Source organism: Pseudoalteromonas sp. ABE4_541, assembly GCF_056312285.1.
Genome location: NZ_JBSVEM010000028.1, coordinates 1 through 54,814 on the forward strand (window position 1 = coordinate 1; position 54,814 = coordinate 54,814).

The 54,814-nt window shown below is 42.5% G+C and carries 58 protein-coding genes and 1 pseudogene; 21 read left to right on the plus strand and 38 right to left on the minus strand.

All coding sequences use genetic code 11. The annotated features are described in order from the left end of the window. Positions 1–123: 123 nt before the first annotated feature. Positions 124–492, minus strand: a complete 369-nt coding sequence (locus tag ACW689_RS19720) for a hypothetical protein (RefSeq protein ID WP_476293943.1) — start codon at positions 490–492, stop codon at positions 124–126. Positions 493–1,202: 710 nt separating this feature from the next. Between ACW689_RS19720 and ACW689_RS19725 the strand changes: the two genes are divergently transcribed. Together ACW689_RS19725 and ACW689_RS19730 are read left to right on the plus strand one after the other, a co-directional pair. Beyond that, positions 1,203–1,823, plus strand: a complete 621-nt coding sequence (locus ACW689_RS19725; protein WP_476293945.1) for a helix-turn-helix domain-containing protein — start codon at positions 1,203–1,205, stop codon at positions 1,821–1,823. Then, a complete protein-coding gene (locus ACW689_RS19730; RefSeq protein ID WP_476293947.1) occupies positions 1,820–2,230 on the plus strand; it encodes a hypothetical protein in 411 nt (136 codons plus the stop codon). The genes ACW689_RS19725 and ACW689_RS19730 overlap by 4 nt, the downstream gene beginning before the upstream one ends. 104 nt (positions 2,231–2,334) lie before the next feature. On the opposite strand, the gene ACW689_RS19735 is transcribed toward ACW689_RS19730, so the two are convergent. Beyond that, the gene (locus ACW689_RS19735; protein WP_476293949.1) at positions 2,335–4,452 is read right to left on the minus strand and encodes a TonB-dependent receptor; all 2,118 of its coding nucleotides are present in this window, start codon (positions 4,450–4,452) and stop codon (positions 2,335–2,337) included. Positions 4,453–4,475: 23 nt separating this feature from the next. Next, positions 4,476–5,906, minus strand: coding sequence for a PepSY domain-containing protein (locus tag ACW689_RS19740; RefSeq protein WP_476293951.1), 1,431 nt, complete (start codon positions 5,904–5,906; stop codon positions 4,476–4,478). Positions 5,907–6,089: 183 nt separating this feature from the next. Here ACW689_RS19740 and ACW689_RS19745 point away from each other — a divergent pair, with 183 nt between their 5' ends. Then, a complete protein-coding gene (locus ACW689_RS19745; protein ID WP_476293953.1) occupies positions 6,090–6,464 on the plus strand; it encodes a VOC family protein in 375 nt (124 codons plus the stop codon). A 93-nt stretch (positions 6,465–6,557) separates the two neighbouring features. Then, entirely contained in the window at positions 6,558–6,971 is a 414-nt protein-coding gene (locus ACW689_RS19750) for a DUF3574 domain-containing protein (RefSeq protein WP_476293955.1), read from the plus strand. Positions 6,972–7,360: 389 nt separating this feature from the next. Here the strand turns inward: ACW689_RS19750 and ACW689_RS19755 are convergent, their stop codons facing one another. Beyond that, positions 7,361–8,215: a LysR family transcriptional regulator gene (locus ACW689_RS19755; protein WP_476293957.1), complete on the minus strand. Its 855-nt coding sequence runs from the start codon at positions 8,213–8,215 to the stop codon at positions 7,361–7,363. A gap of 132 nt (positions 8,216–8,347) precedes the next feature. Between ACW689_RS19755 and ACW689_RS19760 the strand changes: the two genes are divergently transcribed. Beyond that, complete coding sequence (locus ACW689_RS19760; RefSeq protein WP_476293959.1) at positions 8,348–9,028, plus strand: FMN-dependent NADH-azoreductase; 681 nt, start codon at positions 8,348–8,350, stop codon at positions 9,026–9,028. 52 nt (positions 9,029–9,080) lie between these two features. Here ACW689_RS19760 and ACW689_RS19765 read toward each other — a convergent pair whose 3' ends face one another. The 12 genes from ACW689_RS19765 to rpoE are packed head-to-tail and all read right to left on the minus strand — an operon-like array spanning position 9,081 to position 18,987. Continuing rightward, positions 9,081–9,617: a P-loop NTPase family protein gene (locus ACW689_RS19765; RefSeq protein ID WP_476293960.1), complete on the minus strand. Its 537-nt coding sequence runs from the start codon at positions 9,615–9,617 to the stop codon at positions 9,081–9,083. Between the two features lie 58 nt (positions 9,618–9,675). Then, positions 9,676–10,530 carry a kinase gene (locus ACW689_RS19770; RefSeq protein ID WP_476293962.1) on the minus strand — a complete coding sequence of 285 codons (855 nt, stop codon included), beginning with the start codon at positions 10,528–10,530 and terminating at the stop codon, positions 9,676–9,678. Positions 10,531–10,589: 59 nt separating this feature from the next. After that, on the minus strand, positions 10,590–11,324 hold the full coding sequence (pdxJ, locus tag ACW689_RS19775; RefSeq protein ID WP_476293963.1) for a pyridoxine 5'-phosphate synthase: 735 nt from the start codon (positions 11,322–11,324) through the stop codon (positions 10,590–10,592). A 4-nt stretch (positions 11,325–11,328) separates the two neighbouring features. Further along, complete coding sequence (gene recO, locus ACW689_RS19780) at positions 11,329–12,018, minus strand: DNA repair protein RecO (RefSeq protein WP_476293965.1); 690 nt, start codon at positions 12,016–12,018, stop codon at positions 11,329–11,331. Further along, positions 12,019–12,918, minus strand: a complete 900-nt coding sequence (era, locus tag ACW689_RS19785; protein WP_476293966.1) for a GTPase Era — start codon at positions 12,916–12,918, stop codon at positions 12,019–12,021. Continuing rightward, the gene (rnc, locus tag ACW689_RS19790) at positions 12,908–13,585 is read right to left on the minus strand and encodes a ribonuclease III (RefSeq protein ID WP_476293967.1); all 678 of its coding nucleotides are present in this window, start codon (positions 13,583–13,585) and stop codon (positions 12,908–12,910) included. The genes era and rnc overlap by 11 nt, the downstream gene beginning before the upstream one ends. Positions 13,586–13,587: 2 nt before the next feature. Continuing rightward, complete coding sequence (gene lepB, locus ACW689_RS19795) at positions 13,588–14,523, minus strand: signal peptidase I (RefSeq protein WP_476293969.1); 936 nt, start codon at positions 14,521–14,523, stop codon at positions 13,588–13,590. Between the two features lie 13 nt (positions 14,524–14,536). Next, positions 14,537–16,324, minus strand: coding sequence for a translation elongation factor 4 (gene lepA / locus ACW689_RS19800; protein WP_476293970.1), 1,788 nt, complete (start codon positions 16,322–16,324; stop codon positions 14,537–14,539). A gap of 58 nt (positions 16,325–16,382) precedes the next feature. After that, the gene (locus ACW689_RS19805; protein WP_476293971.1) at positions 16,383–16,841 is read right to left on the minus strand and encodes a SoxR reducing system RseC family protein; all 459 of its coding nucleotides are present in this window, start codon (positions 16,839–16,841) and stop codon (positions 16,383–16,385) included. Next, positions 16,838–17,788, minus strand: coding sequence for a MucB/RseB C-terminal domain-containing protein (locus ACW689_RS19810; protein WP_476293973.1), 951 nt, complete (start codon positions 17,786–17,788; stop codon positions 16,838–16,840). The genes ACW689_RS19805 and ACW689_RS19810 overlap by 4 nt, the downstream gene beginning before the upstream one ends. A gap of 4 nt (positions 17,789–17,792) precedes the next feature. Further along, a complete protein-coding gene (locus tag ACW689_RS19815) occupies positions 17,793–18,404 on the minus strand; it encodes a sigma-E factor negative regulatory protein (protein ID WP_476293975.1) in 612 nt (203 codons plus the stop codon). A gap of 1 nt (position 18,405) precedes the next feature. Continuing rightward, entirely contained in the window at positions 18,406–18,987 is a 582-nt protein-coding gene (rpoE, locus tag ACW689_RS19820; RefSeq protein ID WP_476293977.1) for an RNA polymerase sigma factor RpoE, read from the minus strand. Positions 18,988–19,253: 266 nt separating this feature from the next. On the opposite strand from rpoE, the gene nadB reads away from it, so the two are divergent. Then, positions 19,254–20,849, plus strand: coding sequence for an L-aspartate oxidase (gene nadB / locus ACW689_RS19825; protein ID WP_476293979.1), 1,596 nt, complete (start codon positions 19,254–19,256; stop codon positions 20,847–20,849). Here the strand turns inward: nadB and ACW689_RS19830 are convergent. Together ACW689_RS19830 and ACW689_RS19835 are read right to left on the minus strand one after the other, a co-directional pair. Next, on the minus strand, positions 20,846–21,055 hold the full coding sequence (locus ACW689_RS19830; protein ID WP_476293980.1) for a hypothetical protein: 210 nt from the start codon (positions 21,053–21,055) through the stop codon (positions 20,846–20,848). The two genes, nadB and ACW689_RS19830, sit on opposite strands and share 4 nt — an antisense overlap. Positions 21,056–21,242: 187 nt before the next feature. Then, positions 21,243–21,494: an FAD assembly factor SdhE gene (locus tag ACW689_RS19835; RefSeq protein WP_476293981.1), complete on the minus strand. Its 252-nt coding sequence runs from the start codon at positions 21,492–21,494 to the stop codon at positions 21,243–21,245. 193 nt (positions 21,495–21,687) lie between these two features. Here ACW689_RS19835 and ygfZ point away from each other — a divergent pair, with 193 nt between their 5' ends. Together ygfZ and ACW689_RS19845 are read left to right on the plus strand one after the other, a co-directional pair. Next, a complete protein-coding gene (gene ygfZ, locus ACW689_RS19840) occupies positions 21,688–22,599 on the plus strand; it encodes a CAF17-like 4Fe-4S cluster assembly/insertion protein YgfZ (RefSeq protein WP_476293983.1) in 912 nt (303 codons plus the stop codon). 12 nt (positions 22,600–22,611) lie between these two features. Then, positions 22,612–23,097, plus strand: a complete 486-nt coding sequence (locus ACW689_RS19845) for an FKBP-type peptidyl-prolyl cis-trans isomerase (protein WP_476293984.1) — start codon at positions 22,612–22,614, stop codon at positions 23,095–23,097. A 19-nt stretch (positions 23,098–23,116) separates the two neighbouring features. On the opposite strand, the gene ACW689_RS19850 is transcribed toward ACW689_RS19845, so the two are convergent. From ACW689_RS19850 to ACW689_RS19860, 3 genes are read right to left on the minus strand one after another with little or no spacing between them, the layout of a single operon-like run. Then, positions 23,117–23,557, minus strand: coding sequence for a hypothetical protein (locus ACW689_RS19850; protein ID WP_476293985.1), 441 nt, complete (start codon positions 23,555–23,557; stop codon positions 23,117–23,119). An 11-nt stretch (positions 23,558–23,568) separates the two neighbouring features. Continuing rightward, positions 23,569–24,387, minus strand: coding sequence for a DUF481 domain-containing protein (locus ACW689_RS19855; protein WP_476293986.1), 819 nt, complete (start codon positions 24,385–24,387; stop codon positions 23,569–23,571). Positions 24,388–24,412: 25 nt separating this feature from the next. Then, the gene (locus ACW689_RS19860) at positions 24,413–24,733 is read right to left on the minus strand and encodes a DUF440 family protein (protein ID WP_476293987.1); all 321 of its coding nucleotides are present in this window, start codon (positions 24,731–24,733) and stop codon (positions 24,413–24,415) included. Positions 24,734–24,894: 161 nt separating this feature from the next. Here ACW689_RS19860 and ACW689_RS19865 point away from each other — a divergent pair, with 161 nt between their 5' ends. The 4 genes from ACW689_RS19865 (at position 24,895) to ACW689_RS19880 (ending at position 27,638) form a co-directional block, all read left to right on the plus strand. Beyond that, complete coding sequence (locus tag ACW689_RS19865; RefSeq protein ID WP_476293988.1) at positions 24,895–25,686, plus strand: crotonase/enoyl-CoA hydratase family protein; 792 nt, start codon at positions 24,895–24,897, stop codon at positions 25,684–25,686. A 101-nt stretch (positions 25,687–25,787) separates the two neighbouring features. Then, positions 25,788–26,120: a CidA/LrgA family protein gene (locus ACW689_RS19870; protein ID WP_476294028.1), complete on the plus strand. Its 333-nt coding sequence runs from the start codon at positions 25,788–25,790 to the stop codon at positions 26,118–26,120. Next, positions 26,113–26,802, plus strand: coding sequence for an LrgB family protein (locus ACW689_RS19875; protein WP_476293989.1), 690 nt, complete (start codon positions 26,113–26,115; stop codon positions 26,800–26,802). The genes ACW689_RS19870 and ACW689_RS19875 overlap by 8 nt, the downstream gene beginning before the upstream one ends. Positions 26,803–26,813: 11 nt before the next feature. Then, the gene (locus tag ACW689_RS19880) at positions 26,814–27,638 is read left to right on the plus strand and encodes a mechanosensitive ion channel family protein (RefSeq protein ID WP_476293990.1); all 825 of its coding nucleotides are present in this window, start codon (positions 26,814–26,816) and stop codon (positions 27,636–27,638) included. Positions 27,639–28,000: 362 nt separating this feature from the next. Here ACW689_RS19880 and ACW689_RS19885 read toward each other — a convergent pair whose 3' ends face one another. Continuing rightward, positions 28,001–28,867 (minus strand): mechanosensitive ion channel family protein, encoded by an 867-nt coding sequence (locus ACW689_RS19885; protein ID WP_476293991.1) that lies wholly within the window; start codon positions 28,865–28,867, stop codon positions 28,001–28,003. Between the two features lie 71 nt (positions 28,868–28,938). Further along, the gene (gene cysS / locus ACW689_RS19890) at positions 28,939–30,318 is read right to left on the minus strand and encodes a cysteine--tRNA ligase (protein WP_476293993.1); all 1,380 of its coding nucleotides are present in this window, start codon (positions 30,316–30,318) and stop codon (positions 28,939–28,941) included. A gap of 171 nt (positions 30,319–30,489) precedes the next feature. Here cysS and ppiB point away from each other — a divergent pair, with 171 nt between their 5' ends. Then, positions 30,490–30,981 carry a peptidylprolyl isomerase B gene (ppiB, locus tag ACW689_RS19895; RefSeq protein WP_476293994.1) on the plus strand — a complete coding sequence of 164 codons (492 nt, stop codon included), beginning with the start codon at positions 30,490–30,492 and terminating at the stop codon, positions 30,979–30,981. A 49-nt stretch (positions 30,982–31,030) separates the two neighbouring features. After that, positions 31,031–31,765 carry a UDP-2,3-diacylglucosamine diphosphatase gene (locus tag ACW689_RS19900; protein ID WP_476293995.1) on the plus strand — a complete coding sequence of 245 codons (735 nt, stop codon included), beginning with the start codon at positions 31,031–31,033 and terminating at the stop codon, positions 31,763–31,765. A 37-nt stretch (positions 31,766–31,802) separates the two neighbouring features. Here the strand turns inward: ACW689_RS19900 and miaE are convergent, their stop codons facing one another. Further along, on the minus strand, positions 31,803–32,561 hold the full coding sequence (gene miaE, locus ACW689_RS19905) for a tRNA isopentenyl-2-thiomethyl-A-37 hydroxylase MiaE (protein WP_476293996.1): 759 nt from the start codon (positions 32,559–32,561) through the stop codon (positions 31,803–31,805). Between the two features lie 224 nt (positions 32,562–32,785). Here miaE and ACW689_RS19910 point away from each other — a divergent pair, with 224 nt between their 5' ends. Continuing rightward, positions 32,786–33,583, plus strand: a complete 798-nt coding sequence (locus ACW689_RS19910) for a PhzF family phenazine biosynthesis protein (RefSeq protein WP_476293998.1) — start codon at positions 32,786–32,788, stop codon at positions 33,581–33,583. 291 nt (positions 33,584–33,874) lie between these two features. Next, positions 33,875–34,474, plus strand: a complete 600-nt coding sequence (locus tag ACW689_RS19915) for a Yip1 family protein (protein WP_476294000.1) — start codon at positions 33,875–33,877, stop codon at positions 34,472–34,474. Positions 34,475–34,540: 66 nt separating this feature from the next. On the opposite strand, the gene purF is transcribed toward ACW689_RS19915, so the two are convergent. The 7 genes from purF to ACW689_RS19950 all read right to left on the minus strand — a co-directional run bounded on the left by purF (position 34,541) and on the right by ACW689_RS19950 (position 43,536). Continuing rightward, entirely contained in the window at positions 34,541–36,067 is a 1,527-nt protein-coding gene (purF, locus tag ACW689_RS19920) for an amidophosphoribosyltransferase (protein ID WP_476294001.1), read from the minus strand. A gap of 17 nt (positions 36,068–36,084) precedes the next feature. Then, positions 36,085–36,579, minus strand: a complete 495-nt coding sequence (locus ACW689_RS19925) for a CvpA family protein (protein WP_476294003.1) — start codon at positions 36,577–36,579, stop codon at positions 36,085–36,087. Positions 36,580–36,640: 61 nt separating this feature from the next. Then, entirely contained in the window at positions 36,641–37,273 is a 633-nt protein-coding gene (locus ACW689_RS19930; protein ID WP_476294005.1) for an SPOR domain-containing protein, read from the minus strand. Between the two features lie 11 nt (positions 37,274–37,284). After that, entirely contained in the window at positions 37,285–38,547 is a 1,263-nt protein-coding gene (folC, locus tag ACW689_RS19935) for a bifunctional tetrahydrofolate synthase/dihydrofolate synthase (protein ID WP_476294007.1), read from the minus strand. Between the two features lie 26 nt (positions 38,548–38,573). Beyond that, complete coding sequence (gene accD / locus ACW689_RS19940; RefSeq protein ID WP_476294009.1) at positions 38,574–39,449, minus strand: acetyl-CoA carboxylase, carboxyltransferase subunit beta; 876 nt, start codon at positions 39,447–39,449, stop codon at positions 38,574–38,576. A 151-nt stretch (positions 39,450–39,600) separates the two neighbouring features. Further along, positions 39,601–40,386 carry a tRNA pseudouridine(38-40) synthase TruA gene (truA, locus tag ACW689_RS19945; RefSeq protein ID WP_476294010.1) on the minus strand — a complete coding sequence of 262 codons (786 nt, stop codon included), beginning with the start codon at positions 40,384–40,386 and terminating at the stop codon, positions 39,601–39,603. A gap of 165 nt (positions 40,387–40,551) precedes the next feature. Beyond that, positions 40,552–43,536, minus strand: a complete 2,985-nt coding sequence (locus tag ACW689_RS19950; protein WP_476294012.1) for an EAL domain-containing protein — start codon at positions 43,534–43,536, stop codon at positions 40,552–40,554. A gap of 339 nt (positions 43,537–43,875) precedes the next feature. On the opposite strand from ACW689_RS19950, the gene ACW689_RS19955 reads away from it, so the two are divergent. Beyond that, complete coding sequence (locus ACW689_RS19955; RefSeq protein WP_476294013.1) at positions 43,876–45,030, plus strand: chorismate mutase; 1,155 nt, start codon at positions 43,876–43,878, stop codon at positions 45,028–45,030. Between the two features lie 86 nt (positions 45,031–45,116). On the opposite strand, the gene tyrA is transcribed toward ACW689_RS19955, so the two are convergent. The 6 genes from tyrA to ACW689_RS19985 all read right to left on the minus strand — a co-directional run bounded on the left by tyrA (position 45,117) and on the right by ACW689_RS19985 (position 51,006). Beyond that, the gene (gene tyrA / locus ACW689_RS19960; protein ID WP_476294015.1) at positions 45,117–46,250 is read right to left on the minus strand and encodes a bifunctional chorismate mutase/prephenate dehydrogenase; all 1,134 of its coding nucleotides are present in this window, start codon (positions 46,248–46,250) and stop codon (positions 45,117–45,119) included. Positions 46,251–46,725: 475 nt separating this feature from the next. Then, positions 46,726–47,085: a 50S ribosomal protein L19 gene (rplS, locus tag ACW689_RS19965; RefSeq protein ID WP_058030692.1), complete on the minus strand. Its 360-nt coding sequence runs from the start codon at positions 47,083–47,085 to the stop codon at positions 46,726–46,728. A 33-nt stretch (positions 47,086–47,118) separates the two neighbouring features. After that, positions 47,119–47,886: a tRNA (guanosine(37)-N1)-methyltransferase TrmD gene (gene trmD / locus ACW689_RS19970; RefSeq protein WP_476294016.1), complete on the minus strand. Its 768-nt coding sequence runs from the start codon at positions 47,884–47,886 to the stop codon at positions 47,119–47,121. Then, complete coding sequence (gene rimM, locus ACW689_RS19975) at positions 47,886–48,419, minus strand: ribosome maturation factor RimM (RefSeq protein ID WP_476294018.1); 534 nt, start codon at positions 48,417–48,419, stop codon at positions 47,886–47,888. The genes trmD and rimM overlap by 1 nt, the downstream gene beginning before the upstream one ends. 17 nt (positions 48,420–48,436) lie before the next feature. Then, complete coding sequence (gene rpsP, locus ACW689_RS19980; protein WP_010382415.1) at positions 48,437–48,685, minus strand: 30S ribosomal protein S16; 249 nt, start codon at positions 48,683–48,685, stop codon at positions 48,437–48,439. A 233-nt stretch (positions 48,686–48,918) separates the two neighbouring features. After that, the gene (locus ACW689_RS19985) at positions 48,919–51,006 is read right to left on the minus strand and encodes a TonB-dependent hemoglobin/transferrin/lactoferrin family receptor (RefSeq protein WP_476294019.1); all 2,088 of its coding nucleotides are present in this window, start codon (positions 51,004–51,006) and stop codon (positions 48,919–48,921) included. Between the two features lie 211 nt (positions 51,007–51,217). On the opposite strand from ACW689_RS19985, the gene ACW689_RS19990 reads away from it, so the two are divergent. The 4 genes from ACW689_RS19990 to ACW689_RS20005 are packed head-to-tail and all read left to right on the plus strand — an operon-like array spanning position 51,218 to position 54,614. After that, complete coding sequence (locus tag ACW689_RS19990) at positions 51,218–52,033, plus strand: heme/hemin ABC transporter substrate-binding protein (RefSeq protein ID WP_476294020.1); 816 nt, start codon at positions 51,218–51,220, stop codon at positions 52,031–52,033. Beyond that, positions 52,030–53,079 (plus strand): FecCD family ABC transporter permease, encoded by a 1,050-nt coding sequence (locus ACW689_RS19995; RefSeq protein ID WP_476294022.1) that lies wholly within the window; start codon positions 52,030–52,032, stop codon positions 53,077–53,079. Before ACW689_RS19990 ends, ACW689_RS19995 begins: the two co-directional genes overlap by 4 nt. Beyond that, the gene (locus ACW689_RS20000) at positions 53,072–53,869 is read left to right on the plus strand and encodes a heme ABC transporter ATP-binding protein (RefSeq protein WP_476294024.1); all 798 of its coding nucleotides are present in this window, start codon (positions 53,072–53,074) and stop codon (positions 53,867–53,869) included. Before ACW689_RS19995 ends, ACW689_RS20000 begins: the two co-directional genes overlap by 8 nt. Then, entirely contained in the window at positions 53,862–54,614 is a 753-nt protein-coding gene (locus ACW689_RS20005; protein ID WP_476294026.1) for a HugZ family pyridoxamine 5'-phosphate oxidase, read from the plus strand. Before ACW689_RS20000 ends, ACW689_RS20005 begins: the two co-directional genes overlap by 8 nt. 33 nt (positions 54,615–54,647) lie before the next feature. On the opposite strand, the pseudogene ACW689_RS20010 reads toward ACW689_RS20005, so the two are convergent. Continuing rightward, a pseudogene (locus ACW689_RS20010) lies at positions 54,648–54,814 on the minus strand (IS256 family transposase); the annotation flags it as partial.

Here is a 54,814-nt window from a genome sequence, read left to right on the forward strand (position 1 = left end):
TCGGCCTTAAATCGATTTATGATCGAATTCGAAGACCGATTAAAAGATGTTATTTAAAACTGGCAGTTACACAAAATGTGTTACAGGGTCGCTTTTATTTACAGACTGTTGACTACAACCCATTTAACTTACACAACGCATTTCTTTACACCTACCTATTGCATTAACAATAGATAAAATAAAAATAATCCCCATAAAAGCAGTAGTGATGACCTTGCCTATCCAAGGATCAAAGTAGACAAACCCCAATGCATAGCTAAATGCTAGCATGTTGGCGAAAATCGACCCAAAATGAATTCTGCTGTTTGTGATACCCTCTTTAATTTTGAAAACATTAAAAGTGCAAGCAATTACAAATGTGATCACCATCCCCGGAATACTCATTTGTTCGTGTGTGAAACGATAATTCAGCTGAGCAAACGCCAAAACACCGTAAATACATGCAATGGAGAACACAAGGTAACTCAGCACCAATTCAATTTTCAACTTCATATCTCAGTTCCTATTTTGTTAATACAAATAGGTATGCTAAGTTCGGCTCTAATGAAATTCGCTCTAACTGGCCCATTTGTTCCAATTTTTATAAAAAATAAATAACATATTGGCTGTAAAGGTTTTAAATTCTTCTTAAAACGTCTAAACGGGCCAGTTTAGACCTTTAGTTCCCAATAAAAGGAGTTAGCTTGTTTACTTTGAGTAATTTGGTTGCACTGGGATGTATTCAGGGACTCATATTATCTGTATATTGCCTTGTAAATTCGGGCCCAAGCCGATTTCTAGGCGCCTATGTATTGTTGCTAAGCATCAATATGTGTGTGAGTTTTTATTTAAATGCAGGTTATTACGATGCTTCGATGTGGCTGATAACCGGATGGGAAGCCTTAAATAGCTACTTGTTACTAGGCCCAATTATGCTCGCATTTGTCATAAGGATCATAGAACCTCAAAGTAAACTCCTCCCTCAACACTGCCTTCACTTTATCCCCTTCTTAGCTTACTGTTTTATTTTTATTTTCGACGTTTCAAGCGACTATTCTAACTTTATCGCAAATCATGCAACTCGATTACTTCAGTTACCTGACAGGTCGTTTAGCGAACAGTTTTCGGTTATCCCATTGCTTAGCGCACTCCACTTTTGCTGCTATTTGGGCTACGGAAGTTGGCGAGCGACCCAATTTTGGTTACTGCACGGGAAGCCTAAAGTGTATAAGCAAGTTGCTTGGCTCGTAATGGTGCTAGGTAGTGCTTATTTGATGATGGCCAGTATCGCTACAATATCAGTTATAAGCATTGTTACACAGCTTGGAAAACCTCATTCACTTTTGGTGTTTGGTCATTTATCAACGGTGATAACCATGTTCGCTATGACATTCTTAATCATTAAAATAGGTAAGCCCACCCGTATTTCAACTCACACCCAAGGGACTAAAACTGACACTTTAAGCAGTGCAACATCAGTTAATCGATCTAAGATGTTAGACATGCTGGATTGGGAGTTAACCACTCACAAACCCTACTTAAAGCCCGACTTCAAGCAAATTGAACTTGCAAATAGACTAAACATATCAAGGCATCAGTTGTCTGAATTCTTATCTTTTCACCCAGCCGGAAACTTCCACACCCTTATCAATGAACTTAGGGTCAAAGCTGTTATTGAGCAAATGAAAACGCGACCTAAGTCTGATAACTTGATAACCATTGCTTTTGAATGCGGATTTAACTCAAAATCGAGCTTCAACAACGTATTCAAAAAGTATACTCACCAACCCCCTAGTCAATACAGAAAGACACTATGTGGTTCTAACAAATCGGCAAATATATGATTAATTCTGAACGAGATAACATCGACAACTTAGTACACGCTTTTTTCGCAATATTTGATAATCGAAGCAACAAAACGCCCAATTTTACAAAGCTTGAACGCATGTTTACCTCTGGCGCCATGATTGTCAAAAAGGACGGCGAGCAAATACAAACAATGACTCTCAATGAGTTTATCTCGCCCCGCAGGACACTGCTTACCGATGGTCGCTTAGTTGAATTTAATGAGTGGGAAACAAATGGCCAAACTCATATCTCTGGACACATCGCGACACGTATTTCACAGTACGCTAAAAGTGGTTTACTTAGAGGAGAGCAATACACAGGCAAGGGTGTAAAGCACATACAACTCATACTGACGCAAGATGGATGGAAAATTGCTTCTGTCGCTTGGGAGGATTTCACCTGAAGTGAGACTCAATTTGCCATGTGATATGCTGGAAAATGACACTCTCAATCTGATCTGAGAGTGCCCGCAGTTAGTCTATCAGCACGATTATTTAAGCGCGCGCACTAGAATTTATATTTTATGCCTACGTAGACAGTTCTTGGTGCTCCCGGTTGAATACGTGTTTTGCCATAGCGAATTTCATTTTGTAACGCATATTTTTTATCCGTCACGTTACTTATTCTCGTATGAAGTGACACTTTTGGCGTAAAATCATAATTCGCTTTTAGGTTAAATACCGTATACCCAGAATACGTTTGCGTGTTTTCCACATTTAAAAAATAATCACCAATGCTTTGTGCTTCCGCGACTATATTTAGCCCAGTGAATTGTTGGCTCGCATAATTCACACGTAAGTTGGCCACGTAGTCCGGAGCCATCTGTAGACTATTACCTGATAAATCTTGTTCTAACGGTAGCCCTGTTTTGCGGTCAAGACGCCCTTGGTCTTGCACATAGTGTTTAAACTCATGATTAGACTGACTGTACGCCAGTGCAAAAGAAAGCCCACTATCTAAGTGATAGGTCAACCCTAGCTCGAAACCTTGATGCTCCACATTTGAGGCATTCACTCGGTATGATGCTCCCAAATCATCGTAGGCCGTTACAATGGCATCTTCTACATCGATTAGATAATAAGCCAATTCCACTGATAGGCGAGCAAAGTTCGCTTTATAGCCAACTTCGAACGTGTCTGATTTTTCTTCTTGAATACTGCCAAGCTGAGCACTGCTTTCTTTGGTTTTCAGATTATATAGCTCCGATGCGGTTGGTATGCGAATAGCTTGAGCATAGCGAGCATAGGCGTTTGATTGCTCGCTGAGTAAGTAATTTAAACTTGCTTTTGGACTGAGGTGTTTAAATGTATCCGTGCGAGACGAAATAGAGCGATTCCCAAAACCGTCATCATCGTATGCTGGCAACGCGTTATCGAAATCGTACTTGTTGTGATCGAAGCGCGCGCCAACCGTATAGCTTAAGTCCTGAGACATATAACCCACGTGTTGAATATAAGGAGAAACACCTATAAATTTTGTTTCATTGTTATAAAAAACATGGCCTTGAGGATAAGTTGCCGCGCCCCAACCCGTTGTTGTTCTGAGTGTTGGCTGAAAAGAGTACCCTTCCCCTTTTGAATGCTCTAAGTCAATTCCTAAAGTCGTTTCAGAGCCATCGCGATGAATATAATTACTAAGTGCTAAGATGCCGAGCGTGGTGACGTTAGACTCCACTTTGGGCATGTTCGGCTGCCAAGTTGCGATATAGTCGTTTGTTCTATAGCGAAAGTATGGAATGACCGAGAGAAAAAAGTCTGTGCTTTCGTGCGTAAACTCAGTGCTTATGCGGAAGTAATCAGTTTCACGACGCGGGTCTATTTGTAATACATCATCGGGTAACCCAGATTGTGTTGGATCAGTCAGAAATTGCTCTTCTGTCAGTGTGTTTAACATTTGCTGCTCTAATGAAGATGCGATGAGCATTGTTTTTAGCTTTTGATTGCTGCCCAGTTTAGTCTCATGTTGCAAGTTGATTTCAGTTTTATCCACTGAACTATGCGATCGCCAGCCTTCATTACTCAAGTGTGATGCTGAAAGACGAAACCCAGTTTGCTCTTCCCTTAGCTGAGTCAAGCTGCCTGACAAGCGCGTGTAGTCATGCTCTGCCAAGGTTAAAGACAGGTCATTGTTGTTGTCTGAGATAGGGGCTGAAATCACATTAACAGTCGCAGCAACCGCTCCAGAGCCATATAAACTTGTGCCCGCACCTTTTAAAACCTCTAAGCGAGATAAACTGGCACCACTGCTAGCCCACCACAGTGCATTGTGATTATAAAAAGCCGCCGACTGCAGTGGAATGTTATCTTGTAAATACAGAGTATAGCCACCAAAATTCACTGGCATACGGATAGCCGCATTGTGGCCCTGACCACCTGATAACTGGTTAAGCAATACGCCAGAAACGGTTTGCAGCGATTCCGACACATGCTGCGGATTGTCTCGCTCAATCGTCTCAGGCGAAACACGACCTATGCTCAACGGCAAGTCCGTATTTGCGGTTGCGATACGTGTTGCTGTAACTGAGATATGCTCCATATTATTAATCGACTCATCAGCATGAGTTTCTAAAGAGTGCAGTTGTAACATAGATAAGGTGAGCAACGAATAGGTTAAGCGAGGCGTCATGATGTCCCTTTATAAGTGAAATTCTAATTTTTAATGGTTGTTAAACGGCGTGAAAAAGCATATTTTTGTTTTTTCCTGCGCACAAAATATAAACTTAGCCCCATCGCTGCACTAAATACCAAACTCAGTACAATTATCACCATAACACCGTCTCTGATCTCTTTCGTTAATGGGTTTAAGAAGTGATACTTGTGTAAGTTACCAAAATGCCAAGCGCGTGCTTTTTGCCAATTATTGTCAATTGCAGCAATATACCCTGAGCTAACCTCAACACTATATAAAACTTCTGGATACGATTGATAGCGCAACTGGATGACTGGAAGGCGTTTATTAATAAATGCGTAGGTAGGGCCAAAGCGATCCACTTTTTTGTTATATATCAGCTCACCTTCTACGTTTAATTGGCTTTTCAGTATACGCTTTGCGAGCCGAACATCCTGTGAGGGCATTTTTAGACGCTGCCAATATTCATAGGACTCGACCCCTTCCTGGCGGCGTTTTATTTGACTATATATTTGTCCATTAACTGCAACCAATGAAAAACCCTGTCCTTGTGACGCAATCAACGAATCAATAGGATTGTGGTTTAATTGTGACGCCAGTAAAACGTTGCTAGGTTCGAGCGAACGAAACGTTTGAGGGAAAAACTTATCGATGAGCGTATGTGTACTACTTGAGGCAAAGCCGAGCATACACACGCTTAGACTCAATCCAGTTACACGATGTAACTTTGCGGTTTGCCACGTTTTTTTACGAATTCTCTTCCACAATATACTGTAAACTATCAAGCCGCATATACCCATAAACAGTATCAATACGGAAACCACTAACATAGGAATGATACGTAAATAATCATGTTTGTCGCCCATAAAACTAAACGTGTGGAGCGTGCGAAACCAATACGAAAGTGTTTCTCGTAATGGTGTATTGTGTGCAGCAATTCGCTGGCCCAGCGTATCTATGTATAAGTGATTGCCATTGCTCAAAGTCACTTGGTATACAGGTAATATACGATTAATGTCGCCGTAGCCACTGGTAAATTCGGTTAGTTTTTCGATTTTAGTAATACGTTGTTTTGACCAAGATTGCGCTAAGTATTGAGCGTATTGAAGATCTGATAAAACATGTTCTTTTGTATCATCATGGGCAGAAAAGTAGACAATCTCTCTGCGCTCATCATGCATATAAGCAATCTGATAAAAATACTGTTGTTTGTAAGTAACTAAACTGGCATGACTAAAGTGCTCAATTCCTGCTTTATTAAGCACATAGACTAAAGGTGTTGCACCAGACAACGCCTCATGATCTACTAAAAATGGCTGACTATCTAAACGCGGCGCTTTGGAAAAATGAGACATAATTGGGTGAAGTAACCCGCTTAACGCCCATAAAATAAAGGGCAATACCGTCAATAGTGCCAGTGTTCGGTGCCATGAAAGTAGTTGCTTTAGCATTAGATAAGTGAAGTTTTATTATTTTCGTAAAAGTATATTCGCAAATGCGTTTTTAAAAATGCGACAAATTGTCGCACCAAGCGTCACATGTATATTTAATTTATAAAAATACAACTGAATTAGGCACTAAAAAACCGAGTTTAACGACTACAATTACGTCAATTAAATACAAAGCAAACACCCATGACATACAAGATATTATCCCTTGGCCAATTGGCCGTCACGGTCAGTAATGTCGAGCTGGCATTGCACTTTTATAAAGATATAATTGGGCTTGAGTTTCTATTTTCACCTAATGATCAACTGGCATTTTTGCAATGTGGTGAAACTCGGCTCATGTTAAGTACACCCCAAGGTGCAGGCGAGATTGGCAAAAACTCAATCCCTTATTTTAAAGTAAGTAATATTGAATACTTTTTTACTTTTGCAACAACCCAAGGCGCAGCGCTTGAGCGCTCACCTCAAATGGCAGCCCAAATGGAAGATCATGAGCTTTGGATTGGTTTTTTGAAAGACCCAGATGGGAACCTCATTGGCATAATGGAAGAAAAATGCTAGGTACTTTCAAACTCAATAATAAAAAAACACTTGGCATTTTTTTCATCATCCAACACACTCAATAGCATGAGGTATGCACAATTTATAAGGAAAATGATGACAATAAGAAATAGCGTACTGACTGTCTTAGCGTGCGCAGCACTTAGTGGGTGCTCACTCACACCAAGCATTGACTGCCCTGTTGATTTGAAACCACAACTACAAGAAACACTTTACTTCGGAACAGGTACACCCAATGGCTTTGTTTCCAAAGCACAATGGGCATCGTTTGTGCAAACCTCAGTTACCCCTCGGTTTCCAAATGGATTTACTGTGGTTGATGCATCCGGGCAGTGGCTTGGTAAAGGCGGCGTTATTGTCAAAGAACCTAGCTATATACTGACCCTTATTCACAACAATACCAAGCAAGATGCAATTAATATCGGACAAATTATCAACAACTACAAAGCACAGTTTCAACAAGAGTCTGTATTACGTGTGCAACATAACGCTTGCGTGTCATTTTAAAAACATGTGTAGTTTGCATGATACCCAGTAGTATCAAGCACAGTGTGAACGGGGCAAATTTTTACACTTTTTGAATACAGCAGTGATAAACGAACCGTACTTTATTGAACTACAAGTTGCTCGTGTCATCGCCTGTGGAGGTGTTCATGTCCATTTAGTATCGACGGACTCACATGCGGAGTAATACACCAAAAGTTCCATGGTTTAGGGGTTGGTAAAACGCTCAAGAACCATGGCTTGTCTGTGCTTGAAGAAAACAATACGGTAACAAAGATCTTCATTGAAACTTAGCAACACAACCAAGGTGTTCTATCAAAATTTAGAGTTTTGTGTGATAAAAACTATCGCCAATGGACTTAGTTATATTTACATGTGACAAAAGTTCTTCGCTAATCGGCTGCGAAGATTTCCTCTAACCAGCAAATGAATTTCTTTTGAGCGAGAGTATCAAAACGTTTTTTATTGGGAATATAATAACAAAGTTGAGATTCTACAGCGTGTTTTACAAACGCGTTTAGTGCGCCAGAGCGTACTTGTTTACGCACCAATGTTGACGAACAGAACACAAGCTTATCTTCAAGCAACGCTTCTTGGATCCCAAACAGCTCCTGATCATAATGCTTGAGTATAAATGAATCTGCTGATAGATGGTTTAAAGCCAGCCACTGCTCAAATGGCGGCTGGGGTAACGCTGCATTCTTCCACTTTGTTGAAAACACCTCAACTTTATCCGAGCGCGTGTACTGCGCTATTGCATTGGCAGTGCCAAACACATTGAACGTTTCTAGCTTGAGCATATCCTCTGACACCACTTGTTCTTTATTTCCAAACCGGATAGGTAGCGCTTTCGCATGATTATCCATGCTTTCACCCGTTGCAACGGAAACATCTAAATGAGGGTGTTGTATAGATAGTGCGTGCAACGATGGAATCAGTACCATTGCCGCAAAAGAAGAGGTCGTCGTAACCTTTATACGATTGCCGCTTGAGTGTACTTGATCTAATGCATGTTCAATTTTACGAAAAGCCTCACAGGTGGCTTGCGCAAGTTGACTACCGTTGTCGGTGAGTATGACTTTGCGTGTTTGACGATAAAACAACTCGACATTTAATCGAGTTTCTAAATTACTAATATGATGTGAAACCGCCGTTGGTGTAATGGATAGCTCTTGCGATGCAAGCTTAAAACTACCAAGCCGCGCTGCCGCTTCAAATACTCTAAGTGCTTGCCAAGATACTTGCATTAAGTTTCACCTAATAATTAAAAAAAGCCTATAGGTGATTTTAACTCATCTATAAGTGACTTTTTAGAATTTGTAGAGAATATGCTTAGTTTTTATTATTCATAAAGGTTAAGCAGAAAAAAGGACTCCGATATGACTACATTACTTCACATTGACTCAAGTGTACGAGCGACCACAAATACAAACCCTTCACACAACTCAATATCAAAAAATATTGCTGCACACTTTGTCGATGCTTGGCAAACTAAACGGCCACATGACAAGTATATATATCGAGACGTTGGCACAACCCCACCTCAGTATATCAACCAAGATTGGATTGGCGCTGTATTCACACCAACACAAAAAAGAACAACGCAGCAAAGGGCGCTACTTGCGCAATCAGACTTATTTATCAGCGAGCTTGAGCAAGCAGACATCATCGTTATTTCATCACCCATGTATAACTACGGCATGCCAGCTCAGCTAAAAGCTTGGTTCGACCAAGTCATTCGAGTAAACAAAACCTTTGACTTCGATTTGCAACGGGGGGACTTTCCTTTACAGCCACTCCTGTCAGGAAAGACTTTAGTGATTGTAACTTCATGTGGAGAATTTGGTTTTGAAGTAGGCGGAGTCAGGGAACAAAGCGCACATCTAGTGCCACATATTAAAACGCTGAGTAAGTATTTAGGTGCGAGTACGGTGTATGAGATCACTTCTGAATATCAAGAGTTTTCAGATACTCGCCATCAACAATCTTTACACCGAGCGATAACCAAAGCAAAAACGCTCGGATTACAGCTAGCTTCATTGTTACCAAATATTCAGTAACTCGGGCGTGTTCAAATTTTAGGTAGGTTTACCCAAAATCTCACATTGGCTATTAACCTGTTTTCTCATTTATGGGCTCTGCTTGCGACAGCGCTCTATTGAGCTGTGAAACAGAGCGAATAACATGAAGCGTTTTACCTTCAACTGACAACGCTTCTAATTTTCTAAAAAATGCATCATTCCAAAACTTCGGGCAAAGTTGCAGCGTTTTATAGCTCTGGATTGTGCCTTTTAAAATGGAGCTGCCTTCCGGCCACCCTTCAGGCTTTACAAATAAACCTTTTAATAGTCGCTTCGTTACTAGCCAATAGCTAACGGCGTAAGGTAAGTCGATGTAAATCAGTGTATCGGCCAGTTCGAGCCTCTGTTGGAATGAAGAAACTGGACCCAAACCATCAATGATCCAGCTTTCAGAGTGGATTATCTCATTATGTTTTTCATCGAACACTTCTCTGGCGACTGAACCTCCTGCTTTGTTGTACTGCAGCAAATCTAGTTGATACAACTGGATCGCAGTTTGCTCCGCGAGCTGTTTACTCAAAGTTGATTTACCGCTACCAGGCTTGCCAAATACGGCTATTTTTTTCATGAAAATCCTTTTCTTATCTTTAAACTTTCAACCTAGCACAAACTCTGAGCAATAAGCACTACATATCATCACACTCGCAGATAAACCTATGCGCTGCATTTACGGAAATAAGTAGGTCACATTTTTTAGGCAGTGACACCATCCCCCACTGAGTTAGACGTTGAAAAAATTTGATAAAATGTTCAACTTGTTGCTCACTCATGCCCTTTTGGTTGCGATCAATAAGTTGCCTTTCTTGTTTTAGCCGCCACCTATAAACCCGCTCAAAAGCGCCAACATTGAGATAAATAAGTGAGTCGATGTAAGAAAAAAGGCGCTGATAGTCAGCGGCTAAAAACCCATTAACTTGTCGTCTAAACACACCTTGAGGATCTTGCTGTCGTTCAAAGTCACTGATGGGGTTAACAAGTCTGTCTTGCGGTTCTGCAGATAACCCCACGCACCACCCTTCAAAAATAAGTACATCCAGTGGCCGTTTATGTTCATGCCAATGTTGCTTTGTAAAAGGCTCATCTAACGATTTATCAAATCGAGGCAATATGATGGCTTGTCGTTGCTTAAAACCTTTGAATATCTGTTTTGCCAAAGAGATGTCATGAGTACCCGGCACGCCTCGCGTTGCAAACAAAGGATGATAACGCTCGGCACGCCGTTTTCGCTCTTCTGAGCTCAGGTAAAAGTCATCGATTGAAACACAATCAGCCCTATAGCCTTCATTTTTCAAATACTCAATCAGGTAATGTGACAGCGTCGATTTACCAGAGCCCTGCGCACCGTTCATGCCGAGGCAAAAAGGCTTTGGCGTTGTTGCGAGCGTTTGTTTTACCCAATCAAAAATAGGTTCAGCATCGGATATATATTGCTCAGGCAATTGATGTTGCGTTATAAACTGTTTTTGCCAAACCTGCATCATTTTGCATTCCTGATAGAAAAAAGGCCACATTATGTGGCCTTAAACATATCATTAGACGCTTACGCTTGTCTTGCTTCTAGCATCAAGCGCTTCATGTCTCGTACCGCTTTTTCCAAACCATCAATCGCTGCACGAGCGATGATCGCATGGCCAATGTTAAGCTCATAAATTTCTGGCATCTGCGCGATAGGTTTCACATTGTGATAATGCAAGCCGTGACCTGCATTAACAATAATACCAAGACCATGAGCATACTTTACACCTTCACGAATACGCTCTAGCTCTGTTGCTTGCTCTTTGTTATTTTCTGCATCGGCGTACGCTCCGGTGTGGATCTCTATGTACGGCGCGCCCGTTGCTTTTGCCGCATCAATTTGTGCTTTATCTGCATCTATAAACAAGCTTACTTTTATACCTGCTGCGGCAAGTGTGTTAACCGCTTCGGTAATTTTCGCTTGATTACCAATTACGTCCAAACCACCTTCTGTTGTCAGCTCTTCACGTTTTTCTGGCACTAAACACACGTATTCAGGCTTCACTTCTTGAGCAATTGCCAACATTTCATCGGTCACGGCAATTTCAAGGTTCATGCGCGTTTGAATCGTCTTTGCCATCACATACACGTCTCTATCTTGAATATGACGACGGTCTTCTCGCAAATGAATGGTAATACCATCTGCACCGGCGTGCTCCGCAACGCTTGCCGCATGCGCTGGATCAGGATAAGTTGTACCGCGTGCTTGTCTCAGTGTTGCAATGTGATCTACGTTAACGCCCAATAAAATGTCTTTCATAGCCCTACCTTGATATAAATAATTCTCGGCTTTTTAACGCCTTGTTTCCTAATAGAGGTTTTAATAAGTAACGACTCAAATGCTTTGCAGGAGAGCGTACTGTTGCTTTAGCAAAGTCATGCTCTGCCATCGCCAATAAAACGGCACCTGAAAACCCATACTGCGGAGTATCCGTGGGTTCAAAACCCAACTCAGGCACATATTGATAGTTTAAATTCGCTGTTATTGGCTCACCATTGGCGTCGATATCAAATTCAACACCGAAGCCCAACGTACTAAGTAACTGAAACTCATAGCTTCGCAAAATTGGCTCCACATCAGCGTTTTGGGATAACGACTTTAAGTGTGCTTGATACAATTCAAACACCTGCTCCAATGGCTCATTACGCGGCACAATGCGATAAGTCAGCTCATTTAAGTAAAAGCCACAATATAGCTGCTTACCTTGTAGTGCTAAAGGGTTTTGCGCCAGTTCAAAAGAATTTAAATATTTTAAATCGTAACGGCCGCCGTATTGGGCCAAAATGGGGGTGAAAGGTCTAAGGTGAGCGTTATGTTTAAGCGATTGTTTACCTTTAATTCGGGCCACCATACTGATGTGACCAACCCCTTCGACAAGCATATTCAACATCAACTGAGAGTCGCTGTGGGCTCTGCGATGAAGTAAATATACCTGTCGAAAGTCGTTTTGCAATCAGTCTTCTCCGTAACCTAAGCTACGCAGCGCGCGTTCATCATCAGCCCAACCTGATTTCACTTTTACCCAAAGCTCTAGGAATACTTTGTTATCCAACATATCTTCCAAGTCTTTGCGCGCTTCACGACCTATCACTTTAAGCTTTTCGCCTTTGTTACCAATCACCATGCGCTTTTGCGATTCACGTTCAACCAAAATCAGCGCATTGATTTGCCAAACGCCATTGTCTTGCCATTTAAACTGTTCAATTTCTACAGTAACGGAGTATGGTAATTCGTCCCCCATAAAGCGCATGAGCTTTTCACGAACTATTTCCGCCGCTAAAAAGCGCATTGAACGGTCTGTAACATAATCTTCAGGGAAGTAGAATTCACACTCAGGTAAGCGAGCACGTACTTCTTTTTTAACCAGTTCAATATTTTTGTTTTGCTTGGCTGATACCGGTACGATACCTACAAAGTCACCTTGCTCAGAAAGCCATTGCATGTGCTTTAGCACATCCTCTTGCTCTTTCACTTGGTCCACTTTGTTCATCACTACTAGCACGGGACGACCACTTTGCTTAACCTTGTTAAGCACCATTTCGTCGTCACTATTCCAAAGTGTACCTTCAAGCACAAAAATGATCAGTTCAACATCACCGATGGAACTCGAAGCAGCACGGTTCATTAAACGGTTAATGGCGCGCTTTTCTTCTATGTGTAATCCTGGTGTATCCACATAAACAGCTTGGTAGTTGTCTTCGGTGTGAATACCCATGATACGGTGACGAGTAGTTTGCGGTTTGCGAGAGGTGATGCTCACCTTTTGCTCAACAATTTTGTTTAGTAGCGTTGATTTACCCACGTTAGGGCGACCAACGATGGCAACCATGCCACAGTGTGTGTTAGGCGTCATTTTTTAAAATCTTCAATGCTTTTTCGGCAGCTTTTTGCTCAGCTTTACGACGAGAGCTACCTACAGAAATTATGCTCTCCATACCTTCCACAATACATTCAACCGTGAACGTTTGGTTGTGTGCCTGACCTTTGGTATCAATCACGGTATAACCTGGTAATGGCAATTTGCGCGCTTGTAAGTACTCTTGCAGCAGCGTCTTTGGGTCTTTTTGGTTATGACCCGGAGAAATAGCCTCTAGGCGAGTCGCATACCAAGTAAGGATCAATTCGCTACAAGTATCAATGCTTGAGTCTAAAAACACTGCGCCAATAATTGCTTCAACGGCATCGGCTAACGTTGACTCGCGACGAAAGCCGCCACTTTTCAATTCACCTGGGCCTAAACGAAGATAATCACCTAAGCCAAACTCAACACCAAATTCAGCCAGAGTTTGCCCTCTGACCAAGGTTGAACGCATGCGGCTCAAATCACCTTCACGCGCTTTTGGAAATTTATGATACAAGGCATTGGCGATAACGAAGCTTAGAATTGAATCTCCTAAAAACTCCAATCGCTCATTGTGCTGGCCCTTATGACTTCGGTGTGTCATAGCCTGCTCTAACAATGCCTCGTTAGTAAATTGATATCCTATCTTACTGTATAATTCTGCTACGTTTCTTTTCATTGTTACTGAATATTACCTAGGCGTCCAAAACGAACACCAGTTGGAACCCAACCTGGAAGCAGGCTATCTGGGCCATTTTCAAAATCAAAACTCATCCATATGAAGACAGCTTTACCAACCAAGTTTTCCTTAGGAACGAATCCCCACATACGGCTGTCTTGGCTATTATTGCGGTTATCACCCATCGCAAAATAGCTCCCTTCTGGAACGACCCACTCATCGCGACGTGTACCTTCTTGCTGGAAGTAACGTTCGACCATCTCAATGGCTTGAGGGTTAATTAAAATATCATGTTGTACATCTGGCAGGTCTTCTGTTAAGCGTACTAATGGCATAGACCCTTGAGTAAACTCATCCTGGTTCACAATATCAAGCTTTATTTTATTATACTCGCCACACACCAAATTGCCTTGTTGTTGCTCACCCTCTGCACAATTAGGTTTGATAAATAACTGGCGATTACGATAAACAATATGATCGCCTGGTAAGCCAATAACACGTTTAATAAAGTCGATTCTCTCATCTAGTGGGAACTTGAATACTGCAACATCGCCACGCTTTGGTGTGTTAACTTCCACAAGTTGTGTACGCCAAACAGGATCTTTAATACCATATGCGTATTTTTGAACCAAAATGAAATCACCATCTAGCAACGTTGGCATCATTGAACCCGATGGAATTTGAAACGGCTCAAAAATGAATGAACGAAAGATGGTGATCGCAGCAATCATAGGAAAGATTGACTTAGCACCTTCAATGATTGCAGGTTCTGGGGCTATTTGCGCAATAACATCTTCGTCTAAGGGCTGCTCTGAAGCACCTTGAGCCAATGCGATACGCTCTTTACGCTTTGGTGCATAAACAAAGTGATCAATTAACCACAATAATCCTGATCCAAGTGTTAGTAACACCAATAGTATTGAGAAATAGCCTGCCATGAATTAATTCCTGTTATTTTCCTACTTTGAGAATGGCTAAGAACGCATCTTGAGGTACTTCAACATTACCTAACTGTTTCATACGCTTTTTACCTTCTTTTTGTTTTTGAAGTAGCTTTTTCTTACGGCTTACATCACCACCGTAACACTTCGCGATTACGTTTTTACGTAATTGCTTTACTGTGGTGCGAGCAATAACATGTCCGCCAATCGCCGCTTGAATTGCGATATCAAACATTTGCCGAGGGATAAGCTCTTTTAAAGCGTCCGCCAATTGGCGTCCACGACTTTGCGCACCATCACGGTGAGCAATAATCGCTAATGCGTCAACACGGTCACCGTTGATAAGAATATCAACTCTAACCATATCAGAAGCTTGGAAGTGCTTAAAGTTATAATCTAGTGATGCGAAGCCACGGCTTGTTGACTTCAGTTTATCGAAGAAGTCCATTACCACTTCCGCCATAGGCAACTCATACGTTACCGCAACTTGCTTACCGTGATAGGCCATCTTAGTTTGTACACCGCGCTTTTCAACACATAGCGTGATCACGTTACCTAGATATTCTTGTGGTACTAAGATATTCGCTTCTACGACCGGCTCACGAATCTCTAAAATATCATTCACTGGTGGCAAATCTGACGGGTTATCAATCTGAATCGTGCCATGCTTGGTTTCAATCTCATAAATAACCGTCGGTGCCGTGGTGATCAAATCCATATCGTATTCGCGCTCTAAACGCTCTTGGATGATCTCCATGTGCAACATGCCCAAGAAACCGACACGGAAACCAAAGCCCAGTGCGGTTGAGTTTTCAGGCTCAAAGAACAACGACGCATCGTTGAGGCTCAACTTATTCAATGCATCACGGAAAGACTCATAATCATCAGACGAGATTGGGAACATCCCCGCGTAAACCTGAGGTTTAATTCGCTGGAAGCCAGGTAAACGCTGCGGTGCAGCATTTTTTGTCAAAGTGATAGTGTCACCAACTGGTGCGCCATGGATATCCTTGATACCCGCGATCACGTAACCTACTTCACCGGTCTTCAATACGCCCGTGTTTGTTTGTTTTGGTGTGAAAATACCAACTTTATCGGCGATATGAGTTTGCTCAGTCGACATGATCTTAATCTTATCGCCTTGACGAAGCTCACCATGTTTAATGCGTACCAAAGATACAACGCCTTGGTAAGAGTCAAACCAAGAATCGATAATCAACGCTTGTAATGGCGCTTCTGAGTCACCCTCAGGTGGCGGTACATCACGTACGATGTTCTCTAACACATCTTCAATGCCAATACCTGTTTTCGCACTACATTGCACTGCATCTAGTGCATCAATACCAACGATGTCTTCGATTTCCTCAGCAACACGAAGAGGATCAGCCTGAGGTAAGTCAATTTTGTTCAAAATTGGAATAACTTCCAGATCCATTTCAATTGCCGTGTAACAGTTAGCAAGCGTTTGCGCCTCTACCCCTTGTCCGGCATCAACAACCAACAACGCACCTTCACAGGCAGCCAGTGAACGAGAAACTTCATACGTGAAGTCAACGTGCCCCGGGGTATCGATGAAGTTCAACATGTATGTCTCACCATCTTTCGCTGTGTAGTTAAGTGTCACACTTTGCGCCTTGATGGTAATACCACGTTCACGTTCGATGTCCATAGAATCCAGAACTTGCTGCTGCATTTCTCGGTCTGTAAGGCCACCGCAAACTTGAATTAGGCGGTCAGAAAGTGTCGATTTGCCATGGTCAATGTGGGCGATGATAGAAAAGTTACGGATATGCTTCATATACTGGATTCTAAACTTCTATAAGTCACTAAATGGATTAAAGCGCCGATTTTACCTTTTATTTATCGCAATCACCATCTATTTGCGTCACGCTAATGCTAATTGGGTAAATTTTTATCACTTTTACGTCGTGTTTTAGTCCTTGCACCCGCCATTTTGCACTTAAGTAGCCTAGAAAACCGCCTAAAGCGGCACTCATAATTTGCAGTGGCTCACTCAGCTCTAATGCCAGTGCACTAACGAACATAAATAAAAATGCGCCGAACAGTGGTAACATGTAAACATAAAAGGCATTGCTCACCACTTTTGAATCATCAAGACTGAGTTTGACCTTTTGGCCAACTTGTAGCGGTTGTGCAACTTTGATTGGAAAGGTTTTTTTGTGCGTGCCAAACAACTTAGCAAAAACTTGTGAGCCGCATTTACCGTTACAGCCTTCACACGCTTTTTTTTGCTCTGATTGCAGATATGCCGTAGTGCCAGAGCAAGACACTACGGTTAAGGTTTGTTCTATCATAGAGGACGTTTAACTGACTCAGCAATACTCTTTGCAGTCATCGCAGGGATGTTACCAACGACAGAAACATCATACGCGCCTGAGTTATGTACATATACTGTTGTCGCGCCAGAAGATAGTGCACCATTTGGACGCTGCCCCGGTAAAGGGCGTTGCACAAATACGGAAATATCCACTAACCCATCTGAAAACAAATAGTAATCGGCCAGTTCATTATTCAAATCTAATTTATGTCTGTCCGATTTTAACAGCTTAAAGCCTTCAGGCAACCAACCAATTTGCCAATTGTTTTGCAGCTTTTCATTACTATTCAATTCGATTGTTGGCAATGGTGATGGAAATTCACGCTCTACAAGCTCTAGTAATTGTTCTGCAGGTTCTGGTGTAACACTAATGTGAGTTAATTGCAGTTGCTCTAATAGCTCACCTTGCTGGTTAACGTAAGCTGCTTTTAACAACAATGATGATTGCGTATCAATCCATAGCCAATAGTTATACTTAGACTCATCTTTGGCTTCAACACGCACTAGCTGAGCAGGTCTGCCCGCTATACGGCCTTTACCGCCCAGCACAAAGTCATAATGCGCCAACAGTGCACTTACATCTTTGAACAAGATCTCGGGGATAGGACCCGCTATTGAGTCTGTTTTTACCGAGTAAGGTGCTGATTGTGGCTCATAATACGTAACCAAATCATCGACACGAACAATTTCTAAGCCTGCGCCGTTGAGCAAACTGAGCAATTCCAATTCTTTTCCATCATGCTTGGCATGAATCCATCGATATGGTTCCATGCCTTTACCTTTCAATACTACAAACGAGGCATCAAAGTTACGAGTATGCACAGCTGACGCCATGTTTTGTAATAATTGTTTTGCGGAAACAACCTCTTGGGCATGTACGATGGATGCCAAAAATAAACCTAAAAAACAGGCAAGTAATCTCATTTAACTACTTCTTTTCCTCAGATGTGTCAGACATTTCTTTATTTTGCTGCTGCAATGCATAGGCGACACGAGATTGCCTTTGATGCTCCAACACTAAAGCACCAATGCGCTGTTGTTGTAAGTCGCGAATGCCTTGTTCTGCGTTTTGCAAAGCTGGCTGTTCCGTTGAGAAGCTCACGGGTGCCACACCACCAGCTAGCGGACGAGATTGCAATACCGGTAACTCATCCCCAGAAGGACTACTATTTTGTGGCAGAGTATTAACACCGACCACTGCCACCAAAGCCACACTCGCTGCAATTGCAATTTGTGAAAACGGTTTACGCCAATTGCTGAGTTTTACGACTTTACTATTACCTGTCGTTTCAAGTGTTGCGTGTGCGTCGCTTTCTACACTATGACACGGCTCTTGTTCTAGCGCTTGTGCAACGCTCGCTGTAATATCGATACTAAAACCACCTGAATGCCCTTCACGCATCACATCACCAATTTGTGCATATCGCGCAAACTTCTCTGCGTCAAAATGACTTAGTGATGATTGGTCAAGTTGCAAGTCTCCATCAATAATTCTCGATGTAACCTCATTTGAAGACTGTGTGGGATTCACTTTTGTCATGTTACGACTCACCTATAAGTGGGTTTAAGTTATTATCTATTGCTTCTCGCGCTCTAAAAATACGAGAACGAACGGTTCCAACAGGGCAATCCATCACCACCGCTATCTCGTCATAGCTCATCCCCTCTATTTCTCTCAAGGTGATCGCCGTTTTTAAGTCATCAGGTAAACCGTCAATCGTTGCGAATATAACCGACTTTACTTCATCACTTAGCAATAAATTCTCTGGAGATGCATTTGAGCGTAATTGCTCTGCGCCATCGTAAAACTCGGCTTCTTCTGCATCTACATCATTGGCTGGGGGTTTGCGCCCTTGAGCCACCAAATAATTTTTTGAGCAGTTTACCGCGATGCGATACAACCAAGTGTAAAATGCACTTTCCCCTCGAAAGTTAGGGAGCGCTCGATACGCCTTGATGAATGCTTCTTGCGCAACATCTGCTACATCGCCTTGGTTGGACACATAACGTGAAATCAACACGGCTACTTTATTTTGATACTTGGCAACTAAAAGGTTGAAGGCGTTTTTATCTCCTTGCTGTACCCGCTTAACCAGTTCTAAATCCAAATCCTGCTCGCTCATTCGAGCCGGTACTCCTCTTTGTTATAGTTATAACTCAATGCTTCGTTGCCATTATTTACAGCTACTCTGACTGAGCCAAGAATAAAAAGTTCTGTTTTTTTAATATTTTTTTTAAAATAACGACAAAAGTAACGTTTTACACACAGATCACATTGCGTTGAATGCTCGTATAAAGCGCACCAAGTAAATCTAATTTGGGTGTATAATAGCAAACAATGTTACACCTAGCTGTATGTAGCGCATAGAAAAAGCGAAGATCCAAATACATGAACTCATTAAAACACCATAACACTGATGTTGTTGTCATCGGTAGCGGCGCAGCAGGCTTAAGTCTCGCCTTGTCATTAGCTAATCACTGCCATGTTACCGTCATAAGTAAAGGCGCGTTAAAAGAAGGCTCCACTTTATATGCACAAGGTGGTATTGCGGCTGTGTTTGATAAGAAAAACGACAGTATTGAGTCTCATGTGGAGGATACATTAGCAGCGGGCGCTGGCTTATGCGACCGAGAAGCCGTGCATTACACAGCGAGCAATGCAAAAAATTGTCTAAAATGGCTCATTGAGCAAGGCGTTCCGTTTGATATGGAGTTTGATAGTAAAGGCAAAGAGCGTTTTCATTTAACTCGTGAAGGTGGGCATAGCCACAGACGTATTTTGCATGCAGCAGATGCGACTGGCAAAGCGGTACAAACGACCTTGGTCAATCAAACGCAAGCACATAAAAATATCACTTTGCTTGAGCAGCACAATGCGATTGACCTTATCGCCGATAAAAACGCCGAGCAAAAACGCATTAATGGCGTTTACGTATACAACCGTGGCAAAAATCAAGTCGAAACTATCTCAGCCAGATTCGTTGCATTAGCGACTGGTGGAGCAAGTAAAGTATACCTTTATACTTCTAATCCTGATGTATCGAGCGGCGATGGCATTGCAATGGCATGGCGTGCAGGCTGTAAAGTAGCCAATATGGAGTTCAACCAATTTCACCCGACCAGCTTATATCACCCTGAGCTACAAAACTTTTTGATCACCGAGGCGATGCGTGGCGAAGGCGCACACTTGAAACGCCCTGATGGCACACGATTCATGCCCGATTTTGATGAGCGTGAAGAGCTCGCACCAAGAGACATCGTTGCCCGTGCTATCGACTACGAAATGAAGCGTCTCGGTGCCAACTGCGTCTACCTCGATATTTCGCATAAAGATAAAGACTTTATTATCGAGCACTTCCCGACTATTTACGCCAAATGCTTGAGTGTTGGTTTAGACATAACCAAAGAAGCCATTCCGGTAGTACCCGCAGCACACTATACTTGTGGTGGTGTTATGACTGACTTTAACGGTAAAACCGATATAGATAACCTCTATGCAGTGGGTGAAGTGGCGTATACAGGTTTGCACGGTGCCAATCGTATGGCGAGCAACTCATTACTTGAGTGTATTGTTTTTGCACATGCCGCTGCCAAAAACATTTTGTCAAAAATTAAGCACAGTCCAACGCCACCAAAGTTGCCTGAATGGGATGAAAGCCAAGTAAGCGACTCAGATGAAGAAGTTGTGATCACCCACAACTGGCATGAACTACGACTATTTATGTGGGATTACGTGGGTATTGTGCGTTCCACAAAACGTTTAGAGCGTGCACTTCGTCGCGTAGAATTACTGCAACAAGAGATCCAAGAATATTACGCGCATTTTAGAGTGAGCAATAACTTACTAGAGCTACGTAATTTGGTTCAAGTTGCTGAGCTTATCATCCGTAGCGCGTTGGCAAGAAAGGAAAGTCGTGGTTTGCATTACACCATTGATTACCCGGCGCAAACAAGCGAGCCAAAACCAACCATACTTCAGCCCTAATCGTTCGCAGCCAATGCTATTCGGCACAAGCGTGACCAAGCCTGTGCCGTTAAAGCTGATTGCAAAAATATAAGCTTTTTCTGTTCACCAGCATGTGTATAAACCCCAATGCACAACGCGTTCAAAAAGCGATGTGCACTGATAATCTTGCCACAGATTTCAGTTTGAGCATGCACTTCCAAATAACTGTCCTGATGATTAAGCAATATTTCGCCTGCAAGCGGGCAAAGTTTTTGATACTGCCTTAAGATCAATAGGTATGCTGCAAAGCAAAGACAACTATTAAATAGAATTGAGTTAATGGTAGGAAAAAGAATGGAGAGTATAAATGCCAAACAAGCAAACAAGACCACAAAGGGTTTGCGGTCTTGTTGATTATTTTCGAACGTTAACTTATACGCGAACTCGGTCAAGGATCAACTTCACCATTGCGTTTAGTTCAGCATCTGGACAGGTCTCGTGGCCCATAAACCACGCGAATAAGTCAGGGTCTTCAACCGCTAATAAGCGTTGAAATACAAATTTATCTTCCTCACTCAACGCATCGTAAGCTTCATCGACAAACGGCCCTAATAAAACATCTAATTCCAACATACCACGGCGACATGCCCATTTAGTGCGCGATTTAGAATACAGCTCAGCCATTTTAATTACCCTTATCACTGATTATTTTATATCTTACGACGCGATTATATCTCAGTTTATATACAGACTCACGATCCTTCACGTAAAACTCACAAATCTGCTCAATGCGATACTTTTGTGCCATTTGAGCGTTTAAGCGTTTGCCAATTTGCGATACCATATCACCATTATTCTTATGCAAGGATTACGTTATATGCCACTCGCAAGCGCTGTTACGCTGCCCTACCAACTTATTGCCGTTTCCGGTGCTGAACAACTCAGCTATTTACACGGTCAGTTAACTCAAGACATGAACTTGATTAACGAGCAAACCTTTATGTGGGGCGGCCATTGCAGTCCCAAAGGCAAGCTTTGGGGCGTGTTTCGGGTATTTAAGCATCAACAACAATTTTTACTTATGGGTTCAGCGGATGAAGTACACGCATCAACAAAAGAGCTCAAAAAGTACGGCGTGTTTGCAAAGGTAGAAATAACACATATTGAAGCGCCAAAACTAGTCGGCATCCAAAGTACACAATTGAACAATGTATGTGATTTGCTAGGCTTACAATTTACAGACAACAATGCTTGTGATTTTGGTAACAACAAAGCATTAAAACTGGATGATAACAGGCTAGTTTTGTATATCACTGACGATTTTGAATTACCGAGTGGAATTGAGCGTTTAGACGACCCTAGCACTTTTATTGAAGCGAGTATCAAGGCTGGTGAACCACAACTCAATGCACAAACCATCGAAGAGTTTGTGCCGCAAATGGTTAACTTACAAGCACTGAATGGGATCAGCTTCAAAAAAGGATGTTATACGGGACAAGAAACCGTTGCACGCATGCGTTATCTAGGTAAAAACAAACGTGCAATGTACATCGTGCAAGGCCACAGCGAGCATGCACTTGATGAATCTGAGCTTGAAATGCAGCTAGGAGAAAACTGGCGCCGCGCTGGCAAGATAGTACAGCAAGTCTTTAACAGCGAGAACAAAACATATAGCGCACTGGCCGTATTACCAAACGACACTGAGCAAGACTCGATGCTACGTGCCAAGCATTCACCTGAGGTAACTTTGTCAATTTTGCCTCTACCTTATTCTCTAGACGACCAATAAACGGGAAATATTATGAAAGTAGCACCAAATAAAGTGGTAACCATGCATTACTCTGTTTTAGATAATGACAACAACACCATTGATAACTCATTTGATGGTGAACCACTGGTGTTTATCGTAGGCACAGGTTATTTAATCCAAGGCCTTGAAGACGCTTTGCTTGACAAGCAAGCGGGCGACAAATTAAGTGTCACTGTAGAACCAGAACAAGGCTATGGTGAACGTCACGATGAGTTAATGCAAGCAGTACCTAAATCAATGTTTGAAGGTATGGAAATTGAAGTGGGCATGCAATTTCGTGCAACGACAGATGATGGTGACCAAATGGTGATGATCATCGATATCCAAGACGAAGAAGTGATCGTTGATGGTAATCATCCGCTATCTGGCATTACCCTAAATTTTGATGTAGAAATTTTGGCTGTGCGTGATGCAACGGAAGAAGAGTTAGCACACGGCCACGTGCATGGTGAAGGCGGTTGTGGCCACCACCACTAATCACGCAGCAAACAAGCGCCTATTCGGCGCTTGTTACTTTTTCATCCAGTGCTTTAAGTAAATTACTTTGATCATTTGTGCCTAAGCGGTATTTTGTGCCATCCGGCAAACTCACTTCTATTGCAGAAAACCCTGATGCAGCATAAACCCAGCCGTCATGCGTAATGCGAATACCAACACCGTGACGCAGCGAGTTAGTCACACCTTTCACTTCAACAATGTCATCAAAATTTAAGGTTTTTTTCGCAACACCTGGGCCAAACCACCAACTTAATTCGCGCTTATTGGCGTCTACTTTGATGGTCAGTCCATAAAATGCCACTACCAACAAAGCAATCACACCAGAGAAAAACACAACGACGACGTTGTACCCTATTAGCACAGTTGCTAATATCAAAAAGCTCGCAATCCATGCAAGTATCCCCATGATGACCCACGAGAACTGTGTATGCTTATACATGTTTACCCTCATTAAAAACTGTAGACGAGTGTCGCGCCAAGCTCTGTATCCGCTTTTTGCTTATTATCTTCCGGCTGAGAATTATAACGGTAGGTATATGAAACTTTCAGAGATACCCCTCCAAGTACTTGACTCACAATCGCAGTTTCACTGATCATTCTATCATTCAAGCCGGATAACGAAACCTCCATACTCATGTCTTGATTGAAGCGGGTTCGAGAAGAAATCGTGCGTTCCCACTGAAGTGCAAGACGCAGTAAGTGACCCCGCTTTAGCCTTGACTCCCCTTCTGCTACGTCTATTTCACTGTCGATCCGCGATAAGTACAAACCAGGACCAATATCAAAATCTACCGTGTTTTTCTTACCCTCGAATAAACGATTACCGTAGCCAATCGCTACGGTCGTGGTGTATTCATTACCACTAAATTTATCGTTGGTATAATCGCCATATATAAAAAATGACTCATTGTCTTGACCAACTTTGTAGTTGCTCTGACCAGAAATATAATAGCGAGATGCAGATACTTCATTGTGGCCTGTATCACTATCTTCATCTTCACGGTACAGGGCGTCGACTTTAAACTGGTTACGCCACTGAGTAAAATCTTGATAAATATTGCTCTTTAGCTTAAATGCTGTGTTATCTGAATTACCTTTGTTGGCAATCAAACCAAACTCAACATCACCGTAAATCAACTCCCCTTGATGAAGTTTATGGATTTCATCATCTGGCAACTCACCATAATCATGAAAATCTTCAAAAGGGTCTTTCGAATAGCTTGCAAATGAGACAAGCAATAATGCATAAAAAAAGTATCTATACTGCACGACCTTCTACTCTTTTTAAAAATTATTATGACTGTGCTTGTTTCCACAAAATATGGCAAAACGGTGCATCAAGGTCTCTACTGATCAAAATTTTGGCTAATACCTCATCACCATCTTCATACTCAATTCCCACAGATACTTGCAAGAACGCTTCAGGTTCAATTTCCAATGCAACAAACTCATGCCAACTGTCATCCGGTTCAGCATCTTCAATAAACCCATATTCTTCATGATGTAAATTGAACTGCTCAATATCTTGCTCAGCCAAATTATCAGGTGCAAGTTGTTGAAAAATTTCATAGGCTTGATGGGCTGCTTCTTCTACACTACAAAGACGAGCGGACATATTATGGTTCTCACTATTTATGTGTTCGCCGTATCATAGCAAAATCGTGAAATTGAAGGCTATGCTGATCGGCCAAATAGACAAAATTCTTGGCTGAAATTTATTTTTTTGGAGCATATACTCTACAAACTACGTTTTGATAAAAATAACAAGGAACTAAAATGCTATCTCTCGAATACCACAACAATGTCGCTTGGGTGACTTTAAATCGGCCAGAAAAACAAAACGCCCTGACATTCGAGATGTTTCTTGAGATAGACAAAACAATAAAAACACTCAAAAAAGATAAAACACTGCGTGCAGTGGTGCTACAAGGCGCTGGCGGTAATTTTTGTTCAGGCCTTGATGTAAAGTCTGTGATGAAAAGACCTTCAGCTATCTTTAGATTGCTTTTCAAATGGCTACCAGGTAATGCCAATGTCGCACAACGCGTATGCTTAGCTTGGCGACAAATGCCTATTCCCGTTATTGCGCTAATCGAAGGAAATTGCTTTGGTGGAGGCATGCATATCGCGCTCGGTGCGGATTACCGTATCGCTCACTCGCAAGCAAAACTCGCTATAATGGAAAGCCGTTGGGGATTATGCCCGGATATGGGTTCAGGACCATTACTGCCGAATTTAATAAGTTATGATCAGACAATGGCTTTAAGCATTACTGCGCAGCCCATCACTGCTGAACATGCAGAAAAAATAGGCTTGGTCAGTAATATCAGTGATAACCTAAAAGACGATTGTGAACACCTATTGAAAACGCTTTCGCAACGCTCACCCGATGCGTTAGCTGCAATTAAACGTGTTAACCAAGCCGCATATGGAACTAACTTACGCTCAACACTCGCCAAGGAAACTTGGTCACAAATAAAGCTGCTATTAAATAAAAACACACGTGTTGCAATGCACAATGCAACCAGTGAAGAGCAAAAAACCTATAAACCAAGGGCAAGGTGGTAAATCAGTCCTATTGCCAATTGATCTCGTTCCAAATAATGTCCTGATATGGATAACACATAAGAACAATACTGATGCCTCTTAAAAACACGATACAATTTGTTATGTCATTGGGGCTTCTATACGCTTGTTTGCTAAGTGCAAAGTTTATCGTCTTGGTGTTTCATATATCTCTACCTGCGCCATTGCTCGCTATGTTCATGGTGCTCATTCTGCTTTTTGCGAACATTATCAAACCACATTGGCTCGCACCGGCATGCAAGCCCATTTTAAAATATATGGCACTTTTTTTTATACCTGCAGGGGTAGGCGTTATTCAGTATGGTTCATTGCTCACGCAGTTCTGGCCTGCTCTTTTGAGTGCTCTTATCATTGTACCAACCATTGGTTTAATTTTGGTCGGGTTACTAGCCAACAAAGGACAATTCCATGACTGACATGTTACTTGGTTGCCTTTGTGTGATAGGCATATTTACGCTTAGCCGACACATATATAAAACATGGCCTTTGCCTATTTTTAATCCCCTGCTGATTTCGATTGTCAGTATTGCAACGTTACTATCGACACTAAGCATCGGCTATTCTGCGTTTTTCGTCACCATACAACCCATTCATTTTATGCTTGAAATCGCCGTTGTTGCCCTTGCCTATCCCTTGTACGTGCAGTTCCATGCGATCAAGCGTTACAGTTTACTCATTGTTTTGTGCAGTTTCATTGGCGTCAGCAGTGCGACCATAATCGCATTTTTACTGAGCTGGCTGTTTTCACTCAATGCACCAGTCAGCGCATCGCTCGCGGCTCTATCGGTTACAACGCCGATCACAATTTTGATCAGTCATAGTTTGGGTGGCATGAGCGCGCTTGCAGCCATTATGGTCATTTTGGTTGGCGTGTTTGGTGGTATGTTTGGCATCACGCTCTTAAATGCTTGCAAAGTGCATTCACCCCAAGCCAAAGGAATTGCGCTTGGTGTATCTTGTCATGCCATCGGTACAGCCAGTGCACTGGAACATCACCCAAGTGCAGGTGCATTTGCCTCAGCAGCAATGACCATTAGCACAATTACAACTGCACTGTGGGTGCCAATACTTTATACTTGGCTTGACACTTTTCGCTAAGGAAGACATTCGTGATCGAACAAGAAATCAAACAATTTGAACATTACTTCAATTTAATCAGAGAATACTTGGTGACCTATAGCATGCAAGTTGTCGGCGCCATTTTAATCTTGCTTCTTGGCTTATGGGCAGCTAATAAACTCTCGAAGATGGTCGAAGCATTAATGTTACGACACGACATCGACGTTACATTAACCAACTTTGTTAGTAACTTAGTCAAAGTACTTCTCATTGTCATGTTCGTGATCATTGCGCTTGGCAAAGTTGGCATTAGCGTTACCCCCTTTGTAGCTGCGATAGGTGCCGCCTCTTTGGGAGCTGGTTTAGCCTTACAGGGCATGTTATCTAATTATGGTTCCGGACTTGCTATTATTGCCACCCGACCATTTATCGTTGGCGACACCATTCAAGTAAAAGGCGTTAGCGGCCAAGTAAAAATGATAGAGCTTGGACACACGATCCTCGTCAACGAGGAAAAAGTAGAGATCACTATACCGAACAAGCACATCATTGGTGAGATCCTGCACAACTCTTTTGAGTATTCATTGGTAAAAGGCGAAATTGGCATAGCTTATAATGCCTGCAGCGACACAGCAATCAATGAAGTGATGAATGTGATTATTAACCATGAGCGTGTTGCCAAAAGCCCGCTGCCGCAAGTTGGTATCGAACAGTTCGCTGACAGTGCTGTGGTTATTAGCTATCGATATTGGGTACCTACTACGCAAATTATTGAAACGAAGCTCGCAATCAACAAGTTAGTTTACAGTGCCATAAAAGCAGCTGATATAGAAATTCCATTCCCACAGCGTGTGGTCACTTTCACTAACAAATAACTTCAACTTCGGATAAGCCGATTTTGTCCAATAAAAAGGCACCTTTACGGTGCCTAATAGTTGGGAATAAAGCTCAAATGGCCAATGGTGCTGCACATTAACAATGTGTACGGGCGACACTTATCAATTTACCAAAGTGGCAGACCTTCCATTGAATTACACTATATTAACTATAATTCTAATTTCAATTTATGCAAAATTAAATTTTAACACCGTCGCAACGCAGCTATACCAAGCAGATCCATACCAGTGTATAGTCAACTGATTATTATCATATTAAGCTTTAAGTCAGCTTTATCACGAAGATCGATTAATCTACAGTATAGTTACGACAATACCTTTCAAGCTTATTAATTATTTTATTAATTGACACAATCAACTTGCTTGGCTGGGGTACGAATATGAATATCCCGTTGTGGAAAAGGGATCTCGATATGGTACTTTCTCAACGCATCATCAATCGCCCACAAATAATCAGATACCAGAGCGGTTGGCCTTTTAACTTGCTCTGCCTGTACCCAAACACCAAGAGTAAAGTTCAGACTGCTGTCGCCAAAGCCTGTCATCCACACAGTTGGTTCACGCCCTTTGCTACTCAGTGTATAAGGTACATTGTCAGCCGCTTCCAGTACCGCTTTTTTAACCAATTCTTTATCACTGCCGTAAGCAACTGAAAATGAAATGCGAAAACGCCTGACTCTTTCTGTTAGCGTCCAGTTGGTAACCAGACCCGATACGAGCTCTGCATTGGGGATCAGAATATCCACATTGTCATTTGTTCTTATTAAGGTTGCTCGCATATAAATGGCGATCACTTCGCCCACAACATCATTTGACAACTCGACAAAATCGCCCACCTTCACTGTTTTTTCAAGCAGGAGCACTAGGCCAGATACAAAGTTGTTGACCATGCCTTGCAAGCCCAAACCAATACCCACACCAAGCGCACTGGCTATCAAGGCAAGCTCGGTCATTTCCATGCCCAAAGAAGTAAGCGCAATAAGAAAGCCAACAAACAAAACAATATAATGAATAAAACGCCCGATAACATAGGCTGACGTGTGCGCAATGACACCTTGGCGCATAGCAAGGCGGTTAAAGGCCGTCCGTAGCACTCGTGAGAGTATAAAAGTACCAACCAGTACCATAAAAAATGACAGTAACTCTGCAACTAACAAAGAAAAGTCACCTACTTTTATCAGCTCTTTATCTAGCCAACTCATGTCCATTCATTTTGTCCTCAAAAACAAAAACGCCACACTCATTGAGTGTGGCGTTTGCAAAACTAATTAGCAAATATTTAAGCTTTTCGCCAAGTTGTCTTACCTGCACTATCTTCAAGTACCACGCCCATGGCATTCAACGCATCGCGTGCGGCATCCGCTGCAGCCCAGTCTTTGTTTGCACGAGCTTCGTTACGTTGCACAATCAAAGCCTCAATTTTAGCCACTTCATCATTATCTTGCTCACCTTGCAAAAATTGCTCTGGTTGCTGCTGAGCAATCCCCAGCACGCTAGCTAATGTAATCAACACATATGCATGCTCAGCCGCAGCTTTATCGTCTTTGCCTTTTAATAAGTTCACTTCTTTAGCAAGCTCAAAAATAACCGGCAGCGCTTCAGGCGTATTGAAATCATCGTTCATTGCCGTTTCAAAACGCTTAACATATTCGTTGTTTTCCAAACACACAGCCACAGGCTCAACATTGCGAAGAGCAGTATAAATACGCTCTAGTGATGAACGCGCTTGCTCTAAGTTCTCTTGAGAGTAATTTAGTTGACTACGATAGTGCCCATTGATCAAAAAGTAGCGTACTGTTTCACGGTCATACTGTTTCAGCACTTCGCGTACCGTAAAGAAGTTACCTAAAGACTTAGACATCTTCTCTTTGTTTACTTGAACCATGCCGGTATGGATCCAAGTATTTACGTATTTACCGTTGTTTGCGCAGCACGATTGAGCTATTTCGTTTTCATGGTGCGGGAATTGTAGGTCAGATCCGCCACCGTGAATATCAAAAAACTCGCCTAAATGCTTAGAACTCATCGCGCTACACTCGATATGCCAACCAGGTCGGCCTTCACCCCAAGGAGATGTCCATGATGGTTCACCTGCTTTGGCTTTTTTCCAAAGAACAAAATCTAAAGGATCGTCTTTATCGGTTGCTACTTCTACACGTGCACCCGCTTGTAGCATTTCTAAATCTTGTTGCGATAATTTACCGTATTGCTCAAACGTTGATACGTCAAACAAAACATCACCACTTTGGGCAACATACGCATGGCCTTTTTTGATTAAGGTTTCGATCATGGCAATGATCTCCCCCATGTGACCAGTTACCGTTGGTTCGATATCGGCAGGTAATATATTCAATGACTCAAAGTCTTCATGCATGGCTTTGGTCATACGAACGGTTAAATCGTTAATGTCTTCGTTGTTTTCAGCTGCACGCTTAATGATTTTATCGTCAACATCTGTGATGTTACGTACGTAAGTGACATCATAGCCAAGGTAACGTAAATAACGATTCATAACGTCAAACGATACGTACGTGCGCGCATGTCCCACATGACAGAAATCATAAATGGTTATACCACACACATACATGTCGACCTTGCCTTCGACTAGAGGTTTAAACGGCGCTTTTTCGCGAGTAAGTGTGTTGTATATCTGTAGCATGTAGTGTTATTCCTAAACAAATTTGACATGAGTGGGCATCATATCACTTGCCTAGCCCCTGCTCTATACCCAAATCGGTCCAATTTACATAAAATGCGCGAGTAAAATTGTCAGTGAAGGCGCTTGTGCTATAGAATACCTCTTTTATGAAATAGACATTAGGAAACCGAGATGGTTGTTCTACACACGAATTTTGGTGAAATCAGCATTAAGCTTTTCGCTGAAGACGCCCCAAAAACAGTTGAAAACTTTTTAAACTACGCAAAGTCTGGCTTTTACGATGGTACTATTTTCCACCGTGTTATCGACGGCTTTATGATCCAAGGTGGTGGCTTTGCATCAGGTATGGAACAAAAGTCTGTACAAGCGCCTATCCAAAACGAAGCGAACAATGGCCTGAGTAATAAAACAGGTACGCTTGCAATGGCACGTACACCTGATCCACATTCAGCAACTGCGCAGTTCTTCATTAACGTGAACGACAACGACTTTTTAAACTTCAGCAGCGAAACATCGCAAGGCTGGGGTTACTGTGTATTTGCAGAAGTGGTTGAAGGCATGGACGTAGTAAACAAAATTAAATCTGTTGCTACAGGTTCATCAGGCTTTCACCAAGACGTGCCACTTGAAGATGTGATCATCGAAAAAGTAACCGTAGCTTAATTTTTACTTCAAGCGGGCTTTGCCCGCTTTTTTCTACACATTGACTTACATGCGCAAAACTTACTTTATCTCTGACCTACACTTAAGTGACGACCATCCCACTATCACACAGGCATTTTTCAACTTTCTTGAACAGCATATGACCGCTGATGTTGACGCTTTATACATTTTGGGTGACTTCTTCGAGGTGTGGATAGGCGACGATGAGCAAAGCACACTTGCCAAGCAAGTTGCAGATCAACTCAGCGCTGTGTCAAAAAACGGCATTGATGTTTACTTTTTACATGGCAATCGAGACTTCTTACTCGGTAAACGCTATGCCAAGCAAGCAAATATGACCTTGTTACCAGAGCAACATGTTATTAATTTATACGGCACGCCAACGGTACTATTACATGGTGATGAAATGTGTATCGATGATGTTACCTATCAAAAGTTTCGTAAAAAAAGCCGAGGTTGGTGGTGGCCAAGGTTAATTTTATCTTTGCCTTTAAGCGTGCGTCGCAATATCGCCAAAAATGGTCGGGCTAAAAGTAAAGCCAAACAAATGAATCAGGCAGCGGAAATTTTAGATGTAGCAGACAGTGCTGTACTTGATATGTTTGCAAAATACCATGTGAGCAATATGATCCACGGTCATACCCACCGCCCCGATGTACATCAGTACCAATACAATGACAAAACACTAACAAGAACGGTATTAGGGGACTGGTATAGTCAAGGCTCGTACCTAGTAGTGAATGAGCTTGGTGAGCAAACGCTCATTAAAGATTGCGCTGTGTAGTAAATTGGTATTGCCTACACAGCCTTGATACTTGTCTTTAATTGGCTTTGGGCAAGCCACTGTGAAACTTAAAATCTTCATCTGGTGATGAAATCAACTCGGCCTCGACTTTACCAAAATGCGCGACACGCTCACTAATATCATGTCCAGCAATCTCTTCTGCCAACGCCAAATAGTCTTGATAGTGACGCGCTTCAGAGCGCAGTAGAGAAACGTAAAAATCCCCTAAACGCTTGTCAACATGCGGGGCTAGTTTGGCAAAGCGCTCGCAGGAGCGTGCTTCAATATAAGCACCGCAAATGAGCTTATCAATCAGCGTATAAGGCTCATGATTAGTCACATGGGTGAGCATGCCTTTGGCATAACGACTTGAAGTAATATTGCGATACTCAATACCGTACTCATCCATGATCTCTAATACTTGATAAAAGTGATGTAACTCCTCTTTTATTAAGAGCACCATTTTATCAATTAAGTCTTGCCCGTATGGGGTGCCTGATTTTGGCAACATGGCTTTGGTTAAACGGTTGTGCTTAATCAACTCGCGCCAATCACCCTCTTTTCGGTAAGTAAAAGCTTCAAAAGGCTGTAGCCAGCTCAATAGCGCGTCACCACTCTCTTTATCGACTGCGTATTTACGAATTAAGTACATTGCACTTTGTGCCGCTTTTAACTCGCACACAAGATGATCTAACAAAACGACTTCCAAATTTTCTTTTTTGATTGCTTCGTTAATCCATGCATCGGGTGTTTCGCATTGTAAAAAGCGATGTATAGGGGCTAATAGTTCGTCCAACTTTTAAATCTCTTAATATGTATTTTTACGCAAGTTAAGCAAAATACGGGTACTCAATTTTGGGCATTGTACCACACTCATAATTCGAGTCGTATGCGTACATATTGCATTTTCACACACACAGTTCATGCCATTTCCTTTGTGCTAATTCTTTACAAAACAAGTATAAAAATGCTTCAATCTCATAACGTTGATAGGAACAAAATTAATTCATAAGGGAACAGATGAAGTTACAAATCGACATTGTAGATGCCTTTACTACAACACGCTTCAAAGGCAACTCTGCTGCCGTTGTCATCACACAGCAATGGCTACCCGACGATGTTATGCAGTCAATCGCCTCGGAAAACAACTTGTCAGAAACCGCATTTTTAGTGAATACAGAGGACGGACATGCAATTCGCTGGTTCTCACCTCTAACCGAAATTGATTTTTGTGGACATGCGACACTTGCCGCTTCATTCGTTTTATTTGAACGATTTCCCCAAAAAGCAGCTCTCAAGCTTTATGCTAAAGCGGTTGGCACCATGACCATCGTCAAATCAGATAATGGTCAAATCACCATGGATTTTCCAAACCGTAAACCTGAGCCCTTAGAGCGCATACCTGCACAATTGCTAAAAGGGCTATCGATCGCACCAAACAAAGTGCTCAAAAATAACCAAGCTTATTTCGCTGTTTACAACAACCAAAAAGACGTTCTTGCTGTTCAACAAGATAAAGATTACCTAACTCAACTTGGCCCTTTAGATGTTGTAGTCACGGCTTTAGCCAATAAAAGCCCAGAATACGATTTTATATCTCGCTACTTTTGGCCCGCTAATGGCGGCGACGAAGACCCGGTGACGGGCTCAATACATACTGGGTTAGCACCCTATTGGTCCAACATTTTAGGAAAGAATGAGTTGGTCGCATTTCAAGCCTCGAAACGCGGCGGCATACTTTACTGTGAAATAAAAAACGATCGCGTTTTAATATCGGGCCATGCGGTGCGCTATCTCTGTGGTCATATTGATGTTTAGAAGCTGTATTTACTCTTCATTGCGAGAGCCTCTATATCAGCATATTCGGTTGACTACATGAACCATCTTAGAGTTGCGCCTTGCATGCTATTTACATTTACTTATCAAGCGTAACAAGGATTAGAAAACCATTAGTCGTTAATATAATGGCGATTATTTAGCATTTTAGATATTTCTGAAATTTTCAATTAGACGAAAGTTTAACCTATTCTTGACAAAAATCGGACCATCTCTCATAACTAAGTTGAAGCAGTATAAAAATAACACAACATTTATTATGAGGGGTTACTTATGATTTTGAATCATCTATGGGGCTTGTATGCTCACCCACTCGAAGAGTGGCAAACTATCGATAATCGCCATGAAAGCATCAAATATAGCCTTTCGCATATTGCACTTATCGCCTTGATCCCATGCATTATGGGCTATTATTCTTCTGTTTATCTAGGCTGGAAAATTGGTGCGGGTGATGCAGTTTATCTCACGCATGATAGTGCACTGATGATCGGCATTGCAATGTACGTCGCATTGATAATAGGCATCTTTGCACTCTCTTACTTATCCCATTGGATGGCAGTCACTTTTGGTGCAAAGCCAACCTTTACACAAACGTTAGAGCTTTCTGCATACACAGCAACACCTATGTTTATGTCTGCGTTTTCCGCTTTTTACCCAGAGTTATGGTTTGTGGTTAGTGTGGGGTTGGTCGCTTTAGCTTACTCGGTTTATTTGCTTTACACCGGCGTGCCCATTCTTATGCATATTCCAGAAGAACGTGGCTTTATCTATGCAAGCTCGGTCGTCACCTGTGGATTGATCCTATTGGTTATCATACTTGCTGCCACAGCAATACTGTGGACCAACGGCATTATTAGTCCAACTTTTAGCTAGTTTACTTTTACTATTACAGATGCAAAAAAGGAGCGTTTAACGCTCCTTTTATCTTCAACAAACAGCTTACTCGCCTTCACCTGTTTCTTGATTGTGTAGTTCAAGACTAGCTGACATCGCTTTCTCACGTGTTGACTTAGCAGAATCATTGCGCAGTGCATCGACACGATTCAAGTAGTTTTGGTCAACATCACCAGTGATATATAAACCGTCAAACACTGATGTTTCAAAGCGAGTGATCTCTGGATTTTCCTCGCGTACGGCGGCAATCAAATCTGGTAGTGATTGGTAGATTAAGCCATCTGAGCCAATGCTGTCGTTAATGTCTTCCACTTCACGACCATGAGCAATCAATTCTGCGGCCGAAGGCATATCAATACCATATACGTTAGGGAAACGTACTTCTGGCGCTGCAGACGCAAAATATACATTCTTAGCACCCGCCTCTCTTGCCATCTCAACGATTTGCGCAGAAGTCGTACCGCGCACAATAGAGTCGTCTACAAGTAGTACATTCTTGCCTTTGAATTCACTATCAATTGCATTTAGCTTACGGCGTACTGACTTTTTACGCTGTTCTTGACCTGGCATAATGAAAGTACGACCAATATAACGGTTTTTCACAAAGCCTTGGCGGTAAGGTAAGTCAAGCACTGAAGCGATTTCGAGCGCGATATCGCACGAAGTTTCAGGAATAGGGATAACAACGTCAATTTCTTTGTCGGCCCACTCTCGGCCAATTTTTTCACCTAGTTTCGTGCCCATATTCACGCGCGTTGCGTAAACCGACATATTATCAATCACAGAATCTGGACGAGCAAAATATACAAATTCAAAAATACACGGTGCATGCGCAGTTTTAGCTGCACATAATTGCGAGTAAAACTCACCGTCTTCAGTCACATAAATCGCTTCGCCCGGCGCAACATCACGCACAAACTCATAGCCATCAATCTTAAGCGCAACGCTTTCTGAAGCAAACATGTATTCAGTGCCTTGTTCAGTTTCACGCTTTCCGAATACCAATGGGCGAATACCATTTGGATCTCTAAATGCCAAAATACCGTGACCGATGATCATTGCAATACTGGCGTAGCCACCGGTCACTTGCTGATTTACTTGCTCGATAGCAGCAAACATATCTTCTGGCTCAAGCTTCATTTTTTCTGACTTACCAAGCTCATAGGCCAAGATATTCAGTAATATCTCTGAGTCAGAAGTCGTATTAACGTGGCGACGAGCCTGAGTAAACAAGCTTTCTTTTAACGCTTCAGCATTGGTCAAATTGCCGTTATGCGCCAGTGCAATTCCAAACGGAGAGTTAACATAAAAAGGCTGTGCTTCAGCTGAACTAGACGAGCCTGCAGTTGGGTAACGTACATGACCTATCCCGATACTGCCTTGAAGTCGCTTCATGTGACGCGTATGGAACACGTCTTTTACTAAGCCATTTGCCTTACGCAAACTAAATGTATTGTTGTCAATGGTAATAATACCAGCCGCATCTTGGCCACGGTGCTGCAAAACAGTTAAGCCATCATAAATCGCCTGATTTACAGGTGATTTACCGACTATCCCAACGATACCACACATTAAAATTTCCTCGCCGATTAACGGTTTACTGAATTTATGAAGCTAGAGTTATTTTCTAAATAGGAGAAAAACCACTCGATAACAAAACCAAATTCAGGGATCAAAGTAGACGCTGGCCACCACTGCGTACTTGGCGCATTGGTGAACGCATCGAGAAAAAACAATAAGGCGCTAACGACCAACACGCCTCGTAACGCACCAAATACAAGACCAAAGATCCGATCGGTACCGGTTAAGCCTGTGCGTTGCACAATCTCACCTAAAATATAGTTAACAAACCCACCTAACAGTAAGGTCGCAAAAAATAATATGGCTATTGCGGCTGCATTTCTTAAAAGGGGTTCTGAAATGGGAGTCAGGAAGGTTGCTAGATATTGATAAAACAAACTGGAGATGAAGAATGCGCCAATCCAAACGGCTAGTGACATCGCTTCTTTTACAAAGCCGCGAATTAACCCAAATAATGTCGAAAGTCCGACAATACCAAGAATTGTGTAATCAACCCAGATCATATTAACCAATAAGTCGTTAATTTGGGGCGCATTCTATAAGAGCTGTGGGCCAATTACCAGATCAATTTGCAATATTGAACTGAGTCAAGCGACCGTTAAGCTTGGTTAACTTCTTGAGTTCTGGTAGCTTAGCTTCTAATTTTTCTTTGCTAAGATCGGGCCCAACAAACACTTTTGTGAGAGTCCCATTGGGTGTTTTGACTGGTCGGGTGAATACATCGAAGCCTCTTTTTTTCAATTTTTCAACCAAGGCATCAACATTTGGTTTATGTGAAAAACTACCCAGTTGAATCACATAAGCCATGTCTGCAAGATTAGAAACTGGCGACCTTTTGGGGTTAGTTGAGCTGTCTTTCTTTGTTGATAACGCAACTGGCTCTCCCTGAGATGTCACGTTTGAGGGCTGTTCGTCAACAGCGACCGATACGCCATCGTTGGTCTGAGCTTCCACAAACTGATGATCATCACTGACGATGTCTTCTATTGGCTCTCCATTGACTTCTGGAGCCATCTCGACTTTTTGGTCTATGGCAGATTGCAAATCAACAGTCGTGAACTCAGGGCGCTCAGGAATAGCTTTAAACCCTTCTTTGTAGTGAACCTTTTCACCGTCAAGAATATTGGGAATAAATATAATGGCCGCCACCACAACAATGCTGGTGCCCACTAAGCGGTTAATAAATCCTGAATCCACGTTACTACTCTCTATTTTTGCCAATATTGAATGGCTTCAGCCACGGTTACAAAGGAGCCAAATATAACTAATGCGGTATCATTTGGCTGCGACTGCACAATATCATCTAATGCAACTTTTACACTTGCATAAGTGTTACTTGTCTGCCGAGCTTGTTGAGACAACAAAGGCAGCAAATTCTCCGCAGTCTCAGCGCGAGGACCCGATAACGAGGCACAAGACCATTGTGTCACTTCATCAGATAGCGCATTGATCACACTCGCTTTATCTTTGTCTGCAAGCATAGCGATTAATGCGTGGATTTTAAACCCTTGAGATTTTAGCTGAGCAATTTTTTGTTTCAAGTAACGCGCTGACTCAGGGTTATGCGCCACATCAGTGTACACCAGTGGTTTATCACTGAGCTTTTGGAAGCGTCCTTCAACCTTTAGTGCATTGATACAATTCTCAATCACGCTATAGTCAGGTAAAAGTTCCAACTTAGCTAACGTGGTCAAAGCCGTCGCTACATTCTGCGCAGGGATCGCAGGAGTTGCCAGCACTAGGCTATGTTCTTGATACTGCCAAACAAAGCCTGACTCTGTTAGCTGGTGGCTAAAGTCTCTATTAGCAAGTACCATGTCTGCGGCTATTTCATTGCCATAATCCGTCACCGTGAGGGGTATGTTTAAATCGCCCACTATTGCTGGTGTTTGCGTCCTAAAGATACCAGCCTTATCGTAACCAACTAGTTCGCGTGTATCTCCCAAATATTCTTTGTGGTCTAAATCTATGGTGGTAATGACACTCGCATAGGGTGTAACAATATTTGTGGCATCAAAACGTCCACCAAGACCTACTTCCAAAAGAATAAAGTCAACTTGATGACGTTTAAAAATAGCTAAAGCACCTAAAGTACCATATTCAAAAAAGGTAATTTGCGTATCACCACGACCCTGATCAAGCATGTAAAAGGCATCGATGTGCTGTTGATCATCCAGTGTTTTGCCATTGATGCGAACACGTTCGTTATAATGTATTAAGTGCGGAGATGCATAGGTACCGACGCTGTAACCTTGCGCCAACAAAAGCGACTCTAAACAACGAGCTGTGGTGCCCTTACCGTTTGTGCCACCTATCAGAATTATTTTGCTTGGGGTGTCAAGAAGTTGAGTTTGCTGAGCTACGTGCTTTACACGCTCTAATCCCATTTCAATGCTAGAAGGGTGAACCCCTTCAATGTAACAAAGCCAATCATCAAGGCTTGACGATTGGCTTAGTGTTTTCTCTGCCATGAACAAAAACGCTTAAATTGAAAAATTTACGCTACTCTATGCTCTTGTTCAGTAGAAGGCAAGTCCATAAACTTTGCTAAAATTCGCGCTAAGGTATCGCGCATTTCACGGCGATCGACGATCATATCGATTGCACCGTGCTCCAATAGGAATTCACTTCGCTGGAAACCTTCTGGTAATGTTTCACGCACTGTTTGCTCAATAACTCGAGGACCAGCAAAACCGATTAGCGCTTTAGGCTCAGCAACATTAATGTCACCCAGCATGGCCAACGATGCCGATACACCACCCATTGTCGGATCTGTAAGCACAGAAATAAACGGCAAGCCACGCTCTGACATCTTTGCCAAAGCAGCACTTGTTTTAGCCATCTGCATAAGTGACATCAGTGCTTCTTGCATACGAGCACCACCTGACGCAGAAAAACAAACAAGTGGCATATCGTGCTCTAAACACTCGTTCACCGCTTCGACAAAGCGCGCACCTACAACAGACGCCATTGAACCGCCCATAAATGCAAATTCAAATGAGACTGCCGCAACAGGCATACCTTTAAGACGACCTTTCATCGCAACTAATGCGTCTTTCTCACCGCTAACTTTTTGCGCTGCAGTGATACGGTCTGTGTACTTTTTCGAGTCTTTAAACTTCAATACATCTTGAGGCTCATGATGCGCACCTAATTCTTGGCGATCCGCTTCATCTAAGAACAACTCAAGGCGCTTTCTCGCACTCAAACGCATGTGGTGATCACACTTAGGGCATACGTTGAGTGACTTTTCTAATTCTGCTTTGTATAGAATAGAATCACAATCTGTACATTTAGCCCAAACACCTTCAGGGATCTCTTTCTTTCCAGAAGATTTAGTGGTTTTAGGTAAGATTTTTTCTAACCAACTCATTGGTAACTCTCTTAATCGCTAATTCTGTTTTGTTTAGTCTGATCTATACAGACAATTTAATTAATTAAAACATGATTTAGCAATCAACGATATAAAAAACTGGTCTTAGTAGTCTAATAATTTCGCGCACTTAAAGCATAAATTAGAGCGATTATTCAGGTAAAAACAACGGTCCTAGTGGTGTTGAAGGTATCTGCCATTTGTCTGGATAATCAACATCAACTAAATACAACCCGTTTGGCTTTGCTGTTGCACTTGCTTGCGTTCTATCTTTAATTTTCAGCAAATGTGCCAGCCAATCAGGTGACTCTTTGCCTGTACCAATATCGAGTAAACAGCCTGTGATATTACGAACCATATGATGCAAAAACGCATTCGCCTTAATATCAATCACAATGTAATTCCCAACTCTTTCAACACTCAAGTGGTGAATATTGCGAAAAGGTGTATTAGATTGACAATGCACAGCTCGGAACGAGGTAAAGTCTTGCTCCCCCATCATCACAGGACAAGCAGCCTGCATTAAAGTTTCATCTAAAGGATGGTGATAATGGGTCACACCGCTGCGTAATATCCCCGGTCGAAACGGGTGATTATAGATGACATAACGATAACGCCTGGCAGTGGCACTAAATCGTGCATGAAATTCATCATCAACCTGCTGTGCGTATCGTACCGCAATATCATCGGGTAGTTGAGAGTTCATGCCTAATGTAAATGCGCTCATATCTCGCTCAGCATGTGTGTCAAAGTGCACAACTTGACCTGTAGCATGCACACCCGCATCAGTTCTTCCAGCACATACAATTTCTACCGGATGATTGCAGATCCGAGACAAAACTGTTTCCAATTCTTGTTGGATGCTATTGACGTGAGACTGCCTTTGCCAGCCGCTATAATTTGCACCATTATATTCAATGCCCAAAGCTACGCGCATAGTTACTACTTACCATTATTCACAATAGCCGAGCATTTTATGCGATTGGCCGCATGAAGAAAAGCATCATCAAGCTAAAGACGTTGGGAATGCACAGTAAAAGCTTCAGCAAATAGCAAGAAGTACCGCCAAATGCGCAAACTCTGACACTCAAAGCGCCACGTATCAAGTGGCGCGATTTTGTTTGAGTTGCGCAATAAACTCCAGCACCTGCACATCACTGATTGGTGGGCTGAAAAAATATCCCTGCACAATAAAGCAGTTGTTTCGTTGTAAAAAGTCTATTTGCTCTTGTGTTTCGACCCCTTCCGCTATCACTTGCAGCTTTAACTTTTGTGCCATAGCAATAATTGCAGCGGTGATCTCCATATCATTGGAGTCATCAGGAATATCTTTTACAAACGAACGGTCCACCTTGAGCATATCTACTGGGAAACGTTTCAAATAACTTAAAGACGAATAACCTGTGCCAAAGTCATCTATTGATAAAGCAATACCTAGCGCTTTGATTTGATGTAATTGCGCAATAGCTGCTTCAACATTGCCCATGAGCATGCTTTCGGTGAGCTCTAAATGTAGTAATTCTGGTGACATATGGGTTCTATTCAGGACCTCTGATAACGTAGATATCAAGCTATCATCTTTGAATTGTCGTGCAGAAAGGTTAATGGAGACATTGGCCGCTTCACCTTGCTGCTGCATCTGCATTGAAAAACGGCACGCTTCTTCAATTACCCACTCACCCAATTCAACTATCAACCCAGTTGTTTCTGCTATATGAATAAATTTATCAGGTGGTATAAAACCTTTCTCTGGATGATACCAACGTATAAGTGCTTCGTAGCCAATCACTTCCATTGTTCGAATATCCACCTGCGGCTGATAATGAAGCTTAAACTGCTGCTCTTTGATGGCTAATCGCAGTTCATTTTCAATATAAAGTCGTTCGTTTGCCGCCTCATTCAGCTCCTGCGAGTAAAAATGGAAAGTATTGCGCCCCTTGGCTTTAGCTTCGTACATCGCCAGATCGGCATGTTTGAGTAACTGCTCCTCTTCTTGACTGTCAAACGGTGCCATCGTAATACCGATACTCGCGCTAACAATCACTTCATTATTGCCAAGCATGATCGGCTTGTTGATGGTTTTTTGGATCATGTGCGCAACTTCCATCGCGTTATCTCTGCTATCAATACCGCTCAGTAACACCGCAAATTCATCGCCACCGAGTCGTGCAATAGTATCTTCCGCCCTCAATCTATTTTTGAGTCGCTCAGCAACCTCAGTCAGCAAACTATCTCCAGCATCGTGCCCTAAGGTGTCGTTGATACGTTTAAACTCGTCTAAGTCAAAATAGAATAATGCAAATGCATAGTGACCCCGCCCAGCAAGTGCCATTGATTTACGCAATTGCATTCTAAAGAAGGTTCGGTTTGCAAGGCCAGTCAGCGTATCAAAGTAAGCCAGTTCTTCCATTTTCTTCTGGCTTTCTTTCACAAATGAAATATCTTGCGCTGACGCAACATAACTTGATATGCGCCCGTCTTGCTCTCTAATTGGCGAAATGCTTAAACTCACCCAAATTGGGTTTGGGCCTTTACCAGAAAGTAATGTATCTCCACGCCAATAATTTCGGCTTCTTAAATCAATATCAATATCGTCTATCAAAATAGCCATATCGTTGGAAATAATGCTCAGTAATGGCGAACCAATAAAGTGCGCCGCGTCAAACTGAGTCATTTCAACCATTTTTGGGTTTACATACTCAATTTCAAAATCACCATTTGTAATGGCAACAGCAGTACCAGAAAAAGATACTGCTTTCGAAAGGCGATTTGCTTGTTTTTCTGCCTTTTCTTTTTCAACGATACGCTGCTTAAGTCCCTCAACAAGCGTTTTAATTTCGCGACTCATTTTATTGAAAGCTTCGTTCAGCAAACCAATCTCATCATTGCTACTGGGTAATTGAGATGTTTGCCACTGTCCTTTCCCAAAACCGCTTACAGCACCGACTAAGGCATTAATTCTAGACAGTACTAATTGATATAAAACTTGATGAAGCAACAACGCAACAAAAGCAGCATATAAAATAAATAAGCCAAAAAACTTCAATTTGAGCGCTTCAAGTGAAGATAGGCTGGTATCCCTTTTTTTGTAAGTACCTACGTACCAACCTAATTTTCTAAGTGCAGTGATATTAATAATATGATTATGGCCACTGCGCACAAATTCGCCTTGATACTGATTCAATTTCGAACTTAAAACAGGTGTGATCACCCCTTTTAAGTCATCTAAAATGTCTAAATGGGGTTTTTCTTGATGCGTTCGTAAATTATCAATATTTAAATTGGGTGCTGAGATCACTCTGCCCTGCGCATCAAATATGATGATCCCCTGCTCTTCGTTAGACACTGGCAACTGAGCGATCATTTTTGCAATTTCAACATCCGTGCCAGTAAAACCAATGTACTCGTTATCAAAATACATAGGTACATACACGCTAATCACCCATTTATTCCATATTTTGTCAAAATGCACTGGGGACCATAATGCTTCTCGAGTTGGGTTCAGCTCTTCCCTTAGTAACGGCAATGCATGCGCAGCAAACATGCCAGTATTAGACTGGCTATTAATCAATACATTTGGTGGGGCAATACGAATGAAATTGTCTGAGGTCACTACATAAAAATTAAAGAAGTCTTGTAAAATAACTGGCGCAAGTACGTTCCACAACGACTCTGAACTTGCAAATAATTGCTCATTAACAGCATTAAGCTCGTCGGTTGCCATGTAAGCTGCCGAGAGTCCATTATTTGCAATACTCGAATAAGCGCCATTGTCGGAAATAATCTCTGAATTTTTCTGCGCTTGGATGTTATGTCCGCCGTCAAATAACTCACGTACAACATTGACGTTTGCTTGTTCCGCCAGTTTGGTTTTATGCTCAATATACTGATCAAACTGTTTCACCGCTTGTTCACTTGTGAGCTTTAGTGCTTCATACTCGCTGTTAAGTAGTTGCCTTTCTTCTGATTTCAACATAAGGGCAGCTGCGAATATACCTGCGATCACGCAAACAGCCGAGATAAGAACGGACAACTTAACACTCAACGAGTGAATTCCAAATCGTGAAGGGGGTCGACGATTGACCAAAACTAAGCCCTTATATTAATTTATTTTTTTTGTACTTAGACAAGCAAATATAACAGAAACTTAACCTATACGCCAAGCACACATCCTTACTCGTGCTAAGAAATCAGCCTAGCTCGCTTTTCATAAAAAGTAATACTTGAATTAGTGAAATGAAGTATGCTACTAATGTAATCAAGCAATACTACAGACTTATATCATGAATTTATCAGTTACTCGCATTTACGGTTTTTTCTTTTTTAGCTTCTTTAGATGAGGAGGCTTAACTGTTTGCGCGTAACACCAAATAGATAAGCCTCCCAAATGGGAGGCTTTTTTTTTGCCAATGGGGAATGAGGACCTATGACTGAAACTGCTTTAGATGCTTTAAGAAAAGACATTAGTGAAATTGATTCTGACTTAATGGTGCTGCTCGCAAAGCGCCGCCGCATTAGCCACAGTGTGTTGGAATATAAAATCGCCAATAACAAACCTATCCGTGATGAAGAGCGCGAACAAGCGTTGCTAGAAAAACTGATCCGTTATGGTAAGTCGCTTGGCTTAGATGCTTTTTACGTCAACAATGTCTTTCAAACGATATTAGAAGATTCAGTGTTGAACCAACAAGCACTATTACAGAAGAGCCTTAATCCAGAGGCCGTTGGTGACACGCATCGCGTTGCGTATTTAGGGGGGCCGGGGTCATACAGTCAACTTGCTTGTCATAAGTATTTTAGCCGTCGCCCTGGTCAAGTCATTGAAATGGGCTGTCAAAGCTTTGAGCAAATCACCGAGCAGGTGGAAAAAGGTCAGGCCGACTATGGTCTACTTCCCATAGAAAATACCAGCTCAGGCAGTATCAACGAGGTGTTTGACTTACTGCAACATGCGCAAGTCTCAATTATTGGTGAAGTCACACACACAGTTGATCATTGTTTACTTGCACAACCCGATACCCAGCTCTTGGATATCAAAAAAATCTATGCGCATCATCAGCCTTTCGCACAATGTAGCAAGTTTATTCAGGGCCTTAATAACGTGCTACACGAAACATGTGATTCCACCTCGAGTGCGTTACAACAAGCATTGAACACACCAGCGAGCGCAGCCATTGGCTCTGCACAGGCAGGCAAAGAGCTTGGTTTAGAAGTCATAAAAACAGGGCTTGCGAATCAAGCTGAGAATCACAGTCGTTTCATCATTGTAGCGCGTAAAGCACTCCAAGTTTCAACGCAGATCCCCACCAAGACAAGCTTGATCATGGCAACCAAACAGCAAGTGGGCTCTTTAGCAGACGCACTGATGGTGTTTAAACAACATAACATCAATATGGTTAAGCTTGAGTCTCGTCCGGTGCCTGGCAACCCTTGGGAAGAAGTATTTTATGTTGATCTTATCGCCAACCTCGCTTCCGCTGATGTACAAAGAGCACTTGAAGCGCTCAAGGTCCATACTCAGTATGTTAGAGTGCTAGGCTGTTATCAAAGTGAATCGATGAAAGCGGTCGAGGTATTGTAAAGTCTGAAAGGCAAGTTGAGGTATAACCTTAACTTGCCCAATATCGATCCACTTAACCAATGGTTAAGTGCTATAACGAATTAGTATTAATCCAACACCTTCGCATCATTTGCTTTATTCAATAGGCCACGACTTTGAGATAAGAAGTGCTTAGCGCTATCGGAGAAGTAGTGCTTAGCTTGTGAAAACGCTTCTATCAAACCGTCTTTATCTGCATTTTGTAGTTTCTCTATCGTTGCAGCGAAGGTTTCCTGATAGCTCGCTAGCAACCCTTCCACATCATCAAACTGAGCCAACATGATGTCTGAATATAACTCAGGCGACTGCGCGAATAGGCGACCAACCATCATAAGCTCTAACTGATAAATAGGTGACGAGCAACTGCGCAACTCATCCAATGTATGGCACTGCTTTGACAAAAACTGCCCATAAACGAACGTGGTTAAGTGACGCATCACCTGAATAATTTGCATAGCCTGATCATGTTTTTTAGCATCAATCTCAACCAACTGACTCCCCCAAATTGCCAATTGCTTTAACAAGCCATTACAGGCTTCATGGTTTCTTCCTGCACAAACAACCACGGTTTGTTTCACCCAGTGTGATATATCCGGACCAAACATGGGGTGTAAGCCAACAACGGGACCATGATGCTTCGACAGAAGCACTTTGAGAGGGCCTTGCTTCACAGAAGTAATGTCAGCCAGAACACAGTCCTCTGGCAATGGCGGTAAATTGTTCACCACCTGCTCAAGTGCATTTATCGGTACGCTGATCAGCACCAACTTTGCACCTTCTAGCAGCGCACTGGCCTGAGCACTTTCTTCACGGTCGATGATTTTGACTTCATAGCCAGAGCGTAAAAACTGCTTCGCAAATAGCTGGCCCATCGCGCCTTTACCACCCACAATGACAACGGGCGACAGTTCAGGTGCAGCGCAGGCCAATTTACCCTGCTGGTTTTCGTACGCTTCTCGCATCATACGGCGCAATATATCTTCAACCAAATCAGGGTTTACATTCAGGTTTTCCGCTTGCTCACGCCTTGAGGCGATGAGTGCCGCTTCTCTGTCTGGGGCATGTAAAGGTGCGCCGGTCTGTTGTTTGATAATGCCGATCTGCTCTGTCAGCGCACTACGTTTGGCAAGTAAGTTAACTAATTCTGCATCGCATTGATCGATACTACTTCTCAATTCATTTAAGTCCATCAGGCTCGCCATTGTTGTATATTAAAGTTTACACTAGTAAATTATTTGATACAGGCAGTCTATCAAGTTCCTACTGTAGAGAAAAGTGAAAGAAACTATATGTGAACCTCAATTCGGCATAAGCGATATGTATTTTACTCTGGCAATGAATTCATTGACTGGGCTTTCTCATATCCGTTACCCCGAGTTCAGGTTATACCAATCCACTTAACTAAGTTGTCTATTTTGAGGCAAGAAAACCTTGTAAGTAGCACCGCTACCGCTACCGCGCCCTGCTATCGCTACGGTACCTACATCCATGTAGACAAGGCAAAAATTTCGTTATTTAGTTGTTCCAAATGAGAAATTTTTAACGCAGTTATCATCAGATTTAATCCCTCAAAGTGATTAAGTGTTATTGCGGGTTGGTATCATAAAGTTTAGGATGCCAAACCAAAACAGGCCACTCAATGAGTGGCCTGTTTTTTTAGCGTGGTAAAAGCGCGTATTAGTTAAGTTTCTCTTTAATACGTGCTGATTTACCTGAACGCTCACGCAAGTAGTAAAGCTTAGCGCGACGAACTGCACCGCGACGCTTAACTGTAATGCTGTCAACAAGTGGGCTGTGCGTTTGGAATACACGCTCAACACCTTCACCGCTCGAAATTTTACGAACTGTGAAAGCTGAGTGTAGACCACGGTTACGCTTAGCGATTACAACACCTTCAAAGGCCTGTAGACGCTCTTTGTTACCCTCTTTTACGCGTACCTGTACAACAACTGTATCACCAGCGCCGAACGCAGGTACGTCTTGCTTAAGCTGTTCAGCTTCAAGCTCTTTAATAATATTTTGGTTTACTTTTGCCATTTTATTTCTCACATTCCTAGGTGTAACTGTCTTCTAGCCACAAGCTTTTTGGTACTCGTGCTGAAATTCAGCGAGTAGTGCCGCTTGCTCCTCAGTCAGAGCTAGGTTACGCAACAAGTCTGGACGTCGTAACCAAGTTCTGCCTAACGACTGCTTAGTGCGCCATTTGGCTATCTCTTGGTGGTTACCGCTGAGTAATACAGCAGGTACCTGTTTGCCATCCAATGTTTCTGGCCGAGTATAGTGAGGGCAATCTAACAAGCCATCCGAAAATGAATCTTGCTCCGCAGATTGATTATGACCTAACACCCCTGGCACTAATCGCGCTACTGCATCAATTAATGTCATGGCTGGCAGTTCACCACCACTGAGGATAAAATCACCGATGGACCATTCTTCATCTACATGAGACTCAATGATCCGCTCGTCTATACCTTCATAGCGACCAGCTACTAAAATCAATTTTTCTGACTTGGCTAATTCAGCCGCGCCTTGTTGATCTAGTTTTCGCCCTTGAGGGGACATATAAATTACTTTAGCGCCTTCACCTGCCGCTGATTTAGCTGCAAGTATTGCTTGTTGTAATGGTTGAACCATCATCAACATGCCAGGACCACCACCGTAAGGTCTGTCATCCACTGTTCTATGCTTATCTGTGGCATAGTCTCTTGGATTCCAACAGTTAAAATCGATTAAACCGTTTTTAACCGCGCGGCCTGTAACGCCTTGTTGGGTTATTGCATCAAACATTTCGGGAAAAAGTGAAATCACCCCAACCCATAATGGATTTTGCTGGCTCATTAAAAGCCTGGATCCCAATCAACAATAATTTGTCTGTCATCATGTTTCACTTCTTTAATAACTGAATCAGTTAAAAAAGGAATCAAACGCTCTGACTGACCAAATGCATCTTTTTTGTTTGCTTTCACAACCAAAACGTCATTTGATCCTGTCTCCATCAAGTCATCAACTTGTCCAAGGTCATAACCTTTATCGGTTACAACAGACATGCCGATGAGATCTCGCCAATAGAACTCCCCTTCAGGAAGATCTGGCAGTTGCGCAGAATCTACAGAAATTTCCACATTGGTTAAAGCCATTGCTTGGTCTCTGTCGTTTACTTGCGCGAACTTGGCGATAAAGCCCTTGTTGTGGCGACGCCAGTCGCTTACTTCAAGGGTTTGCCATTTACCTTGTTGCCCTATCAACCATGGGCTGAAATCGAAGATCCCTTGGGGATCATCAGTAAATGAATGCACCTTAAGCCAGCCCTTAATACCATAAGGGGCACCAAGCTTACCTACTACAATAATCGAGGTGTTTTCTTGACTCATGGTTACACTTACGCCTATTAAGCCGCTTTACGAGCGTCTTTAACTAACTTAGCTACACGATCAGAAAGACCTGCACCTTGACCTACCCAGTGATCAACACGGGCAAGGTCTAGACGAAGTTTTTCTTCTTGACCAGCAGCGATTGGGTTAAAGAAACCTACTTTCTCGATGAAACGACCGTCACGCGAGAAACGGCTATCCGCAACCACAATTTGATAGAAAGGACGCTTCTTAGCGCCACCACGTTGCAAACGAATAGTTACCATACCGTCCTCTGAATAGATTGACTGTTTTCATTAATAAGATTTACTTCCCACTATTGGGAAGCTGGGGAATTGTACGAGTTTTTTTCAACAATGCAAGTAAGAATTAAGTTTTCTCGCTTTGCCACTTAAATTCGACGCACTTTATGGTGGTTTCGTTCATATATGGTGTACAAAACTCATGGACTAAAGTGCATTTGGGCTAGATGCCGCCTAAACGGCACCTAACAATGATACTACAGTGTGTATTTAATGTTTAACGCAAAATGGCGGCCTGACTGCGTATACTGGTTGAGGCTCGCCTCAGCGCTTTGTCCTGCTACATCATTATATTGTAAGTACTGCTTGTCCAAAAGGTTGAAGACACCACCGTTCAATTGCCACTTACCAAACTTGTATTGTGCAAATAAATCGACCGTCCCCCAGCCACTGGTTTTCACATTGCTCTCATCTGGCACTTTATCCATCTTTTGAGCCGCTTTGAGCGCTGCAGTTAAAGATAATTCGCCTACTTCATATCGGGCTTTAACATAACCGTTTAATGGGTTAATAGACTCTAAATAAGTGTTGTTGAACTTATCTTTGCCATGCAAATAGGTTATGCCACTATCAATCGCCAATTGATCGTTAAGCCAAAGCGTGTATGTGGCCTCTGCTCCTTCTATTTCTACATCTGATAAATTGTGATACTGGTAGTAAGCTTTACTCACTCCAGGAATACGCGTCGCTTCAGTGCGTACTATTTTTGAAGCAATAAAGCCATCAAACTGAGTGTTAAACGTCGTCAATGTAAATTGATGATTATCAAAATCGCCTCGAATACCCAGTTCAATACCTTTGCTGTATTCTGGGTCTAAATCTTCATTCGGCAGTATTTGATAAAATGGCTCTACACCATGACTTTGGTAGGCTTGATCGTGTGGTGGGATCTTAAATCCTTCGGCGTACTGAGCATACACGCGTAAATTGTTGGTTAACGAATACACCAAACCAACTTTTGGAGAAAACGCCGTTTCGTCAATATCTTTAAACTCCACATTATATAAGTCACTGCGTTTCGCTTGCATATCATAGCTATCCCAACGCAGTGCCACCTGCAAGTCTAGTGTATCTTCAATTAAAGCCATATTGTTTTGCACGAATACACCCAGCATATCGGTGTCTGCCCCCGGGAATGCTTTTTGTGGTTCATCAGAGAATAAAGCTTGGCCGGTAACATCAAAGCGTGACTTCACCCGTGGACGCGTGGTGTCATATCGTTCAAAGTCAAAGCCATAAACTAGCTGATGTGCAACGTTGCCCGTCATTAGCTTTTTATCGAGCACTAACTTGGTACCAAAGATTTGCTGCTCAAAACGATAGTCGTTGTGATCGACATAAGGGCCTGAACGACCATTACCAGCGCGAATTTGTGCACTCTTTTGTTCAAAATCAGTCAAATAAACTTGTGCACTTAAGTTGTCATACACCACTGTAGGGTTGGCCGTTTGATAGGCTAAAGAGAATGAAACATTGCGGTTATCATCGACTGTCTCATGGCTACCCGTCGTGATCAACTGTTCAGTTTCTTGTTCAAAAAAATCAATCGTGGCAAGCAACGAACTTGCGCTGGTCAAATCATGTTGTGATTTTAAAATCATTGCATCCGAGTGGTAATCCAGCTCAGGCAGGGTTTCATCATAGTTTTGTGTTTCTTTACCATCACGGCGTGTCAATTGTGCTGAAATGGCATGTTCATCAAAGCGTGTTGCGAATACACCCGATAGTGATGTTTCATCGCTTACACCGTTAAACCCGGCTTGCACACTTGTATATTGATTATCATTCTTAAGATAGTCTTTTGGTGTTTTCGTCGTGATCACAACGATACCGCCAAGCGCGTCCGAGCCGTAAAGTGATGATGCTGCACCTTTAGCAACTTCAATTTGACGCACATCATCCACGTCTAAGTAACCTCGACCGATCAGTAATCCTTGTCCTCCTTCGTATGCATCATTCATGCGACGACCATCTTTGACATAAACGACACGGTTACCACCCATACCACGAATGTTCAAAGCCTGAGCTTGCCCTGCATTGCCTGTTGCACTCACACCTGTTTGATAACGGAATGCAGTGTTTAAATCAACCGCCAGCTCATCTTCTAGATCTTGTTCTGTCACCACATTCACACTGCCAGCCACATCACCCAGCGCTTGCTCGACACGAGAACCTGTAACTACGATCACATCTTTGTTTTTTTCAAACTCTTCTGCCTGCACATGAGTTGCTCCAGAGCAAGCTGCGAAAATACCCAAAGAAATTGCCGTGTGTCTTATAACCATTTTTTATACCTCAAAAAGGGAGAGCGTGATTTTTTGTGCACTATAAAATCACTTAACCCTAATTGCAAATGAAAATAGTTCGCATTTTTATATTTATATAGATTTACTTAACTCAGTTCGGTATTATTCGCCTCATCAACGCATACGTGATGGATGCTTTGTGTAATCGCCAAGCATCTAGAGAGACTTTTTGTAAAAAATGAGAAACAGCATGAAACTACGTTTATATTTGCTAATCGCCTTAGTCGCTATGAGCTTCACGGCCCAAGCACAAAGAATTGTGATCGCTGGCGGTACGCTAACAGACATTGTGTTTGCCATTGGTGCAGGAGACCAAGTTGTCGCGATTGATACTTCAAGCACATCGCCAAAAGAAGCACAACAACTGCCAAAAGTTGGCTACTATCGTGATTTAGCTGCCGAAGGCGTTCTATCTCAATCACCAACTTTGATATTAACACTCGAAGGCACTGGCCGCCCTGAGGTACTAACACAACTAAAAAGTACTGGCGTTCGTGTTAATCACTACCCCAAACCCACACAAGTGAAAGAGCTGTTTGCCCTTATCGAGCGATTGGGAGAAGAGTTAGATAAGCAGCACAATGCACGTGCACTGATCCGTCAACTACAACTACAATTACCTGATAAAGCCGCACCCATACAACATAAGGCTATGTTTATCCTCTCAGCCAGTGAACGCGGAGTTTTAGTCGCTGGTAGCGAGACCGTGCCTGATATTTTGTTCTCTTATACTGGGGTAGAAAATCTGGCGACTGAAAGCGGCTTCAAACCTTATAATACCGAATCAATGGTGGCGGCAAATCCTGACTTTATCGTCGCTCCCAGCCATACCGTTTATTCTCTTGGCGGTAAAGAAGCATTTTGTAAACTGCCCTCATTGGCTCTTGTGCCTGCAGCGAAAGCATGTCGAGTACTTGTCATGGACTCGTTAATTTCCATTGGTATGACATCACGCTTACCTGAAGCAATTGCGCAACTGGCAGCCTACCAGCAAGAGATGTTATGAGCGCCTTAGTATCCTCATTTATGAATAGCGAACGTCACATTCAGTGGTACTGGATCAGTGGCGCACTGCTTGGGCTACTTGCTTGGTTATCATTAAGCAGTGGCGCAATAGGCTGGGATTGGAAAATGCCTATTGTATGGCTACTACCTGATTCAATGACGAGCGATGTACAACCGCTTCACCTAACGGTGATGACACAAATTCGCTTGCCAAGGTTAGTGCTGGCTATTTTAATTGGTGCCGTGCTAGCAAGCGCAGGAGCTGCTACACAGGCCTTATGCCGAAACCCTTTGGCCGACCCAAGTTTAATGGGTGTTACAGGGGGGGCCGCTGTTGGTGCTGTTTCTGTTATAGCCCTTTCAGCACAAGTGAGCTTTATTCACGAAGCGATGGTCGCACCCGCAGCATTTGTAGGTGCTTTTGCCGTAACAGGACTTATTTATAAGATTTCCAATCATCATGGACAAATTCAAATCACCACCTTGCTACTTGCGGGTGTAGCAATAAACGCCATGGCTATGGCGGTGATTGGCTTATTAAGTTTCTTTGCCGATGATAGCTCTTTGCGTTTAATGACTTACTGGCAAATGGGCTCTATGGGAGGGGCTAGCTGGTCTGCATTACAATATGGCGCACCACTAATATTAGTGAGTATTTACGCATTATTCATTCGCCGCAAAAAAATCAATGCGTTAATGCTCGGTGAACTGGAAGCTCGCCATTTGGGCGTGAACGTTAAACGTTTAAAGTCGGAGATTGTATTTATCGTGGCACTTGGCGTAGGTGGTGCGGTGGCAATGTCTGGTATGATTGGTTTTGTCGGCCTACTCATACCCCATATCGCACGTTTGTTAGTAGGACCTGATTTAAGACGTATGCTACCACTGAGTATGTTATTAGGCTGCTTAGTGATCCTTCTGGCTGACTGGATCTCGCGCTTAATCGTTGCACCATCAGAGCTACCCATCGGTATTATTACCGCGCTATTTGGTAGCCCATTTTTTGTCTATCAACTGTTAAAACAAAAACGAGGATTACATGCTTAAGTGTGAAAACTTGTCTATTCAACGTGGTAGCAAAGCAATTCTAGATAATATTAACTTTACCGCAAATCAAGGCGAACTTGTTGTATTGCTTGGTGAAAATGGCGCAGGAAAGTCAACATTACTGAGTGCAATATGTGGCGACATCCCATTTTCTGGACAAATTAAGTTCAATGGTCAGTCAATGCAGCGCCTAGATGAGCAAACACTCGCCACCAAACGCGCCGTGCTTTTACAAAATAACCGTGTGAATTTTTCATTTAGTTCCAATGAGTTGATTGCAATGGGCCGCTACCCATACCATGAACCAATTGCTGTTCAGGCTCAAGTCGTCGCACAACTGATTGAACAACTTAGCTTAGAGAAACTTGCTCATCGCGATGTCACCGCGCTTTCTGGTGGTGAGTTTCAACGTATACAATTTGCCCGCTGTATGGCACAGCTGGATGCCCACAACCCCGATACACAAGGCAAGTTAATGTTGTTGGACGAACCTACATCTGCGCTTGATATGCACCACCAACACCTGACGCTAAGCAAGGCTAAGGCGTTTGCACAGCAAGGCAATACCGTAATCGCGGTGTTACATGATTTAAACCTGACCTCTTTATATGCTGATCGCGTTTTACTACTCAGCCAAGGGAAACTGAGCCATGATGGTTCACCCCAAGAGGTACTACAACCTTCGGTTTTACAGCCGATTTATAGGACTTTGATGCAAATCACAACGCATCCTACTTATCAAATACCTATGATATTTTCAGAACCACAACGAGGAGTTACCCATGCGTGAACAAGCTGCTTTTGAAGCACGAACTTTAGTCAGACAATCCAATGTTTGCGTGATTTCAACCATATCCAAAAATTTAGCGGGTTACCCTTTTGGTTCAGTTTCTCCTTTTATGAGTGATAACGAGGGCCGCTTAATTTTTTACATCGCAGGCATTGCCCAACACTCACGTAATTTATCTGAAGAAAGCAAAATGTGTGCAACCGTGTTTGATGCCGCCGAGCAAGGGGACCAGAATGCCCACGCCCGTGTGACGGTGGTGGGTGACGCATCTCCTGTTCCAGCACAAGAACATGAAGCTTTGCTTGCCCGTTACGAACGCCAATATCCAGAAGCCGTTAGTTACCGTCAAGCGCACGACTTTCAGCTATGGCGCATGGAAGTAAAGCGTGTGCGTTACATTGGTGGCTTTGGTCATATTTTCTGGATTGAAAAAGACGAGTGGCGACAAACGCTACCACAATGGGATCTGAATGATGAAGCCCATATGGTTAACCACATGAACGACGACCATAGCGACGCAAACCGTCTTATCCTAAAACTCACCCACGGTTTAGAAGCGGATGAGGTTGAAATGACGACCATCGTCAGCGACGGCTGTTACTTGCGCGCAAATGAAAAGAACTACTACATTCAGTTTGAAAAGCTGTGTTTAGACAGTGTTTGTGTGCGTAAAGAACTGGTGAGGTTGACCAAAGCGGCAAGAGTAAAAATAGCTGACGAAAGCGTAGCTGAGCACAAAGTTTAAGACCCTGTAACACATTTTGTGTAACTGCCAGTTTTAAATAACATCTTTTAATCGGTCTTCGAATTCGATCATAAATCGATTTAAGGCCGATTTCCAATTCCTTATCGGTATCGTCCATTTTTTAGATGCCTGCTCAATAGCCAAGTAAACTACCTTTTTAGCCGAGTCATCATGTGGGAACAGCTTACGCTTTTTGATGG

Excerpts from the sequence above, each read along its gene's own strand:
- ACW689_RS19720 (WP_476293943.1), bottom strand. The coding sequence starts at position 492 with ATGAAGTTGAAAATTGAATTGGTGCTGAGTTACCTTGTGTTCTCCATT.
- ACW689_RS19730 (WP_476293947.1), top strand. The coding sequence starts at position 1,820 with ATGATTAATTCTGAACGAGATAACATCGACAACTTAGTACACGCTTTT.
- ACW689_RS19735 (WP_476293949.1), bottom strand. The coding sequence starts at position 4,452 with ATGACGCCTCGCTTAACCTATTCGTTGCTCACCTTATCTATGTTACAA.
- ACW689_RS19740 (WP_476293951.1), bottom strand. The coding sequence starts at position 5,906 with ATGCTAAAGCAACTACTTTCATGGCACCGAACACTGGCACTATTGACG.
- ACW689_RS19745 (WP_476293953.1), top strand. The coding sequence starts at position 6,090 with ATGACATACAAGATATTATCCCTTGGCCAATTGGCCGTCACGGTCAGT.
- ACW689_RS19750 (WP_476293955.1), top strand. The coding sequence starts at position 6,558 with ATGATGACAATAAGAAATAGCGTACTGACTGTCTTAGCGTGCGCAGCA.
- ACW689_RS19755 (WP_476293957.1), bottom strand. The coding sequence starts at position 8,215 with ATGCAAGTATCTTGGCAAGCACTTAGAGTATTTGAAGCGGCAGCGCGG.
- ACW689_RS19760 (WP_476293959.1), top strand. The coding sequence starts at position 8,348 with ATGACTACATTACTTCACATTGACTCAAGTGTACGAGCGACCACAAAT.
- ACW689_RS19765 (WP_476293960.1), bottom strand. The coding sequence starts at position 9,617 with ATGAAAAAAATAGCCGTATTTGGCAAGCCTGGTAGCGGTAAATCAACT.
- ACW689_RS19770 (WP_476293962.1), bottom strand. The coding sequence starts at position 10,530 with ATGATGCAGGTTTGGCAAAAACAGTTTATAACGCAACATCAATTGCCT.
- pdxJ (WP_476293963.1), bottom strand. The coding sequence starts at position 11,324 with ATGAAAGACATTTTATTGGGCGTTAACGTAGATCACATTGCAACACTG.
- era (WP_476293966.1), bottom strand. The coding sequence starts at position 12,918 with ATGACGCCTAACACACACTGTGGCATGGTTGCCATCGTTGGTCGCCCT.
- rnc (WP_476293967.1), bottom strand. The coding sequence starts at position 13,585 with ATGAAAAGAAACGTAGCAGAATTATACAGTAAGATAGGATATCAATTT.
- lepB (WP_476293969.1), bottom strand. The coding sequence starts at position 14,523 with ATGGCAGGCTATTTCTCAATACTATTGGTGTTACTAACACTTGGATCA.
- lepA (WP_476293970.1), bottom strand. The coding sequence starts at position 16,324 with ATGAAGCATATCCGTAACTTTTCTATCATCGCCCACATTGACCATGGC.
- ACW689_RS19805 (WP_476293971.1), bottom strand. The coding sequence starts at position 16,841 with ATGATAGAACAAACCTTAACCGTAGTGTCTTGCTCTGGCACTACGGCA.
- ACW689_RS19810 (WP_476293973.1), bottom strand. The coding sequence starts at position 17,788 with ATGAGATTACTTGCCTGTTTTTTAGGTTTATTTTTGGCATCCATCGTA.
- ACW689_RS19815 (WP_476293975.1), bottom strand. The coding sequence starts at position 18,404 with ATGACAAAAGTGAATCCCACACAGTCTTCAAATGAGGTTACATCGAGA.
- rpoE (WP_476293977.1), bottom strand. The coding sequence starts at position 18,987 with ATGAGCGAGCAGGATTTGGATTTAGAACTGGTTAAGCGGGTACAGCAA.
- nadB (WP_476293979.1), top strand. The coding sequence starts at position 19,254 with ATGAACTCATTAAAACACCATAACACTGATGTTGTTGTCATCGGTAGC.
- ACW689_RS19835 (WP_476293981.1), bottom strand. The coding sequence starts at position 21,494 with ATGGCTGAGCTGTATTCTAAATCGCGCACTAAATGGGCATGTCGCCGT.
- ygfZ (WP_476293983.1), top strand. The coding sequence starts at position 21,688 with ATGCCACTCGCAAGCGCTGTTACGCTGCCCTACCAACTTATTGCCGTT.
- ACW689_RS19845 (WP_476293984.1), top strand. The coding sequence starts at position 22,612 with ATGAAAGTAGCACCAAATAAAGTGGTAACCATGCATTACTCTGTTTTA.
- ACW689_RS19850 (WP_476293985.1), bottom strand. The coding sequence starts at position 23,557 with ATGTATAAGCATACACAGTTCTCGTGGGTCATCATGGGGATACTTGCA.
- ACW689_RS19860 (WP_476293987.1), bottom strand. The coding sequence starts at position 24,733 with ATGTCCGCTCGTCTTTGTAGTGTAGAAGAAGCAGCCCATCAAGCCTAT.
- ACW689_RS19865 (WP_476293988.1), top strand. The coding sequence starts at position 24,895 with ATGCTATCTCTCGAATACCACAACAATGTCGCTTGGGTGACTTTAAAT.
- ACW689_RS19870 (WP_476294028.1), top strand. The coding sequence starts at position 25,788 with ATGTCATTGGGGCTTCTATACGCTTGTTTGCTAAGTGCAAAGTTTATC.
- ACW689_RS19875 (WP_476293989.1), top strand. The coding sequence starts at position 26,113 with ATGACTGACATGTTACTTGGTTGCCTTTGTGTGATAGGCATATTTACG.
- ACW689_RS19885 (WP_476293991.1), bottom strand. The coding sequence starts at position 28,867 with ATGGACATGAGTTGGCTAGATAAAGAGCTGATAAAAGTAGGTGACTTT.
- cysS (WP_476293993.1), bottom strand. The coding sequence starts at position 30,318 with ATGCTACAGATATACAACACACTTACTCGCGAAAAAGCGCCGTTTAAA.
- ppiB (WP_476293994.1), top strand. The coding sequence starts at position 30,490 with ATGGTTGTTCTACACACGAATTTTGGTGAAATCAGCATTAAGCTTTTC.
- ACW689_RS19900 (WP_476293995.1), top strand. The coding sequence starts at position 31,031 with ATGCGCAAAACTTACTTTATCTCTGACCTACACTTAAGTGACGACCAT.
- ACW689_RS19910 (WP_476293998.1), top strand. The coding sequence starts at position 32,786 with ATGAAGTTACAAATCGACATTGTAGATGCCTTTACTACAACACGCTTC.
- ACW689_RS19915 (WP_476294000.1), top strand. The coding sequence starts at position 33,875 with ATGATTTTGAATCATCTATGGGGCTTGTATGCTCACCCACTCGAAGAG.
- purF (WP_476294001.1), bottom strand. The coding sequence starts at position 36,067 with ATGTGTGGTATCGTTGGGATAGTCGGTAAATCACCTGTAAATCAGGCG.
- ACW689_RS19925 (WP_476294003.1), bottom strand. The coding sequence starts at position 36,579 with ATGATCTGGGTTGATTACACAATTCTTGGTATTGTCGGACTTTCGACA.
- folC (WP_476294007.1), bottom strand. The coding sequence starts at position 38,547 with ATGGCAGAGAAAACACTAAGCCAATCGTCAAGCCTTGATGATTGGCTT.
- accD (WP_476294009.1), bottom strand. The coding sequence starts at position 39,449 with ATGAGTTGGTTAGAAAAAATCTTACCTAAAACCACTAAATCTTCTGGA.
- truA (WP_476294010.1), bottom strand. The coding sequence starts at position 40,386 with ATGCGCGTAGCTTTGGGCATTGAATATAATGGTGCAAATTATAGCGGC.
- ACW689_RS19955 (WP_476294013.1), top strand. The coding sequence starts at position 43,876 with ATGACTGAAACTGCTTTAGATGCTTTAAGAAAAGACATTAGTGAAATT.
- tyrA (WP_476294015.1), bottom strand. The coding sequence starts at position 46,250 with ATGGCGAGCCTGATGGACTTAAATGAATTGAGAAGTAGTATCGATCAA.
- rplS (WP_058030692.1), bottom strand. The coding sequence starts at position 47,085 with ATGGCAAAAGTAAACCAAAATATTATTAAAGAGCTTGAAGCTGAACAG.
- trmD (WP_476294016.1), bottom strand. The coding sequence starts at position 47,886 with ATGAGCCAGCAAAATCCATTATGGGTTGGGGTGATTTCACTTTTTCCC.
- rimM (WP_476294018.1), bottom strand. The coding sequence starts at position 48,419 with ATGAGTCAAGAAAACACCTCGATTATTGTAGTAGGTAAGCTTGGTGCC.
- rpsP (WP_010382415.1), bottom strand. The coding sequence starts at position 48,685 with ATGGTAACTATTCGTTTGCAACGTGGTGGCGCTAAGAAGCGTCCTTTC.
- ACW689_RS19985 (WP_476294019.1), bottom strand. The coding sequence starts at position 51,006 with ATGGTTATAAGACACACGGCAATTTCTTTGGGTATTTTCGCAGCTTGC.
- ACW689_RS19990 (WP_476294020.1), top strand. The coding sequence starts at position 51,218 with ATGAAACTACGTTTATATTTGCTAATCGCCTTAGTCGCTATGAGCTTC.
- ACW689_RS19995 (WP_476294022.1), top strand. The coding sequence starts at position 52,030 with ATGAGCGCCTTAGTATCCTCATTTATGAATAGCGAACGTCACATTCAG.
- ACW689_RS20000 (WP_476294024.1), top strand. The coding sequence starts at position 53,072 with ATGCTTAAGTGTGAAAACTTGTCTATTCAACGTGGTAGCAAAGCAATT.
- ACW689_RS20005 (WP_476294026.1), top strand. The coding sequence starts at position 53,862 with ATGCGTGAACAAGCTGCTTTTGAAGCACGAACTTTAGTCAGACAATCC.